53 protein-coding genes and 3 tRNA genes (1 of these 56 cut by a window edge) are annotated in these 54,883 nt (G+C 73.4%); 23 read left to right on the plus strand and 33 right to left on the minus strand.

What is annotated here, in order from left to right; translation table 11 throughout:
• Positions 1-125: 125 nt before the first annotated feature.
• Complete coding sequence (locus tag ACZ60W_RS12195; protein WP_469755252.1) at positions 126-3,875, minus strand: response regulator; 3,750 nt, start codon at positions 3,873-3,875, stop codon at positions 126-128.
• A 112-nt stretch (positions 3,876-3,987) separates the two neighbouring features.
• Positions 3,988-4,410: an SSI family serine proteinase inhibitor gene (locus ACZ60W_RS12200; RefSeq protein WP_469755348.1), complete on the minus strand. Its 423-nt coding sequence runs from the start codon at positions 4,408-4,410 to the stop codon at positions 3,988-3,990.
• 264 nt (positions 4,411-4,674) lie between these two features.
• On the opposite strand from ACZ60W_RS12200, the gene ACZ60W_RS12205 reads away from it, so the two are divergent.
• The 3 genes from ACZ60W_RS12205 to ACZ60W_RS12215 all read left to right on the plus strand — a co-directional run bounded on the left by ACZ60W_RS12205 (position 4,675) and on the right by ACZ60W_RS12215 (position 5,880).
• Positions 4,675-4,765: transfer RNA gene (locus tag ACZ60W_RS12205), tRNA-Ser, on the plus strand.
• A gap of 292 nt (positions 4,766-5,057) precedes the next feature.
• Positions 5,058-5,130 (plus strand) — tRNA-Arg (locus ACZ60W_RS12210).
• Between the two features lie 108 nt (positions 5,131-5,238).
• Positions 5,239-5,880, plus strand: a complete 642-nt coding sequence (locus ACZ60W_RS12215) for a signal protein (RefSeq protein WP_469755253.1) — start codon at positions 5,239-5,241, stop codon at positions 5,878-5,880.
• Positions 5,881-6,071: 191 nt separating this feature from the next.
• Here the strand turns inward: ACZ60W_RS12215 and ACZ60W_RS12220 are convergent, their stop codons facing one another.
• Positions 6,072-7,277 carry an NAD(P)/FAD-dependent oxidoreductase gene (locus tag ACZ60W_RS12220; protein WP_469755254.1) on the minus strand — a complete coding sequence of 402 codons (1,206 nt, stop codon included), beginning with the start codon at positions 7,275-7,277 and terminating at the stop codon, positions 6,072-6,074.
• A gap of 92 nt (positions 7,278-7,369) precedes the next feature.
• Positions 7,370-8,317, minus strand: a complete 948-nt coding sequence (locus tag ACZ60W_RS12225; RefSeq protein ID WP_469755255.1) for an RNA polymerase sigma-70 factor — start codon at positions 8,315-8,317, stop codon at positions 7,370-7,372.
• 121 nt (positions 8,318-8,438) lie between these two features.
• Between ACZ60W_RS12225 and ACZ60W_RS12230 the strand changes: the two genes are divergently transcribed.
• From ACZ60W_RS12230 to ACZ60W_RS12275, 10 genes are all read left to right on the plus strand, one after another.
• A complete protein-coding gene (locus ACZ60W_RS12230; protein ID WP_469755256.1) occupies positions 8,439-9,278 on the plus strand; it encodes a BRO family protein in 840 nt (279 codons plus the stop codon).
• A 231-nt stretch (positions 9,279-9,509) separates the two neighbouring features.
• Entirely contained in the window at positions 9,510-10,382 is an 873-nt protein-coding gene (locus tag ACZ60W_RS12235; protein ID WP_469755257.1) for a DUF2797 domain-containing protein, read from the plus strand.
• Positions 10,383-10,519: 137 nt separating this feature from the next.
• Positions 10,520-10,855, plus strand: coding sequence for an antibiotic biosynthesis monooxygenase family protein (locus ACZ60W_RS12240; protein WP_469755258.1), 336 nt, complete (start codon positions 10,520-10,522; stop codon positions 10,853-10,855).
• Complete coding sequence (locus ACZ60W_RS12245; RefSeq protein ID WP_469755259.1) at positions 10,842-11,816, plus strand: amidohydrolase family protein; 975 nt, start codon at positions 10,842-10,844, stop codon at positions 11,814-11,816. Before ACZ60W_RS12240 ends, ACZ60W_RS12245 begins: the two co-directional genes overlap by 14 nt.
• Positions 11,817-11,907: 91 nt before the next feature.
• Positions 11,908-12,651: a response regulator transcription factor gene (locus ACZ60W_RS12250; protein ID WP_469755260.1), complete on the plus strand. Its 744-nt coding sequence runs from the start codon at positions 11,908-11,910 to the stop codon at positions 12,649-12,651.
• 6 nt (positions 12,652-12,657) lie between these two features.
• On the plus strand, positions 12,658-14,181 hold the full coding sequence (locus tag ACZ60W_RS12255; protein ID WP_469755261.1) for a sensor histidine kinase: 1,524 nt from the start codon (positions 12,658-12,660) through the stop codon (positions 14,179-14,181).
• A gap of 26 nt (positions 14,182-14,207) precedes the next feature.
• Positions 14,208-15,491 carry a bifunctional glycosyltransferase family 2/GtrA family protein gene (locus ACZ60W_RS12260; protein ID WP_469755262.1) on the plus strand — a complete coding sequence of 428 codons (1,284 nt, stop codon included), beginning with the start codon at positions 14,208-14,210 and terminating at the stop codon, positions 15,489-15,491.
• A complete protein-coding gene (locus ACZ60W_RS12265) occupies positions 15,488-17,689 on the plus strand; it encodes an ArnT family glycosyltransferase (RefSeq protein WP_469755263.1) in 2,202 nt (733 codons plus the stop codon). The genes ACZ60W_RS12260 and ACZ60W_RS12265 overlap by 4 nt, the downstream gene beginning before the upstream one ends.
• Positions 17,690-17,777: 88 nt before the next feature.
• The gene (locus ACZ60W_RS12270; protein WP_469755264.1) at positions 17,778-19,304 is read left to right on the plus strand and encodes an MFS transporter; all 1,527 of its coding nucleotides are present in this window, start codon (positions 17,778-17,780) and stop codon (positions 19,302-19,304) included.
• A gap of 35 nt (positions 19,305-19,339) precedes the next feature.
• On the plus strand, positions 19,340-20,128 hold the full coding sequence (locus tag ACZ60W_RS12275; RefSeq protein ID WP_469755265.1) for a TetR/AcrR family transcriptional regulator: 789 nt from the start codon (positions 19,340-19,342) through the stop codon (positions 20,126-20,128).
• A gap of 81 nt (positions 20,129-20,209) precedes the next feature.
• Here ACZ60W_RS12275 and ACZ60W_RS12280 read toward each other — a convergent pair whose 3' ends face one another.
• Entirely contained in the window at positions 20,210-21,730 is a 1,521-nt protein-coding gene (locus ACZ60W_RS12280; RefSeq protein WP_469755349.1) for an MDR family MFS transporter, read from the minus strand.
• 93 nt (positions 21,731-21,823) lie between these two features.
• Positions 21,824-22,267, minus strand: coding sequence for a MarR family winged helix-turn-helix transcriptional regulator (locus tag ACZ60W_RS12285; protein ID WP_469755266.1), 444 nt, complete (start codon positions 22,265-22,267; stop codon positions 21,824-21,826).
• A 158-nt stretch (positions 22,268-22,425) separates the two neighbouring features.
• Between ACZ60W_RS12285 and ACZ60W_RS12290 the strand changes: the two genes are divergently transcribed.
• Positions 22,426-22,665, plus strand: coding sequence for a hypothetical protein (locus ACZ60W_RS12290; RefSeq protein WP_469755267.1), 240 nt, complete (start codon positions 22,426-22,428; stop codon positions 22,663-22,665).
• A 136-nt stretch (positions 22,666-22,801) separates the two neighbouring features.
• Here the strand turns inward: ACZ60W_RS12290 and ACZ60W_RS12295 are convergent, their stop codons facing one another.
• Positions 22,802-23,443, minus strand: coding sequence for a TetR family transcriptional regulator (locus tag ACZ60W_RS12295; protein WP_469755268.1), 642 nt, complete (start codon positions 23,441-23,443; stop codon positions 22,802-22,804).
• Between the two features lie 79 nt (positions 23,444-23,522).
• On the opposite strand from ACZ60W_RS12295, the gene ACZ60W_RS12300 reads away from it, so the two are divergent.
• Complete coding sequence (locus ACZ60W_RS12300; protein WP_469755269.1) at positions 23,523-24,455, plus strand: oxidoreductase; 933 nt, start codon at positions 23,523-23,525, stop codon at positions 24,453-24,455.
• Between the two features lie 48 nt (positions 24,456-24,503).
• On the opposite strand, the gene ACZ60W_RS12305 is transcribed toward ACZ60W_RS12300, so the two are convergent.
• The 9 genes from ACZ60W_RS12305 to ACZ60W_RS12345 all read right to left on the minus strand — a co-directional run bounded on the left by ACZ60W_RS12305 (position 24,504) and on the right by ACZ60W_RS12345 (position 30,137).
• Complete coding sequence (locus ACZ60W_RS12305; protein ID WP_469755270.1) at positions 24,504-25,313, minus strand: hypothetical protein; 810 nt, start codon at positions 25,311-25,313, stop codon at positions 24,504-24,506.
• Between the two features lie 110 nt (positions 25,314-25,423).
• Positions 25,424-26,332 (minus strand): RNA polymerase sigma factor SigF, encoded by a 909-nt coding sequence (locus ACZ60W_RS12310; RefSeq protein ID WP_469755271.1) that lies wholly within the window; start codon positions 26,330-26,332, stop codon positions 25,424-25,426.
• Between the two features lie 235 nt (positions 26,333-26,567).
• Positions 26,568-27,413 (minus strand): RNA polymerase sigma factor SigF, encoded by an 846-nt coding sequence (locus tag ACZ60W_RS12315; protein WP_366303221.1) that lies wholly within the window; start codon positions 27,411-27,413, stop codon positions 26,568-26,570.
• A 213-nt stretch (positions 27,414-27,626) separates the two neighbouring features.
• A complete protein-coding gene (locus ACZ60W_RS12320) occupies positions 27,627-27,920 on the minus strand; it encodes a Dabb family protein (protein WP_401286832.1) in 294 nt (97 codons plus the stop codon).
• 9 nt (positions 27,921-27,929) lie between these two features.
• Positions 27,930-28,094 carry a hypothetical protein gene (locus ACZ60W_RS12325; protein ID WP_015034987.1) on the minus strand — a complete coding sequence of 55 codons (165 nt, stop codon included), beginning with the start codon at positions 28,092-28,094 and terminating at the stop codon, positions 27,930-27,932.
• A gap of 408 nt (positions 28,095-28,502) precedes the next feature.
• Positions 28,503-28,587: transfer RNA gene (locus tag ACZ60W_RS12330), tRNA-Ser, on the minus strand.
• Between the two features lie 67 nt (positions 28,588-28,654).
• A complete protein-coding gene (tadA, locus tag ACZ60W_RS12335) occupies positions 28,655-29,083 on the minus strand; it encodes a tRNA adenosine(34) deaminase TadA (RefSeq protein ID WP_469755272.1) in 429 nt (142 codons plus the stop codon).
• A gap of 65 nt (positions 29,084-29,148) precedes the next feature.
• Positions 29,149-29,688, minus strand: coding sequence for a tRNA adenosine deaminase-associated protein (locus ACZ60W_RS12340; RefSeq protein WP_469755350.1), 540 nt, complete (start codon positions 29,686-29,688; stop codon positions 29,149-29,151).
• Between the two features lie 239 nt (positions 29,689-29,927).
• Entirely contained in the window at positions 29,928-30,137 is a 210-nt protein-coding gene (locus ACZ60W_RS12345; protein WP_469755273.1) for a hypothetical protein, read from the minus strand.
• Positions 30,138-30,230: 93 nt separating this feature from the next.
• Between ACZ60W_RS12345 and upp the strand changes: the two genes are divergently transcribed.
• Entirely contained in the window at positions 30,231-30,866 is a 636-nt protein-coding gene (gene upp, locus ACZ60W_RS12350) for a uracil phosphoribosyltransferase (RefSeq protein ID WP_469755274.1), read from the plus strand.
• A 120-nt stretch (positions 30,867-30,986) separates the two neighbouring features.
• On the opposite strand, the gene ACZ60W_RS12355 is transcribed toward upp, so the two are convergent.
• Together ACZ60W_RS12355 and ACZ60W_RS12360 are read right to left on the minus strand one after the other, a co-directional pair.
• Complete coding sequence (locus ACZ60W_RS12355; RefSeq protein WP_469755275.1) at positions 30,987-31,622, minus strand: LytR C-terminal domain-containing protein; 636 nt, start codon at positions 31,620-31,622, stop codon at positions 30,987-30,989.
• A gap of 114 nt (positions 31,623-31,736) precedes the next feature.
• Positions 31,737-32,033 carry a type II toxin-antitoxin system VapB family antitoxin gene (locus tag ACZ60W_RS12360; RefSeq protein ID WP_017240525.1) on the minus strand — a complete coding sequence of 99 codons (297 nt, stop codon included), beginning with the start codon at positions 32,031-32,033 and terminating at the stop codon, positions 31,737-31,739.
• Between the two features lie 97 nt (positions 32,034-32,130).
• Here ACZ60W_RS12360 and ACZ60W_RS12365 point away from each other — a divergent pair, with 97 nt between their 5' ends.
• Entirely contained in the window at positions 32,131-33,816 is a 1,686-nt protein-coding gene (locus ACZ60W_RS12365; RefSeq protein ID WP_469755276.1) for a helicase HerA-like domain-containing protein, read from the plus strand.
• Here the strand turns inward: ACZ60W_RS12365 and ACZ60W_RS12370 are convergent, their stop codons facing one another.
• From ACZ60W_RS12370 to ACZ60W_RS12390, 5 genes are all read right to left on the minus strand, one after another.
• Entirely contained in the window at positions 33,817-35,370 is a 1,554-nt protein-coding gene (locus ACZ60W_RS12370) for a M28 family metallopeptidase (protein ID WP_469755277.1), read from the minus strand.
• Between the two features lie 115 nt (positions 35,371-35,485).
• The gene (locus ACZ60W_RS12375; protein WP_469755278.1) at positions 35,486-36,112 is read right to left on the minus strand and encodes an HhH-GPD-type base excision DNA repair protein; all 627 of its coding nucleotides are present in this window, start codon (positions 36,110-36,112) and stop codon (positions 35,486-35,488) included.
• Between the two features lie 42 nt (positions 36,113-36,154).
• Positions 36,155-37,132, minus strand: a complete 978-nt coding sequence (gene pip / locus ACZ60W_RS12380; protein WP_469755279.1) for a prolyl aminopeptidase — start codon at positions 37,130-37,132, stop codon at positions 36,155-36,157.
• Positions 37,133-37,166: 34 nt separating this feature from the next.
• Complete coding sequence (locus tag ACZ60W_RS12385) at positions 37,167-37,727, minus strand: RBBP9/YdeN family alpha/beta hydrolase (protein ID WP_469755280.1); 561 nt, start codon at positions 37,725-37,727, stop codon at positions 37,167-37,169.
• A 54-nt stretch (positions 37,728-37,781) separates the two neighbouring features.
• Entirely contained in the window at positions 37,782-40,097 is a 2,316-nt protein-coding gene (locus ACZ60W_RS12390; protein ID WP_469755281.1) for an ATP-binding cassette domain-containing protein, read from the minus strand.
• Between the two features lie 102 nt (positions 40,098-40,199).
• Here ACZ60W_RS12390 and ACZ60W_RS12395 point away from each other — a divergent pair, with 102 nt between their 5' ends.
• Entirely contained in the window at positions 40,200-40,988 is a 789-nt protein-coding gene (locus tag ACZ60W_RS12395) for a TetR/AcrR family transcriptional regulator (protein WP_469755282.1), read from the plus strand.
• Positions 40,989-41,144: 156 nt separating this feature from the next.
• On the opposite strand, the gene ACZ60W_RS12400 is transcribed toward ACZ60W_RS12395, so the two are convergent.
• Positions 41,145-41,849, minus strand: coding sequence for a TetR/AcrR family transcriptional regulator (locus ACZ60W_RS12400; RefSeq protein ID WP_469755283.1), 705 nt, complete (start codon positions 41,847-41,849; stop codon positions 41,145-41,147).
• A 185-nt stretch (positions 41,850-42,034) separates the two neighbouring features.
• Between ACZ60W_RS12400 and wrbA the strand changes: the two genes are divergently transcribed.
• Positions 42,035-42,643: an NAD(P)H:quinone oxidoreductase gene (wrbA, locus tag ACZ60W_RS12405; RefSeq protein ID WP_469755284.1), complete on the plus strand. Its 609-nt coding sequence runs from the start codon at positions 42,035-42,037 to the stop codon at positions 42,641-42,643.
• A 77-nt stretch (positions 42,644-42,720) separates the two neighbouring features.
• Here the strand turns inward: wrbA and ACZ60W_RS12410 are convergent, their stop codons facing one another.
• Both ACZ60W_RS12410 and ACZ60W_RS12415 read right to left on the minus strand, forming a co-directional pair.
• The gene (locus tag ACZ60W_RS12410) at positions 42,721-43,008 is read right to left on the minus strand and encodes a metal-sensitive transcriptional regulator (protein ID WP_366303252.1); all 288 of its coding nucleotides are present in this window, start codon (positions 43,006-43,008) and stop codon (positions 42,721-42,723) included.
• Positions 43,009-43,189: 181 nt separating this feature from the next.
• The gene (locus ACZ60W_RS12415) at positions 43,190-43,852 is read right to left on the minus strand and encodes a TetR/AcrR family transcriptional regulator (protein WP_469755285.1); all 663 of its coding nucleotides are present in this window, start codon (positions 43,850-43,852) and stop codon (positions 43,190-43,192) included.
• A gap of 64 nt (positions 43,853-43,916) precedes the next feature.
• Here ACZ60W_RS12415 and ACZ60W_RS12420 point away from each other — a divergent pair, with 64 nt between their 5' ends.
• The gene (locus tag ACZ60W_RS12420) at positions 43,917-45,323 is read left to right on the plus strand and encodes an MFS transporter (RefSeq protein ID WP_469755286.1); all 1,407 of its coding nucleotides are present in this window, start codon (positions 43,917-43,919) and stop codon (positions 45,321-45,323) included.
• Positions 45,324-45,375: 52 nt separating this feature from the next.
• Here ACZ60W_RS12420 and ACZ60W_RS12425 read toward each other — a convergent pair whose 3' ends face one another.
• Both ACZ60W_RS12425 and ACZ60W_RS12430 read right to left on the minus strand, forming a co-directional pair.
• The gene (locus tag ACZ60W_RS12425) at positions 45,376-47,547 is read right to left on the minus strand and encodes a TerD family protein (protein WP_469755287.1); all 2,172 of its coding nucleotides are present in this window, start codon (positions 47,545-47,547) and stop codon (positions 45,376-45,378) included.
• Positions 47,548-47,707: 160 nt separating this feature from the next.
• A complete protein-coding gene (locus ACZ60W_RS12430; RefSeq protein WP_469755288.1) occupies positions 47,708-48,124 on the minus strand; it encodes a YciI family protein in 417 nt (138 codons plus the stop codon).
• 124 nt (positions 48,125-48,248) lie between these two features.
• Here ACZ60W_RS12430 and ACZ60W_RS12435 point away from each other — a divergent pair, with 124 nt between their 5' ends.
• The gene (locus ACZ60W_RS12435) at positions 48,249-48,878 is read left to right on the plus strand and encodes a MarC family protein (RefSeq protein ID WP_469755289.1); all 630 of its coding nucleotides are present in this window, start codon (positions 48,249-48,251) and stop codon (positions 48,876-48,878) included.
• A gap of 100 nt (positions 48,879-48,978) precedes the next feature.
• Here ACZ60W_RS12435 and ACZ60W_RS12440 read toward each other — a convergent pair whose 3' ends face one another.
• Complete coding sequence (locus tag ACZ60W_RS12440) at positions 48,979-49,779, minus strand: alpha/beta fold hydrolase (protein WP_469755290.1); 801 nt, start codon at positions 49,777-49,779, stop codon at positions 48,979-48,981.
• A 139-nt stretch (positions 49,780-49,918) separates the two neighbouring features.
• On the opposite strand from ACZ60W_RS12440, the gene ACZ60W_RS12445 reads away from it, so the two are divergent.
• The gene (locus tag ACZ60W_RS12445; protein WP_469755291.1) at positions 49,919-50,770 is read left to right on the plus strand and encodes a helix-turn-helix transcriptional regulator; all 852 of its coding nucleotides are present in this window, start codon (positions 49,919-49,921) and stop codon (positions 50,768-50,770) included.
• Positions 50,771-50,971: 201 nt separating this feature from the next.
• On the opposite strand, the gene ACZ60W_RS12450 is transcribed toward ACZ60W_RS12445, so the two are convergent.
• Positions 50,972-52,030, minus strand: a complete 1,059-nt coding sequence (locus tag ACZ60W_RS12450; RefSeq protein WP_469755292.1) for an aldo/keto reductase — start codon at positions 52,028-52,030, stop codon at positions 50,972-50,974.
• Between the two features lie 80 nt (positions 52,031-52,110).
• Positions 52,111-52,944 carry an alpha/beta fold hydrolase gene (locus ACZ60W_RS12455; RefSeq protein ID WP_469755293.1) on the minus strand — a complete coding sequence of 278 codons (834 nt, stop codon included), beginning with the start codon at positions 52,942-52,944 and terminating at the stop codon, positions 52,111-52,113.
• Positions 52,945-52,987: 43 nt separating this feature from the next.
• Here ACZ60W_RS12455 and ACZ60W_RS12460 point away from each other — a divergent pair, with 43 nt between their 5' ends.
• Positions 52,988-53,302, plus strand: a complete 315-nt coding sequence (locus ACZ60W_RS12460) for a hypothetical protein (RefSeq protein WP_469755294.1) — start codon at positions 52,988-52,990, stop codon at positions 53,300-53,302.
• Positions 53,303-53,308: 6 nt separating this feature from the next.
• On the opposite strand, the gene ACZ60W_RS12465 is transcribed toward ACZ60W_RS12460, so the two are convergent.
• Both ACZ60W_RS12465 and ACZ60W_RS12470 read right to left on the minus strand, forming a co-directional pair.
• On the minus strand, positions 53,309-53,518 hold the full coding sequence (locus tag ACZ60W_RS12465; RefSeq protein ID WP_469755295.1) for a DUF4287 domain-containing protein: 210 nt from the start codon (positions 53,516-53,518) through the stop codon (positions 53,309-53,311).
• 77 nt (positions 53,519-53,595) lie between these two features.
• Positions 53,596-54,883 carry the 3' portion of an FtsX-like permease family protein gene (locus ACZ60W_RS12470; RefSeq protein ID WP_469755296.1) on the minus strand. Its footprint extends 617 nt past the window's final position, so 1,288 of the gene's 1,905 nt are visible here — the last part of the coding sequence; its start codon lies off the right edge, out of view; its stop codon occupies positions 53,596-53,598.

Genomic DNA, 54,883 nt, shown 5'->3' on the forward strand with positions numbered 1-54,883 from the left:
TGGGGGGGGGGGGGGGGGGGGGGGGGGGGGGGGGGGGGGGGGGGGGGGGGGGGGGGGGGGGGGGGGGGGCGGGGGGGGGGGGGGGGGGGGGGGCGGCCCCCCCCCCCCCCCCCCCGTTCCCGTGGCTAGTTGGTGCCGATCTTCGCGAGGAGGTCGACGATCCGGGCCTGGACCTCGGTGCTGTTGGAGCGCTCGGCGAGGAAGAGGACGGTCTCGCCGGAGGAGAGCTTCGGCAGCTCCTCCTCGTCGAGGTCGACGGAGGTGTAGACGACGAGCGGGGTGCGGTTGAGCTGCCCGTTCGCCCGCAGCCAGTCGATGATCCCGGCGCGGCGGCGGCGCACCTGCATCAGGTCCATCACCACCAGGTTCGGCTGCGTCTGCGTGGCGAGCGTGACGGCCTCGGTGTCCGTCGCCGCCCGCGCGACCTGCATCCCGCGCCGTTCCAGGGTCGCCGCGAGGGCGTCCGCGATGTCGTCGTGCTCCTCGATCAGCAGGACCCTGGACGGGTGCTGCTCGCTGTCGCGCGGCGCGAGCGCCTTGAGGAGGACGGCCGGATCGGCGCCGTACGCGGCCTCGCGGGTGGCCTGTCCCAGACCGGCCGCGAGGAGCACCGGGACCTCGGCGGCCACGGCGGCCTGACGCAGCGACTGGAGCGCCGTGCGGGTGATCGGCCCGGTCAGCGGGTCGACGAAGAGCGCGGCCGGGAAGGCGGCGATCTGCGCGTCGACCTCCTCGCGGGAGTGCACGATGACGGGCCGGTAGCCGCGGTCGCTCAGCGCCTGCTGGGTGGAGACGTCGGGCGCGGGCCAGACGAGCAGCCGGCGCGGGTTGTCGAGCGGCTCCGGGGGCAGTTCGTCGTCGACCGGGCGCGGGGCGGGCCGGTTGGCGACCTCGACCGCGCCCCCGGGGCCGTCGAGCGGCTCGGGCCCCTCGGCGGAGCCTTCGGCGGGAGCTCCTATGGCGTAGGCGCGGCCCTCCGACGCGGCCGGGGCGAGCCCGAGCGCGGCCTCGGACTGCGGGTGCGGACGGGCGTCGGCCGCGGCGGGAGGCGCCGCGGGCGCCGGCGGGTCCACCTCGGGCGGGGTGGCGAGCTTCCGGCGCCGCCCGGACCCGTTGGACGGCGTGGAACCGGCCGGGGGTGCCGAGGGCGGGACGAACGGCACGCCCTGCCCGAGCGTGCGGACGCTGAACGCCCGCCCCTGCGTGGAGTCCTTCGGCAGCGGCGCCGGCATCGGCAGCTCGGGCGGCAGCGGTACGGAACCGGTGCCCGTCCCGGAGGCGGCACCGTTCGGCTGTACGGGCCCGGCCTCGGGCAGCGGGGCCGGCGGCGCGACGGCCCGGCGGCGCCCGGTCGCCTCGGCCGGCGGCTCGGTCCCGGCGGGCAGCGGCTGCCGGGGCACCGGGTGCGGAGGCGTGAGGCCGGCGCCCGGGACATCCCGGTCGGCCTCGTGCTGTCCGTCGTCGGACACCGGCAGCGGACCGGCGGACGGGACCGTGCCGGGCAGCGGTACGGCCTCCAGGGCGGGGGCGGCGGTCGGCTCGTGGTGTGCCGGGGCGAGCGCCTCGGCGGCCTCCGGCGCGCGGTCGGCGTCGGCCGGCGGCAGCGCGAACGGGGTCCGCGGCCCGGCGTCGGCCGCCGCGGCGCGCTCCTGCGCCGCGGCCAGCGCCCGGCGTCGCCGCCCGCTGGGGCGCTCGGCGGACGCGTCCTCGCCGGACGCGACGGCCGGGAGCGCACGGGCGAGGGCGGGCGCCCCCGTCGGCTCGACGGCGACTCCCTGCGGGGGCACGGCGGCACCGAGCGCGGCCCGGCCCTGGGCGCCCTCGGCGGCGGTCACCACGGAGCCCTCGGCGGGGCGGCCCCGCCGGCGTCCGGTCGGCTCGACCCGTCCCGCGGGCTCCAGGGCGGCCGCGGCGTCGGCCGGGACGGCGTTCTGCTGGGCGGGGATCAGTTCGGCCTGGGCGGCCGCCTCTCCCGTACGGGCGCGGCGGCGCCCACGGGGCTCGGCGGCGGCCCGCTCGTCGCCCTCGGGCGCGACGGCGCTCTCCAGGAAGGCGTCGGTGGAACCGCGCCGGGCCCGCCGGCGCCCGCCGCCGGAGGTCTCCGGGCCGGCCGCGGGAGGCGCGCCCGCGCCGCCGGCGCCCGTCACACCGGAGCCGTCGGACGCGTCGGCGCCCGCCCCGGTGCCGGGGGCCGTGCCGGTCGTGGACGCGGTGGCCTGGGCCGGCAGGGCGAGGGCCTCGCGGCCCCCCTGCGGCAGGTCGTTCCTCGGTGCGGGCGCGGGGACCGTGCCCCGGCCGGCGCCGAGCGGTACTTCGAGGACGTAGGCGCCCCCGGTCGTCCCCGGCACCTCGTGGGTCTGCACGACACCGTCGTGCGCCGTCACGATCCCGCGCACGACCGGCCCGTGGACCGGGTCGCCGCCCGCGTACGGGCCGCGGACCTCGATGCGGACGACGTCACCGCGCTGGGCGGCGGCGACGACGATCGTGGAGTCGGCGGGCACGGTGCCCTGCGCGGTGGCGCGGTTCCTGCCGGTCGCGTCGACGCCGGCGACGTCCGCGACGAGGTGCGAGAGCGCGGTCGCGAGGCGGACCGGGTCGACCTCGGCCTCGATCGGCGGCGCGTGCACGGCGAACTGCGCGCGGCCGGGGCCGATCAGCTCGACGGCCCCGTCGATGCCGGCCGTGACGACCCCGTCGAGGAGCGCGACCCGCTTCTCCAGCTTCTCCGCGCCCGCGTCCAGACGCTGGAAGCCCAGGACGTTGTCCACCAGCGCCGTCATCCGGGCGTACCCGGCGGCGAGGTGGTGGAGCACCTGGTTGGCCTCGGGCCACAGCTGCCCGGCGTCGTCGGCGGCGAGCGTGCCCAGCTGGGTGCGCAGCTCCTCCAGGGGCCCGCGCAGCGACTCGGCGAGAACGGCCGTCAGCTGCTCGTGCCGGGCGGCCAGCGAGGCGTACTTCTCCTGCTGGGCCTCGCGCTCGGCCGCGTGCCGTTCCGCGCGGTCGGCCAGCTCGGCGGCGTGCCGCTCCGCCTGCTCGGCCGTCTCGGCGGCGTGCTGCTCGACGAGCTCCTCGTACGGCCTGCGGTCGGTGAAGGTCATGACCGCGCCCACGAGCTGGTCGCCGTCGCGCACCGGAGCGGTCGTCAGGTCGACCGGCACGCGGTCGCCCTTCTTCGCCCACAGGACCTGCCCGCGGACCCGGTGCTTGCGGCCCGACTTGAGGGTGTCGGCGAGCGGCGACTCCTCGTACGGGAACGGCTCGCCGTCGGGGCGCTTGGCGAGGATCAGCGGGTGCAGCTCCTGGCCGCCGAGCTCGCCGGCCCGGTAGCCGAGGATCTGCGCGGCGGCGGGGTTGACGAGGACGACGCGGCCGTCGGTGTCCGTGCCGACGACGCCCTCGGCCGCGGCGCGCAGGATCATCTCGGTCTGCCGCTGCGAGCGGGCGAGTTCGGCCTCGGTGTCGAGCGTCCCGGTGAGGTCCCGCACCACCAGCATGAGCAGCTCGTCGCCGGTGTAGCCGCCGTACGAGTCGTAGGCCTCGCGGCCGTCCTCCAGGCTGGCGCTGGTCACCTCGACGGGGAACTCGCTGCCGTCGGTGCGCCGGGCGACCATCCGGGCCGGCTTGGTGCGGCCCCGCTCGTCGGCGCCCTCGGGGCGGCGCATCGAGCCGGGGATGAGGCGCGAGTCGAACTCGGGCAGCAGATCGAGCAGGCCGCGGCCGACGAGCGCGGTCCCGGGCGTCTCGAACATGCCGAGGGCGATCGTGTTGGCGTTGACGACCGTGCCGTTGCAGTTGACGAGCACGAGGCCGTCGGGAAGGGCGTCGAGTATCGCTGCGAGGCGAGCAGCGCCTCGGGATGGCCTGCTGCTCACGACGACGCTTCCTCCCAGACCCACTGCACGTGCTTGCCCTTCGACCGCGGCCCCATCTTGCCCCTCGGGCCGCAGCCTGTCACTGAGGGGAGTCTAAGGGAGCCCGCGACCGTCATCCCCGGACGAGGGGGAGGACCGGCTCCAGGTTCTGCCAGCGGTCGATCTCGCAGCCGTTCGCGCGGGAGAAGCGGGCGTCGACCCGCCGGCCCTGCCAGGTGCCGGTGACGTGGGCCAGGGCGGGCCCTCCGTACACCTGCGTGCAGAGCGCGTCCGGCGGCACCGGAGCGAACGGGTCCGCCTCCTCCCTCGCGAGCCGCTCCAGGCGCTCGCAGGCGCGCTCGGCGGCCGGGTGGCTGCCCTCCGCCCCGTCGTCGCACCTCAGCTCGAAGGTGCCGTCGGCGTCGGGATGCCCGCTCCGTTCGATCGTCACGGTCAGCGCGTCGGGCACCGACAGCAGCGGCAGCGGCAGCGGACCGAGGCCGGAGGTCCCGGCGGCGGCGGTGGCGAGGGTCGCGAGGACGAGGCGGCGCAGCATGCGGATCTCCTGGAGCGCGGGGTGACGGCGGGCGCAGGCGCTCACCGCGCCCACCCCCTCTAACGCTCCCGGCGCCCGGGCGTTGCGCAACCCCGGTGCGCCGGCCGGGTCGCCCGCGCCCCACCGGCCCCGCCCGGCGCACGGTCCGGCCCGAGGGGCTTTGCCCTGGACCCCGTGTGCCTAGTACGGTGAGAATCGATTGGTGACAGCCGGTTCGCCTGTGTCATCATCTGCACGCACCACCCGCGTATGCGTGAGGTGCGAGGAGGCGTCGCCTAGTCCGGTCTATGGCGCCGCACTGCTAATGCGGTTTGGGCCTTCAAGCCCATCGAGGGTTCAAATCCCTCCGCCTCCGCCCCTACCGAAGCCCCGGCCCCACGGCCGGGGCTTCGGCCGTTTCTCCCCTTCGCCCACCGATCCTCACCCCTCGGTGTGACCCCGGTCTCTTTACGGCCATTTCCACCCCGGAAACCCCCTCCGCCGCCCGCGCCCCCTCGGTCCCCACCCACCCGCCGTCACGGCGTTTTCGCAGGTCACAAGGGGTGAGGGGAATGGATTTCACATGACGGCGGCAGTCATGTAATGTTCTTCCTGTCGCCGCGAGCGGGCCGAAAGGCCGGGAAGCGAAGACAAAAACTGAAAAACAAGCACTCGTAGCTTAACGGATAGAGCATCTGACTACGGATCAGAAGGTTGCAGGTTCGAATCCTGCCGAGTGCACACAGACAAGAGGCCCGGACGAGAGTCCGGGCCTCTTGCGTTGTATGCGGCCGGGCGGCCGTGGGAATCGGGAGGGGCCGAATGAGGTTCACGGCGGGAGCGGCGGGCGTGACCGCTGTGGTGATGGCGGTCTTGACGGGATGCGGGAGCCCGGCGGCCGGGGGGCCGGACGGAGCGGCGCCGGCCCGCACCGCTCCGGCGGCCACCGCTCCGGCGAGCGGCGCTCCGGAGGGGGAGGGCGCGCGCCTTCCTTCCGCGGAGCTGCAGGGCCGCTGGTGGACCTGGGCGGCCTCGGAGCCCGAGGCGACCAACCCCGTCGTCGACCGGGACGGGAGCGCGTGCGGACGCAACCAGCCGCATGACGTGTGGTTCCTGGCCGGTACCTTCGGCGGCCGGGTCGCACGCGCGTGCCGGGTTCCCGGCGACCGCCCGATCGCCGTGCCCGTCGTCAACACCTTCGGCGACGCCCAGGACTGCGCGGCCTTCCTGAGCGGCGCTCAGGGGACGGTGCTCCTCGACGGCGAGGCCGTCCGGCCGGCGACCCACCGGGGAGCCCCGATCACGGTGGACGCCGCTCGGGACAACCCGGTCACCGGAGAGGAAGGCCGTTTCGAGGCCACCGGGTGCGGCCTGTGGGTGCAGTTGCCGCCCCTCGCTCCGGGGAAGCACTCCCTGCGGATCCGTGGACGGTCGGGCACCTTCTCGACCGGTGTGGACTACGCGTTGACCGTCGCCGCCTCGGCGGCCTAGGCCGGGCGGTGCCGCCGTCGGCGGCACCGGGCGAAGGGGTGGGCGGGGCGGGTCTTCGGGTGCGTCGGAGGCGTCGTCGGCTCGTGACGGAGAGGCCCCGGACGGGAAGTCCGGGGCCTCTCGGTGGGGGTGAGCGGTCGGGGGTGGTGGCGAGGAGCCCGGGTGGGGGTGCGGGGTCGTCGCGGTGGAGGTCAGGCCGTGGCCTTGAGGGGGGCGGGGGCGCCGGCGGCCGGGGTGAGGACGTGGCGGCGGCGGGCGGGGACGCCGAGGGTGGGGTTGGCGACGCCCCAGACGGCGGCCTTGCAGACGAGTTCCTTGTAGAGGGCGGCGAGGCGGCCCGTGAGGGCGCTCTTCACGGCGCGGTCGTCGGCGGTGACGTACTGGATGACGCCTTCCCTGCGGCCCAGCGAGATGCACTGGTTGAAGTAGCGGATCGGGGTGCGGGGGACCTTGGTGCCGGTCAGGCGGGCGGCGATGGCGTCGGCGGCCTGCCAGGCCATGGGGGCGCCCGAGGCGCACGACATGCGGAGCGGCTTGTCGCCGGGGCCCGTCGCGAGGGCCGCGTCGCCGACGGCGTACACGTCGGGGTGCGAGACCGAGCGCATCGTCTCGTCGACGACGATCCGCCCGGTGTCGGTGACGTCGAGCGCGGTGGCCCGCGCGATCGGGTGGACGGCGAAGCCGGTGGTCCAGACGGTGACCGCGGCGGGGACGGCCCCGCCGTCGGCGGTGGTGACGCGGTCGGCCTCGACGGCGGTGACGGAGGTGTGTTCGTGGACGGTGACGCCGAGTCCGTCGACGACCTTGCGGAGGTGTCCGCCGGCCTTGGGGGCGAGCCAGTCGCCGAGTCCGCCGCGCACGGCGAGGGCGACGTCGAGGTCGGGCCGGGCCTCGGCGATCTCGGTCACGGCCTCCAGGCCGGTGAGTCCGCCGCCGACGACGAGCACCGGCTGTCCGGCCTCCAGGCCGGACAGCCGCTCGCGGAGCCGGAGGGCCCCGGCGCGGCCGGCGATCTCGTGGGCGTGTTCGGCGGTGCCGGGGACGCCCTGGTCGGTCCAGCCGCTGCCGAGGGCGTAGACGAGGGTGTCGTACGCCAGCTCCTCGGCTCCGTCGGTGCCGTCGGCGGCCACGACCGAGACGGTCTTGCGGTCGACGTCGAGCGCCGTCACCTTCGCCGCCTTCAGCTCGACGCCGGTGCCGGCGAACATCTCGGCGAACGGCCGGGGCCGCAGCTCCTGGCCGACGGCCACCTGGTGGAGCCGGACGCGCTCGACGAAGTCGGGCTCGGGGTTGACGAGGGTGATGGCCACGTCGTCGCGGTGCAGCCGCTTGGCGAGGCGTCCGGCGGCGATCGCTCCGGTGTAGCCGGCTCCGATGACGATGATTCGGTGCTGCATCTCCATGCTCCTGTCTCGCGCGGTGTCGCCCCTTGAACCGGGCAGCCCGACGATTCCTGACAGATGCGCGATGTGAAGCAGGTCACACCGCCCTAGAAGGCGGATGCGAGCAGCGGCTCCCCGTGATCGGTGGCCGCCCAGAGGCGGGTCGCGCGGTCGAGCTTGTCGGGGTTGACCTGGTTGCGGAACGCGGTGATGCCCTCGGGGGTGACCTCCAGGCACATGATCCCGATGACCCGGCCGTCGAGAACCGCCACGATCGCGGGGGCGCCGTTCGCCGTCGACGCGTAGACGGCGGGGGAGCCGCCGACCATGTTCCGCTTGGCGAGGCTCGGCTTGAACAGGCCCCGCATGAACGTCGCGACCGCGCGGGCGCCCTCGAACGCGCCGGCACGGGCCGGGACCTTGCCGCCGCCGTCGCCGATCGCGATGGCGTCCGCGGTCAGGAGCCGGACGAGCGGCTCGGTCCGGCCGGTGGTCGCGGCCGCGAGGAACTCCTCGACGATCCGCCGGGCGGCTGCCTCGTCGATCTCCGTGCGCGCCTTGCCGTCCGCGACGTGCTTCTTGGCGCGGTGGAAGATCTGCTGGCAGGCGGCCTCGGTGAGGTCGAGGATCTCGGCGATCTCCCGGTGCGGGTAGCCGAATGCCTCCCGCAGCACGTAGACGGCCCGCTCGTTGGGCGAGAGGCGCTCCATGACGGCGAGGACCGCGTACGAGACCGACTCGCGCTGCTCGGCGGTGTCGGCCGGGCCGAGCATCGGGTCACCGGTGAGCAGCGGCTCGGGCAGCCACTCGCCCACGTAGGTCTCGCGCCGGGCGCGGGCCGAGGTGAGCTGGTTGAGGCAGAGGTTGGTGAGCACCTTCGTCAGCCAGGCCTCGGGGACCTCGACGCGGTCGACGTCGGCGGCCTGCCAGCGCAGATAGGTGTCCTGCACGGCGTCCTCGGCCTCGCTCGCGGAGCCGAGCAGGCGGTAGGCGATGGCTTCCAGGCGCGGCCTGGAGGCTTCGAACCGGTCCACGTCGTTCATGGTCAGCGGCATGCTCCGGATCCTAGTCGGCGGGTTCGATCCGACAAGGCGACCCCTTTTGGGTGAACCTGTTTGATGTGCATGTCAGTTGAATATGCCCTCGGCCTAGCGTGCGAAGCGGAGGTGATGGTCGATGGACGCGATCGACATCGATGACTTGGTGCACGCGGCGACCGGGGCCCGTCTGCGGCGGCTGACCTCGCCGGACGGCTCGTACTGGTTCGCCCTCGCGGACGTGGCGAAGCGGCTGGGGTACTCCGGTTCGCGCGCGGCGCTGCGGGGCGCGGCGCTGCCGCCGGAGTGTCTGGCCACCGCCGGCGTGCTCGCGGGGAGCGAGGGCATACTCGCCCGCACCGGCATCCGGGCCTCGGCCCGGATGGTGAGCCTCCAGGGGCTCGTCCAGCTCGTCGGAGCCTGCCGCCGGCCCGAGGCCGTGCCCTTCCGGGCGTGGACGGCCGAGGTGGTCGCGGCGGTGCAGCGGGACGGGTGCTACGGGCTCGAACCCTCGCCGGTGCACAGCGGGTACCTGCTCCCGCCGGGCCTGGTCGACGTCCTCGTCCGGCTGGAGGGGCGGTTCGACGAGGAGGCGGCCGCCCGCGCCGCGCACGAGGACGACACGGCCTACGCGGAGCTGCTCCGCGAGACCCGGTCCGGCCTCGCGAGGGTCGCCGACTCCCTCGCGCGGCTCTCCGTGCCGCGCCAGCGGACCACGGAGCCCGTCGTCGAGCGGCTCACCCCGCAGGAACTCGTGGAGTCCTGGGCGATCACGGGGGACATGCTGGCCGTGGCCACCTTCCTCGCGCCCGCCCTCGTCCAAGGCGGGGTCCGCTACCGGCCGCAGGACGTCACCCTCCGCACCGGTCTCTCCCGCGAGCGCGTCCGCGACTGCGTGCGGCTGCTCATCGAGCGCGGCTTCATGCGCGAGGTCGGCGGCCCCGACCCGGACGGGGTCCGTATCTACGTCCTGCCGTGAGCGGCACCCGCGTCCTGCCGTGAGCGGCGAGGGGCGGTCCTGATCGGGCCGGGTTCGGGTGGCGCCGGGGTCCGGCGGGGGTTCGGGGGCGGCCGGGGTCCTGGTCCCGAGGGGGTGGGCCGAGGGCTGCCGGGGTCCTGGTCCCGAGGGGGTGGGCCGAGGGCTGCCGGGGTCCTGGTCCCGCGGGGGTGGCGGAGACTGGGCGTCCGGGGAGTGCGAGGAGGCGCGGACGTGGAGTGGCGGTGTCGGGGGCTCGGCTGGGCCGGGGGAGTGCCGGGGTTGCGGTGGCGGGGCGGGCGGGTCAGCCCCCTCCGGTACGGGCAGGAGCTCGCCTTCCGCGCGGTCGGCGTCCGGCGGTGCCCGGGGGCGCGGGGGAACCCCTGCCCCCTGGAGGCGGCCGTGCCAGGGCGGGCCACCGGCGGAAGGTGCCCGGAGTGCGCGCGGCTCGACCGGGCGCACTCGGTCGCCGCGGACACCGTCGCCGACGATCCGCAGCCGTACCGGGTCTATCTGGCGTGGTTCGGGCCCGGGATGACCAAGGTCGGGATCACCGCGGAGGCCCGGGGCGAGGCGCGGCTGCTGGAGCAGGGGGCCGTCGCGTTCAGCTGGCTCGGCCGCGGCCCGCTCATGGCGGCCCGGCGCACCGAGGAGGTGCTGCGGCAGGCCCTGGGGGTGCCCGACCGCGTGGCGTACGAGCGGAAGCGTGCCGTGCGGCACGCGCTGCCGCCGGCCGCGGAGCGGGCCCGTGAGGTCGAGGAGCTGCACCGGCGGGCGGGGGAGGTCGGCGGGTGGACGGAGACCCTGGAACCCCTGGGGTGCGCCGTGCGCGACCACGCCGACGCCTTCCACCTCGACGGGCTGCCGCGGCTCACGGGCACGGTGACCGAGCTGGTGGACGGTGGTGTCGTCACCGGCCGGCTGCTGGCCGCCGCCGGGCCCGACCTGCATCTCCTGGACCCCGGCGGGCGCTGTCTGGCCGTGGACACCCGGGTCATGGGCGGCTGGGTCCTCCAGGGGGCCGGGGAGGGCGCGGAGTTCTCGGTGCCGGTGGCGCCGGCGGCCGTGGCGGCGGACCCGGGCTCCGCGCAGGGTGAGCTCTTCTGATCCCTCGGCCCGGGTGCCGGGGCGGTCACCGCGCGGCCCCGGCGTCCTCCGGAGGACGCCGGCACCTTCGTAAAGTCTTGGATCCCTTTGACCAGGGGCCGTGGACATCCGCGCCCGGCCGCGGCGAGGGTGATCACATGACTCCGAAGCTGGTGGCGGGCCTGGAACCGCCCTACTACACCGCTGTGTTCACCTCGGTCCGTCCCGACGCCCCGGAGGGGTACGCGGAGACGGCCGACCGCATGCAGGAGCGCGTCCGGGAGGTGCCGGGCTTCCTCGGCTACGAGTCCGCCCGGACCCCCGGCGGGATCGGCATCACCGTCGCCTACTTCCGTGACCTGGAGGCCCTGGACGCCTGGCGGCTCGACAGCGCGCACCAGGCGGCCAAGGCGCACGGGCGGGAGCACTGGTACGACAGCTACAGCGTCCACATCGGCAAGGTCGAGCGGAGCTACGGCTTTGAGCGGGAGTGACGGCGGGGACGCCGGCGTGGGCGCGGCGGGGACCCCGGGCCCCGGTGCTCTCCCGGCGGGGCTCCCCGGCGGGACGGGGACGACGGGGGAGGCGGCGGAGATCCGGGCGCTCGTCGAGCGGCTCGGGATCCCCGGACTCGTCGACGTGCACACCCACTTCATGCCGAAGAACGTGCTCGACAAGGTGTGGGCGTACTTCGACGCGGTCGGTCCCCTGACCGGGATGGAGTGGCCCATCACCTACCGCGAGGAGGAGGACCGCCGGCTCGCCCTGCTGCGCGGCTTCGGGGCGCTCGCCTTCACCGCGATGCTCTACCCGCACAAGCCGGGGATGGGGGCCTGGCTGAACGCGTGGGCCGCCGACTTCGCCGCCCGTACGCCGGACTGTCTGCACACCGCGACCTTCTTCCCCGAGCCGGGCGTGGACGGCTATGTCCGCCAGGCGCTCGACGCGGGGGCGCGGGTGTTCAAGGTGCACCTCCAGGTGGGCGGGTTCGACCCGACGGCCGACGAGCTGGACGCCGTCTGGGGGATGCTCGCCGAGAGCGGCACCCCCGTCGTCGTGCACTGCGGCTCGGGACCGACTCCGGGGAAGTTCACCGGCCCCGGGCCGATGGGGCGTCTGCTCGCCCGGCACCCCCGGCTGCGGGTGATCGTGGCCCACATGGGAATGCCCGAGTACGGCGACTTCCTCGACCTCGTCGAGCGGTACGAGGGGGTCCATCTGGACACCACGATGGCCTTCACCGACTTCAGTGAGCGGCTCGCGCCGTTCCCGCAGGCGGAGCGCGGGCGGCTGGCCGACCTCGGGGAGCGCATCCTGCTGGGCTCCGACTTCCCGAACATCCCGTATCCGTACGTCCATCAACTCCATTCCCTGGAACGGCTGGAGCTCGGGGACGACTGGCTGCGGGGGGTCCTCCACGGAAACGGGGCCGCGTTGTTTCACGTGAAACCGTGAGACCCCTCCGCCCCGGACCCTGAGGCCGTTTCTCAGGAAATTCACAGGAAAGGGAAAGAGGTATCTCAGCGGCGCCGGAGAGCGTGGTCCCATGACCGTCACCACTCGCCGCCCCGGCCCCCGCGCCGACATGCTCCGTGCCGACGGCACCGCCGTCCGCGTCCTCGTCGTCGACGACGAGGCATCCCTCTCCGAGCTGCTCTCGATGGCCCTGCGCTACGAGGGCTGGCAGGTCCGCAGCGCCGGTGACGGGGCCGCCGCGCTGCGCACCGTGCGGGAGTTCCGCCCGGACGCGGTGATCCTCGACATCATGCTGCCGGACGTCGACGGGCTGAGCCTGCTCGGCTCGATCCGGCGCGAGCTGCCCGATGTCCCGGTGCTCTTCCTGACGGCGAAGGACGCCGTCGAGGACCGGATCGCCGGCCTCACGGCGGGCGGCGACGACTACGTCACCAAGCCCTTCAGCCTGGAGGAGGTGGTGGCCCGGCTGCGCGGTCTCATCCGCAGGTCGGGCGCCGCGCAGACGCGCAGCGAGTCGCTGCTGACCGTCGGGGACCTCACGCTGGACGAGGACAGCCACGAGGTCACCCGCGGCGGGGACTCGATCCACCTCACCGCCACCGAGTTCGAGCTGCTGCGCTATCTCATGCGCAATCCGCGCCGGGTGCTCAGCAAGGCCCAGATCCTCGACCGGGTCTGGTCGTACGACTTCGGCGGACAGGCCAACGTCGTGGAGCTCTACATCTCCTACCTGCGCCGGAAGCTGGACGCGGGCCGCTCGCCGATGATCCACACCCGCCGCGGGGCGGGCTACCTGATCAAGCCCGCGGAGTAGCGTCCCGTGCCCAGAGGTGGACGGCGGCCGTGGTCGCTGCGGACGCGGCTCGTCGTCTCGGCGGTCGCGCTGATCGCGGTCGTGGCGACCGTGATCGGGACGGTGACGACGATCGCCTTCCGCTCGTACCTGTACGACCAGGCCGACGAGCAGGTCCACACGGTCTCGATCCGGGCGGCCGGGCCACCGGTCCCCGGCCCCGGCCCGGCCGACCCGGTCCGCGTCAAGGAACCGCTCGCCTTCGTCCTGGGGCCCGGCGCTCCCATCGGCACCCTGGGCGCGGTCCTCGTCGGCGGCGAGGTGACGTCGGCCGGGTACTCCGCGGAGGCCGAGGACGGCGGGGCGTACGGGCGGAACGTCCGGACCACCGCGCTGGACGGGGCCCAGCGGGACGCCCTCGCGGCCGTCCCCCGCGACGGCCGGCCCCACACCGTGGAACTGCCCGGCGGCCTGGGCTCCTACCGGGTCGAGTACGCCGTCGGCACGCACGGGGAGTTCCTCACCGGCATACCGCTCGCGGAGGTCGAGGACGCCCTCTCCACCCTGGTCCTCGTCGAGCTGAGCGTCACCGGCGCCGGGCTCGCGGCGGCGCTGCTCGCCGGGACCGTGCTCGTCCGGGTGGCGCTGCGCCCGCTGCGCCGGGTCGCCACCACCGCCCGTCAGGTCGCCCGGCTGCCGCTGCACAGCGGCGAGGTGGCGCTCCATCAGCGCGTCCCGGAGGCGGAGGCCGACCCGCGGACGGAGGTCGGCCAGGTCGGCGCGGCCCTCAACCGGATGCTGGACCACGTCCACTCCGCCCTCGACGCCCGCCAGCAGAGCGAGACCCGGGTGCGGCAGTTCGTCGCGGACGCCAGCCACGAGCTGCGCACCCCGCTCGCCTCGATCCGGGGGTACGCGGAACTCACCCGCCGCGGCCGGGAGGCGTGCGGGCCCGACACCCGGCACGCGCTCGGCCGCATCGAGTCCGAGGCCACCCGGATGACGGGGCTGGTCGAGGACCTGCTGCTGCTCGCCCGCCTCGACGCGGGACGCCCGCTCTCCTACGAGACGACCGACCTCGTCCCGCTGGTCGTGGACGCCGTCAGCGACGCCCGCGCCGCCGGACCCGCGCACCACTGGCGGCTCGGACTGCCTCCGGACACCGCGTGCGCCCGGGCCGACGGCGCCCGGCTCCAGCAGGTCCTGGTGAACCTCCTCGCCAACGCGCGGACGCACACCCCGCCCGGCACGAAGGTCACCGCCCGCGTCCGGACGGATTCCGGGGCGGTGCTCGTCGAGATCGAGGACGACGGACCCGGCATCCCGCCGGAGCTGCTGCCCGCCGTCTTCGAGCGCTTCGCCCGCGGCGACGCCTCCCGCTCCCGCCACGCCGGGTCCACCGGTCTCGGCCTGGCCATCGTGCGCGCCGTCGTCGTCGCGCACGGCGGCGCGGTGGACGTCGAAAGCGCCCCGGGACGGACGGTGTTCACCGTGCGGCTGCCCGCCGCCGAGGACTCACAGGCGGGCCACAGGCTCAACACACGGGTGTGACAGCGGTCGCGGCGAGTGTCGTCGGTATGCGAACCCCAACGATCGCGGGTCCCTCGTCCGGCGCCCTCCCCGCCCGGGAGCACCTGCCGGTGAACGTCGCCGGCCGGCCCGTGCTGGACGTGGTGATCCCCGTCTACAACGAGGAGAAGGACCTGGAGCCGTGCGTCCGCCGGCTCCACGCACACCTCCTCCGGACCTTCCCGTACGGCTTCCGCATCACCGTCGCCGACAACGCGTCCACCGACACGACCCCCGACGTCGCGGCGGCCCTCGCCGCCGAGGTGCCCGAGGTGCGTTCGGTGCGGCTGGAGCAGAAGGGCCGCGGGCGGGCGCTGCGGACGGTGTGGTCGGACTCGGACGCGCACGTCCTCGCGTACATGGACGTCGACCTGTCGACCGACCTGAACGCGCTGCTGCCGCTGGTCGCGCCGCTCATCTCCGGCCACTCCGACCTGGCGATCGGCTCCCGGCTCGCCCGCTCCTCGCGCGTCGTGCGGGGGCCGAAGCGCGAGTTCATCTCGCGGGCGTACAACCTGATCCTGCGCGGCTCGCTCGCCGCCCGGTTCTCGGACGCCCAGTGCGGCTTCAAGGCCATACGGCGCGAGGTCGCCGAGCGGCTGCTGCCGATGGTGGAGGACACCGGCTGGTTCTTCGACACCGAGATGCTCGTCCTGGCCGAGAGGGCCGGGCTGCGCATCCACGAGGTGCCGGTCGACTGGGTCGACGACCCCGACTCGACCGTGCACATCGTGAGGACCGCCACCGACGACCTCAAGGGCGTCCTGCGGGTCGGGCGGGCGCTCGCCACCGGTTCGCTGCCGCTCGACCGGCTCGCCCGCCCCTTCGGCGACGACCCCCGGGACCGCGAACTGAGCGGCGTGCCGGGAGGTCTGGCCCGCCAGCTGGTCGGCTTCTGCGTGGTCGGCGTCCTGTCCACGCTCTTCTACCTCGCGCTGTACTCGGCCTTCCGGCTCGGCCTGGGCCCGCAGCTCGCCAACGCCGCCGCCCTCCTGGTCTCGGCCGTCGCCAACACGGCGGCCAACCGGCGTCTGACCTTCGGGGTGCGGGGCCGGGACCGGGCCGTGCGCCACCAGGCGCAGGGGCTGGTGGTGTTCGCCATCGGCCTCGCCCTGACCAGCGGGTCGCTCGCCGCGCTCGGTGCGGCCACCGGTGATCCGGCGCACTCCACCGAGCTGGCCGTGCTGATCGTCGCCAACCTCGCCGCGACCGTCCTGCGCTTCCTCCTCTTCCGGCTCTGGGTCTTCCCCGAGCGGTCCGTCCCGCAGACCTCAGCAAGGAACGAACGATGACCACCCTGTCCACGACGGCCCCCGCGGCCGCCGCCGCGCCGGGAAGCGGCCGGCTCGTCCGGCTGTGGCGCGGTCGCGCCGAGGACGCTCCCTGGGTCCGGCCCGCTTTCCTCGGCCTGCTGGCCGCCACCGCGCTGCTCTACCTGTGGAACCTGAGCGCGTCCGGATACGCCAACTCCTTCTACTCCGCGGCCGTCCAGGCCGGCGGCGAGAGCTGGAAGGCCCTCTTCTTCGGCTCGCTCGACGCGGCCAACGCCATCACCGTCGACAAGCCGCCGGCCGCCCTCTGGCCGATGGCGCTCTCGGTCCGCCTCTTCGGGCTCGGCTCCTGGCAGATCCTCGTCCCCGAGGTCCTCATGGGCGTGGGCACGGTGGCGGTGCTCTACGCGGCCGTGCGGAGGCGCTTCGGCGCGGGCGCGGGTCTGATCGCGGGAGCGGTCCTCGCCCTGACCCCGGTCGCGGCGCTGATGTTCCGCTTCAACAACCCGGACGCGCTGCTCGCGCTGCTGATGACGGTCGCGGTGTACTGCGTCCTGCGCGCCCTGGAGCAGGAGAAGGGCGCGAAGTGGCTGGTGTGGGCCGGGGTGGCGCTCGGGTTCGCGTTCCTCGCGAAGACGCTCCAGGCGTTCCTGATCCTGCCGCCGCTCGCCCTCGTCCACGCGGTGTGCGCCCCGGGCGGCTTCGGCCGCCGGATGGGCCGGCTGGCGCTCGGCGGTCTCGCGATGATCGTCTCGGCGGGCTGGTGGGTGGCGGTGGTCGAGCTGTGGCCGGCGTCCTCCCGCCCGTACGTCGGCGGCTCGCAGAACAACAGCTTCCTGGAGCTGACCTTCGGCTACAACGGCCTCGGCCGCATCAACGGCAACGAGACCGGCAGCGTCGGAGGCGGTGGCCGCGGCGGCGGTCAGGGCGGCGGCTGGGGCGAGACCGGCATCGGGCGGATGTTCGACGACTCGATCGGCGGTCAGATCTCCTGGCTGCTGCCGGCCGCGCTGCTCCTGCTGGTCGCGGGGCTCGTCGTCACCCGGCGGGCGCCCCGGACCGACACGGCGCGCGCCGCGTTCCTGGCCTGGGGCGGGTCGCTGCTGATCACCCTCGCGGTCTTCAGCTTCATGGCCGGCATCTTCCACGAGTACTACACGGTCGCCCTGGCCCCGTACCTGGCGGCGCTCGTCGGCATGGGGGCGGCCGTGCTGTGGGAGGAGCGCACCCGGTGGTCCGCCTCGGCGGCGCTGGCGGTGACGGTGGCGGTGACGGCCTGGTGGGGCTGGACGCTCCTCGGCCGCACTCCGGACTGGCTGCCGTGGCTGCGCTGGGCGGTGCTGGTGACGGGCGCGGTGGCTGCGGTGGGGCTGCTCTTCGCGGGCCGGACCGACCGCCGGCTCGGGCTGGCGGTGGCGGGCCTCGGCCTGGTGTCGGGTCTCGCGGGACCCTTCGCGTACACGCTGGAGACGGTGAACGCCGGGCATCAGGGCTCGATCGTGACGGCGGGTCCCGCCGGCGGCGCGATGGGTGGTCGCGGTCCGGGCGGCGGAGGCCGGATGTTCGAGGGCGGTGGGATGTTCCCCGGCGGTCCGAACGGCCAGAACGGCCGGAACGGCGGAGGCCGTCAGGTACCGGGCGGTCAGGTGCCGGGCGGTCAGATGCCCGGTGGCCAGGGTGGCCAGCTGCCGGGCGGTGGCCAGGGCGGCGGCACCCCGCCGCAGGGCATGCCCCAGGGAATGCCGCAAGGGATGCCCCAGGGAATGCCGCAAGGGATGCCCCAGGGCACGACCCAGGGGATGCCCCAGGACGGCGCCGGCGGTGAGGGCTTCGGCCGGGGCGGCGGCATGGGCGGGCTCCTCAACGGCACTGGCGTGGGTGCGGAGGCGAAGGCGGCCCTGGTCGCGGACGCCGAGGCGTACACCTGGGTCGCCGCGGCGGTGGGCGCCCAGAACGCGGCCAGCTACCAGCTCGCGACCGAGAAGCCGGTGATGGCGATCGGCGGGTTCAACGGCAGCGACCCGTCCCCGACGCTCGACGAGTTCAAGCGGTACGTCGCCGCCGGGAAGATCCACTACTTCGTCTCCGGTGGTGGCGGCGGGGGCGGCGGCATGGGGGGCAACGGCACGAGCGCCCAGATCACCGCGTGGGTCCAGGACACCTTCGACGAGGTCACCGTCGGCGGCGCCACCTTCTACGACCTGACGAAGCAGAAGTAGCCCCCATCGAAATCGCTATACAGCGTACGAGAGCCCTTGTACGGTGTATGAGACCCAGTCCCGTACACCGTACAAGGAGTGCTGCCCCATGACGGCGACGACCGCCGCGACCGAACCGACCGCCACCGGCGGTCACCCGCAGCGCTGGCTGATCCTCGGCGTCATCTGCCTCGCCCAGCTCACCGTGCTGCTCGACAACACCGTGCTCAGCGTCGCCATCCCGTCGCTGACCTCCGAACTCCACGCGTCGACCAGCGACATCCAGTGGATGATCAACGCGTACTCGCTCGTCCAGTCCGGCCTGCTCCTCAGCGCCGGCAACGCCGCCGACCGCTACGGCCGCAAGAAGCTCCTCGCCGTCGGCCTCGCGCTCTTCGGCCTCGGCTCGCTCGCCGCCGGCCTCGCCGGCTCCACGGCGCAGCTGATCGCCGCCCGCGCCGGCATGGGCGTCGGCGGGGCGCTCCTGATGACCACGACCCTCGCCGTCGTCATGCAGATCTTCGACGACTCCGAGCGGGTCAAGGCGATCGCGCTCTGGTCCACCGTCGCCTCGCTCGGCTTCGCGGGCGGCCCGCTGATCGGTGGCGTCATCCTCGACCACTTCTGGTGGGGGATGATCTTCCTGATCAACATCCCGGTCGCGGTCCTGGCGCTCGTGGCCGTCGTCCGGCTGGTCCCGGAGTCCAAGAACCCGCAGGGCGAGCGGCCCGACCTGCCGGGCGCGCTGCTCTCCACCATCGGCATGACCGCCGTCGTGTACGCGATCATCAACGGCCCCGAGCACGGCTGGCTCTCCGCCCAGGTCCTCGTGCCCGCCGCCGTCGGTGCCGCCGGCCTCGCCGCCTTCGCCCTGTGGGAGCTGCACACCCCGTTCCCGATGCTCGACATGCACTTCTTCCGCAACCAGAAGTTCGTCGGCGCCATCGGCGGATCGATCCTGGTCGTCTTCGGCATGGGCGGCTCGCTGTTCCTCCTCACCCAGCACCTGCAGTTCGTGCTCGGCTACGAACCGCTGGAGGCGGGGCTGCGGATGGCGCCGCTGGCGCTGACGATCGTCGGTCTCAACCTGACCGGCGTCGGCCCGAGGATCGTCGTGAAGCTCGGCACCCCGCCGACCGTGGTCCTCGGCATGACCCTGGTCGCGGCCGGTCTCACCTCGATCGCGCTGCTCGGCGGCGGCACGGACGGCAGCTACCCGGGCATGCTCCTCGGCCTCGTCCTGATGGGCTGCGGCATCGCGGTCTCCTCCCCGGCCATGGCCAACGCGATCATGAGCTCGATCCCGCCGGAGAAGGCCGGGGTGGGCGCCGGCATCAACGGCACGCTCGCCGAGTTCGGCAACGGTCTCGGCGTCGCCGTCCTCGGCGCCGTCCTCAACGCACGCTTCGCCGCGCTCGTGGCGGTCACCGCCACCTCGCTGCCGGCCGCGCTGGCCGCCGCGGGCGGCGAAGCGGAACGCCGGGAGATCTCCGACGCGTTCGCCTCGGGCCTCCAGACCAGCCAGCTGGTCGGCGCGATCGCCGTGTTCGCCGGCGGTCTGGTCGCGGCGGCGCTGCTGCGGCGGGCCGAGCGCGCGGAGAAGGCCGCGGGCGCCGACGGGGCCGTCGCTGCCTAGCATGGTGACGGACCGCTGACAGACGGAGGAACGCGATGGTCAAGGCAGCCGATCGGGCCAGGAACCCGGCGCGTTCCAGCGTCTGGCTGGAGAAGAGGGCCGCCCGCAGCGGCGGCGGCCCCGCCGGGCTCGACCGGGACCGGATCGTCGCGGCCTCGCTCCGGATGCTCGACGAGGAGGGCCTGGCCAAGCTGTCGATGCGCAAGCTCGCCACCGAACTGGGCGTCACCGCCATGTCCCTCTACTGGTACGTGGACACCAAGGACGACATCATCGAGTTCGCGGTGGACAGCGCCTACGGCGAGATCGACCTCGCCGCGGTCGACGCGGCCGGGGAGTGGCGGGACCGCCTCCGGGTCCTCGCGCTGGAGTACCGGCGGATGCTGGTGCGCCACGCGTGGATGTCGCCCTGCGCGGGCCAGTACCTGAACATCGGCCCGAACGCGGTGGCCGTCGGCCAGAAGATCCACGAGACGATCCGGGACACCGGACTGTCGGCGGACCGGCAGCCGAGCGCGATGTCGGCGGTCTTCCAGTTCGTGTACGGCTACGGGACGATCGAGTCCCAGTTCGGCCGCCGCGCGGCCCAGGCGGGCATGTCGTCGGACGATTTCTACGTCGACGCCATCAAGGCGTTCCGCGACGACCCGGACTTCGTCGACCAGATCGGCGGGATGCGGGACCTCCTGGACGAGCGTGCCTCGCACGGCAGTGTCAGCGCCATCTGGGACCGGGACTTCGCCTACGCGCTGGACGTCCTGGTCGCCGGGATCGAGGTCATGGTCACGCGCGAGGCCGGAGCGGCCGGCCCCACGGAGAAATGACGGAGCGGCGGGCCGTCCCCTGCCCGCCGCTCCGTACCGGACCCGGCCGTGCCTCCGCTCGAAGCGCGGCCGGGAGCTCTGTTACTTCTCGTCCGCCTTCACGGTGTTGCTCTTCAGCGCGACCTCCTTGATGAACAGGGTCACGACGAAGGCGAGCAGCGCGAAGGGCGCCGAGTAGAGGAACACGTCCGCGACACCGTGTCCGTACGCGCTCTCCATGACCGTGCGGATCGGGGCCGGCAGCTTGTCCATGTCGGGGATGCCGCCGCCCGAGCCGCCCTGGCCCATGGCGCCCGCGGCCTTCGGGCCGAGCTCGGCCAGACCGTCCTTGACGTAGCTCGTGACCCGGTGGGCCATGACCGCGCCCAGCGCCGAGACGCCGATCGCACCGCCCAGGGAGCGGAAGAAGGTGACGACGGAGGAGGCGGCGCCGAGGTCGGCGGGGGCCACCTGGTTCTGGGTGCAGAGCACGAGGTTCTGCATCATCATGCCGAGGCCGAGGCCCAGGACGGCCATGAAGACCGCGATGTGCCAGTACGTCGTGTCGTAGCGGATCGTGCCGAGCAGGCCGAGACCGCCGGCCGCCAGGGCGCCGCCGCTGACCAGCCACGCCTTCCAGCGGCCGGTCTTGGTGATGATCAGGCCGGAGACCGTGGAGGAGACGAACAGGCCCGCGATCATCGGGATGGTCAGGACGCCGGACATCGTCGGCGACTCGTTCCGCGCCAGCTGGAAGTACTGGCTGAAGAAGACCGTGCCGGCGAACATCGCGACACCCACGAAGAGCGAGGCGAGCGAGGCGAGGGTGATCGTGCGGTTGCGGAAGAGGCGGAGCGGGATGATCGGCTCGCTCGCCCTGGACTCGACGAGGACGAAGAGCCCGCCGAGCGCGATCGCGCCGAGGACCATGACGGCCGTCTGCCACGACATCCAGTCGTACTTGTCGCCGGCGAAGGTGACCCAGATCAGGAGCAGGGAGACGGCGGCGCTGATGAAGAGGGCGCCGGCCCAGTCGACCTTGACCTGCCGCTTCACGACGGGGAGGTTGAGGGTCTTCTGCAGGACGATCAGCGCGATGATCGCGAAGGGCACGCCGACGTAGAAGCACCAGCGCCAGCCGAGCCAGTCGGTGTCGGTGATGACGCCGCCGAGCAGCGGGCCGCCGACCGTGGCGACGGCGAAGGTCGCGCCGAGGTAGCCGCTGTACCGGCCGCGCTCGCGCGGGGCGATCATCGCGGCCAGGATGATCTGGGAGAGGGCGGTCAGACCGCCGACGCCGATGCCCTGGACGACCCGGCAGGCGATGAGCATGCCGGTGCTCTGCGAGAGGCCGGCGACGACCGAGCCCGCGACGTAGACGATCAGGGCTATCTGGACGAGCAGCTTCTTGGAGAAGAGGTCGGCCAGCTTGCCCCAGAGCGGGGTGGTCGCGGTCATCGCCAGCAGCGCGGCGGTGACGACCCAGGTGTACGCGGACTGGCCGCCGCCGAGGTCCGAGATGATCTGGGGGAGGGCGTTGGAGACGATCGTCGAGGACAGGATGGCGACGAACATGCCGAGCAGCAGCCCGGACAGCGCCTCCATGATCTGGCGGTGCGTCATCGGTGCGCCGCCGGAGGCGGTGTCCCCCTCCTTGGCGCTCCCGCCGCGCACACCGGTCTCGGGTGTGGTGGTAGCCATCAACTTCCTTCGTTCTCAAGCGTGGTGGGCCCGGCAGTCCCCGAAGGAATCGCGGAGGCGGGCGAGCAGGGTCGTGAGCAGTTCGACGTCTTCGTCGGACCAGTCCGCGAGGGTGCGGGCGAGCGTGGCGGTCAGCCGCCGGTCGAGCACGGCGAGCATGTCCACGCCCGCCGGGGTCAGATGGAGGATGCGGGAGCGCCGGTCGGCGGGGTCGGGCAGGCGCTCGACCCATCCGCGGTCCACCGTGTGGGCCACGTGACGGCTGCTGACCGACATGTCGACGGCCATCAGCTCCGCCACCCGGCCCATCCGGATGTCCCCGTGGTGGTTCAGCAGGGCGAGGACGATGGCGGATCCACCGGGGCAGTCGGCGGGCAGCGTCCGCGCGAGTCCGCGCTTCACGGCTCCGACGGCACTCACCTGGCGGGCGAGGTTCTCGTACCGATTGCCTCTGTCCATCGGGCACCCCATCGATGTTGTTGCTTAGGGCAACCATAGAGATGGATGGTTGCTCCAGGCAAACTAAATCGGTCAAACGGCGCTAAAGAATCGGCAAAGGAGGGGAGGGGAGGACGAGGGTTGGGGGCCCCGCCCCCCGTTCGCTAGGGTCCTGGCCCATGGCACACAACCCCCAAGCACCGTACGGCCAGGGCCAGGGCCCTCAGGGTCAGGGCCCCGAGGGCTACGACCCCGCCGGCAGCACGCAGATGTTCCGCGCCTTCGTCGACGAGGGCACCCCGCAGAGCCGGCAGCCGCAGGCCGCGGCCGCGTCGGGCGGCCCCAGGGTCGGCCTGATCGTGGGCGTGGTCGCGGTGATCGTCGTCCTCGCGGCCGTCGCCTGGCTGGCGCTGGGCTGACCCTCCGCACCTCCGCACGCCCGGGTGGGCCGGATCCGCGTCCGCGGACCGGCCCACCTCTTCTTTACCGGCCGCGCTCTTCCCTCGCGTCCGGGCTCCTCTTTCGAGGCAGGGCTCTTCTCTCGAGGCCGCGCGCCTACTCCTCTGCCCGCGCCCGCGCCTCCCCCGCCCGGTCCAGGGCCGGCGCGAGCACCGCGAACGCCTCTCCGATCAGCGCCGCCGGGTCCTCGGTGGCCTCGGGAACCTCGCCGGCGCTCCACCGGCGCAGGACGGTGTCGAACGCGGTCAGTGCCATGCCCGCGGCGAGTCGCGGGCGCAGGTCGGTCGCGGGGTCGAGGCCCAGCCGGCCCCCCAGTTCCGCCGCCAGCTCCTCGCGCCACTCCGTCTGGTGCTCCAGGAAGCGGGCGAGCAGGGAGGGGGTCCGGAGGATCAGCCGGACGACCGGGAGGACGCGCTCGGCGTGGTCGCCGCAGGCGGCCAGCGGGACGGAGACGACCTGCCGCAGTGCCTCGGAGAGGGGTTCCCCGGCGGGCCGGGCGGCGAGGGCCGCGCGCATGTCGGCGCCCATGCCCGCCAGGAACTGGACGACCACGTCCTCCTTGGAGGCGAAGTAGCGGAAGAAGGTCCGCTTGGAGACCCCGGCCGCGGTCGCGATCTCGTCGACGGTCGCCGCGTCGAACCCCTTGCGGGCGAACAGCCGGAGCGCCGCCTCGGTGAGCTCGGTCGCGACGAGCTGGCGTTTGCGCTGGGCGAGGCTGGTCTCGGAGCGGAGGGTCACGGACCGATGGTACGCGTGCCCTTCATGGCGCTTCGCGCCACTCTTGACACCGAGTGACATCAAAGGCAGCGTGTGTCGCATGACCAAGAAGCAGCGCCGGCCCGCCGGTCCCCTCCCGGACCAGACCGGGCGGGTCTTCGTCGTCACCGGGGCCAACAGCGGCCTGGGCCTGGCCACCACCCGGGCGCTCGCCCGCGGTGGCGGGCGGGTCGTCCTCGCCGTCCGGGACGTGAGGAGGGGCCGGGAGGCCGCGGACGGCCTCGTGGCGGACGGGGTGGACCCCGGCCTGCTCGACGTCCGCCTCCTCGACCTCGCCGACCTCGACTCGGTACGCGCCTTCGCCGACCGGCTGCGGGCGGACCACCCCCGCCTGGACGTGCTGATCAACAACGCGGGCCTGATGGCGCCGCCCCGCACCCTCAGTCCGCAGGGCCACGAGCTCCAGTTCGCCGTCAACCACCTGGGCCACTTCGCACTCACCGGGCTGCTGCTCGACCTGCTCGCCGCCGGGCGCGACCCCCGCGTGGTCACCGTCAGCTCGATCAACCACCGTCAGGGCCGCCTCCGCTTCGACGACCTCACCGGCGAGCGCGGCTACGCGCCCATGGCCTTCTACAACCAGTCCAAGTTCGCCAACGCCGTCTTCGGCCAGGAGCTCCACCGGCGGCTGACCGCGGCCGGCAGCCCGGTCCGCGGGGTCCTCGCCCACCCCGGCTACACCGCCACGCGCCTCCAGACCAAGGACACCGGCGGACTCGCGCGGCTGGTCTTCGGGTACCTCGGCAACCCGCTGCTCGCCCAGCGCCCGGAGCGGGGCGCGCTTCCCCAGCTGTACGCGGCGACCGACCCGTCCGTCCGGAGCGGGGAGTTCATCGGCCCGGACGGGCCGGGGGAACTGCGCGGCGCGCCGGGGCGCGTCCGTCTCTCCGCCGCGGCGGCCGACCCCGGGACGGGCCGCCGGCTGTGGGAGCTCTCGGAGGAGCTGACCGGGGTACGCCCTCCGGGGCTGTGAGGCGGCGTGCGGCCGCGCGGGGGTCCGGCCCCGCCGGAACCGTGCCGCTCACCGCCAGGTGGCGCTGACCTCCCGGGTGTCGACGTGCATCCCCAGCGGCACCCGCCAGGAGTCCACGCAGACGGTGTACGTCCGGGTCCTCGTGGTCCCGGCGGCGATCGGCGCGGGCAGCGGCTGGGTGGAGGTGACGGTCGCCCAGTCGACGCCGAGGGAGCCGATGACGTGGGTGGCGAAGGTGACCGTGCCCGACGTCGCGGCGGAACCGCCGGTGTTGCGGAAGGCGACCGTGACCTGCTCGCACCAGCGCCGGTCGCCGTCGGCGAGGGAGGGCGCGGAGACGGAGAGCACGGCGGGTCCGGGCGTCGGCGCGGGAGTGCCGCCGGGCGTCGTCGGGGGCCGGGTCGAGGGGTTCGCCGTCGCGGGGGAGGAGGGCGGTCGGGCCGGGTCCTGGCCGCCGGGGCGCGGGGCCGTGCCGCCCGTGGAGGGCCGTCCGGCGGGCGGGGGCGACGGCCGGCCGGCGCCGGTGCCCGGGGGCGCGCCCGGGGCCCGTGTGGCCGCCGGAGCGGTGTCCGGGCCGGCGGCGGTGCCCGCCCCCGGATCCGCACCCGGGCCGGGCGGTGCCGACGGGCCGGAGGGCGAGGGGGACGAGGTGCTGGAGGTCAGGCCGGGAGTGGTGGGGCCGTCGAGGGGGACCAGGGTGACCGCGCCGGACGGGGCGACGGCGCTCCTGGGCGCGGGGCCGGCGCCGACCGCCGCGAATCCCCCGCCGTCCGAGCCGCCGCACGCGGTCAGCGCCCCGCCGAGGCAGAGCGCCGCCGCCACGAGTCCCGGCACCGGGCCGGACGTCCTTGGCCTCATGACCCCAGTCTGACTGACGACACGTCAGAAAGCTTGAGTTCGGCGGAAGTCGGCTCGAACGAACGGGTCGGGCCGGTCGCGTCGAGCCGGCCCCGCGGGGCCGAAGGGGCTCAGTCGGAGATGAGGCCCTCGCGCAGCTGGGCGAGGGTGCGGGTGAGCAGCCGCGAGACGTGCATCTGGGAGATGCCGACCTCTTCGCCGATCTGCGACTGGGTCATGTTGGCGAAGAAGCGCAGCATGATGATCTGCCGCTCGCGGGGCGGCAGTTTGGCCAGCAGCGGCTTGAGCGACTCGCGGTACTCGACGCCCTCCAGGGCGGTGTCCTCGTAGCCGAGGCGGTCGGCGAGCGAACCCTCGCCGCCGTCGTCCTCGGGCGAGGGGGAGTCGAGCGAGGAGGCGGTGTACGCGTTCCCGACGGCGAGGCCGTCGACCACGTCCTCCTCCGACACCCCCAGCACGGCGGCGAGTTCGGGGACGGTGGGGGAGCGGTCGAGCTTCTGGGCGAGCTCGTCGCTGGCCTTGGTGAGGGCGAGCCGCAGCTCCTGGAGCCGGCGCGGCACGCGCACCGACCACGAGGTGTCGCGGAAGAAGCGCTTGATCTCGCCGACGACGGTCGGCATCGCGAACGTCGGGAACTCCACGCCCCGTTCGCAGTCGAAGCGGTCGATCGCCTTGATCAGGCCGATGGTGCCGACCTGGACGATGTCCTCCATCGGCTCGTTGCGGGAGCGGAAGCGGGCCGCCGCGTACCGCACGAGGGGGAGGTTGAGCTCGATGAGGGTGTCGCGGACATAGGTCCGCTCCGGGCTGTCCGCGGAGGCTCCCTCGGCGTCCAGGGCGCGCAGCCGCAGGAAGAGGGAGCGGGAGAGGGTGCGGGTGTCGAGGGCTCCGGACGGGACGGACACGGGCGGCGGAGGCGTGACCTCCGTGCTCTCGGCCGCGGTCGGCGCCGTCGTCTGCGTGGGCACGGGAACGGGCGTGAGCGTGAGCACCTTCGAGCTGCCCAGTTCTGTGGACATGCCACCCCCTTGAGGTCGCGGACGGTCGCGGTGGCCGCGACCATCTGAGGAACGCAGCCTCCACCTGAATACCGGCGGTGGGGCTGCGGCAAACTCGGTTCCAGCAGAATGTCACATGTCGGCAACACGCTGTAGTGACTTGTCGACAAGGCGAAAGCGCATATCCGCAGGAAACAAGGGGTGTGGGGCACGCGGTGCCCCGCGGAACTGCTCCGAACCGGTCTACCCGTTCCGGTTACGCCTCGATTCTGTTTGCGGATCTCAGACGTGCGAAGCTCCGGGCGAGGAGCCTTGACACGTGCATCTGGGAGACCCCCAGTTCCTGGCTGATCTGAGACTGGGTCAGGTTGCTGTAGTAGCGCAGCATGAGGATCCGCTGCTCCCGCTCGGGCAGCTGGACGAGGAGGTGCCGGACGAGGTCGCGGTGCTCGACGCCGGCCAGGGCGGGGTCCTCGTAGCCGAGGCGGTCGAGGAGTCCGGGCAGTCCGTCGCCCTCCTGCGCGGCCTCCAGGGAGGTGGCGTGGTACGAGCGTCCGGCCTCGATGCAGGCGAGCACCTCGTCCTCCCCGATCCGCAGCCGCTCGGCGATCTCGGCGGTCGTGGGGGAGCGGCCGTGGGCGGTCGTCAGGTCCTCGGTGGCGCCGTTCACCTGGACCCACAGCTCGTGGAGCCGGCGCGGCACGTGCACCGTGCGGACGTTGTCGCGGAAGTACCGCTTGATCTCGCCGACGACGGTGGGCATGGCGAAGGTGGGGAACTGCACGCCGCGGTCGGGGTCGAAGCGGTCGATGGCGTTGATGAGGCCGATGGTGCCGACCTGGACGACGTCCTCCATCGGCTCGTTCCGCGAGCGGAAGCGGGCCGCCGCGTACCGGACGAGGGGGAGGTTGGCCTCGATGAGCGCCCCGCGCACCCGGTGGTGCTCGGACGTGCCCGGCTCCAGGTTCTTGAGCTGCCCGAAGAGGACCTGGGTCAGCGCGCGGGTGTCGGCGCCCCGGGTGCTCTGGGGGCGGGGGCGCGGGGTCTCCGCGCCGCCTGCCTCGTGCTGGGGCGGGACTTGAGGCGCTGTACTGGCCGGCACGTTCACGCCACCCCTTCGGCAGGTCTTGCTGGTCGACCGGATCAACTACGGTCAACTCATCCGTCAAAAGCGGTCATAGCATCACAAGACATGTCCACTGTGTGCAAGCACCGCATAACCACGTGTTGAGGGCATGATGGTGGAAAAAGGGGAGGTCACGCACGGAAAAGGCCCCCCGCCGCGAGGGCGGGGGGCCTCCGGGTGAGGCGGGGGCTAGAAGGCGTAGTCCGCGATCACCCAGGTGGCGAACTCGCGCCACTGGGCGACGCCCGCCTGGTGCGCGGGGTGCTCCAGGTAGCGCTGGAGCGCGTCGGTGTCCTCGACGGCCGAGTTGATGGCGAAGTCGTACGCGATCGGCCGGTCCGTGATGTTCCAGTCGCACTCCCAGAACCGCAGCTCGGGGATCTGCCCGCCGAGTGCGCGGAACGCCTCGACGCCCGCGACGACGCGCGGCTCGTCACGGGCGACGCCGTCGTCGAGCTTGAAGAGGACCAGATGGCGGATCACGGAGGGCTCCTAGTTGATGAGTTCGGTCATGAACTCGCCGACACCCTGGGCGGCGCTGGAAATGCCCTCGAACCCTACCTGTACGAGGTCCGCGGCCCGGGCCGGGGACGTGACGATCGTGTACAGCACAAAGACCACGACCGCGTAGAGCGCGACCTTCTTCGCTTGCACCACTGACCAGCCCTCCCCGGGACCCCCGCCGTACGATCGCGCCACTCTAACCGAGCCTTTATGGACCAAGGACCCGGAGATCGAGGCCTTTTGCCGCCCGCCGGAAGGGTGACGCCGACGCAGGATGGATGTCGAGCCCGGCGGATCTGGCAGGAATCCACGGGGCTCCTGGAACCGGCCCGCACTGCGGGGTCCGCGCCGCGAGCTTCCCCCCTGAACGCGGCACGGACTTGCAGGTCCGGTTCTCATCGGGGGGAACGGCTTGTCCCCCCGATGCCGTTCCCCCCGTCCTACGCGACGAGGCCCCGGCCGCGCCCCGAGCGCCGCCGGGGCCTTCCGCGTGCCCGTACGGGCGTCTCCCGGGGGTACGCCGAAGGGCCCGGTGCAGTGCACCGGGCCCTTCGATCGAAGCGGTAGCGGAGGGATTTGAACCCTCGGTGAGTTTCCCCACACTCGCTTTCGAGGCGAGCTCCTTCGGCCGCTCGGACACGCTACCGAGAGAGAGCTTAGCCGAAGTTGGCGCTGCGATGAAATCCGTATCCCCGACGAGGTCAGCGGGGGTGTCAGCGGTCGCGGAAGAACGCCGTCAGCTGCTCCGCGCACTCCTCGCCGAGCACGCCGTGGATCACCTCGGGACGGTGGTTGAGCCGGCGGTCCCGCACGAGGTCCCAGAGCGAGCCGGCCGCGCCCGCCTTCTCGTCGAGCGCGCCGAACACCACCCGGTCGACCCGCGACTGGACGAGGGCGCCCGCACACATCACACAGGGCTCCAGCGTCACGACCAGCGTGCACCCCGTCAGACGCCACTCGCCGGTCGCGGCGGCCGCCCGGCGCAGCGCGAGCACCTCGGCGTGCGCGGTGGGGTCACCGGCCGCCTCCCGCTCGTTGTGGGCCCGGGCGAGGACGCGCCCGTCCGGGCCGAGCACGACCGCGCCGACCGGTACGTCACCGGCCGGCCCGGCCGCGGCGGCCTCGTCGAGCGCCAGCCGCATGGCATCCCGCCAGGGATCCCGTACGGGGTCGGCCGCGGAGTTCGGAACGGGTACCGCCGATGCCACTAGCGCACGGCCTCCAGCACCTCGGAGGCGCCCAGCGCGTCCGCGATCACCGCGAGGGCGTCGCTGTCGAGGGCACGGAGCTCGCGCTCCGAGAGGCCGAGGTCCGCGAGGACCAGCGCGTCGCCGACCGGCGCGGACGGCACCGCCCCGGCGAGCGCACCGGCCTCGTCGTCCTCGTCCTCGTCCTCGTCGTCGGTGAGCGGTTCCCCGTCCTCCGTGCCGTCCAGGTCGAGGGACGCCAGCTCGTCGAGCTCGGCGTCGAGGTCGTCGCCGAGGATCTCCCGGGTGAGGATCTCCCCGTACGAGGAACGGGCGGCGGCGGCGCCGTCCGAGACGTAGATCCGAGGGTCTTCCTCACCCTCGATCCGTACGACCCCGAACCACGCGTCCTCCTGCTCGATGTAGACGATCACCGTGTCGTCGTCCGAGGCCTCGCGGGCCAGCTCGGCCAGATCCGACAGGGTCTCCACGTCGTCGAGCTCCGTGTCGCTCGCTTCCCACCCGTCTTCGGTGCGCGCGAGCAGTGCGGCGAAGTACACCTGACTCTCTCCCACTGATCAGAGGTGTGACGTTCCGGCGGCGCGCTCCTGGTGCCCCGCCCCATCGGCATCGTGACAGAAACGGGGCGCGCAGGAGAGGTCTTCGGCTCTTGCGTCGTGCATCAGTCTGAACGACACCGCCATCGGGCGGGCGTGCGACCCCGGCGCACGGAGGGGGCGCACGGCCGGCCACCGGGCCCGCCGCCGCCACCACCGGGCCCGGTGGCCCCGCACCGCCCTCACCAGCGGAAGGTCCGCATGCGCATGGCCTGGCGCATCCGGGCGGCCCGGGCGCGCCGAGGCTGCACGCGTTCGCGCAGCGCCTTGGCCTCGTTCAGTTCGCGGAGGAACTGGGCGCGGCGCCTGCGGCGCTCCGCGTCGGTCTCCGGTGCCGGCGTCCGGACCGCCCTCTTGGCGGTTCCCTCGGCCGGTTCTTCCAGGTCGGGCATAGGCCACACCACCCCCATCGCTGGGTCCCTGTGCCCCCACCTTCCCCCGGTGGCGTGGGTCGACGCCAGTGCGGGGCGGGCTACTGTTGAGTCATGCGTCTCCACGTCGTCGACCACCCCCTGGTCGCCCACAAGCTCACCACCCTGCGCGACAAGCGCACGGACTCCGCGACCTTCCGCCGTCTCGCCGACGAGCTGGTCACCCTGCTCGCCTACGAGGCGACGAGGGACGTCCGGACCGAGCAGGTCGACATCGAGACCCCCGTCACGGCCACGACCGGCGTGAAGCTGTCGTACCCGCGTCCGCTGGTGGTCCCGATCCTGCGCGCCGGTCTCGGCATGCTCGACGGCATGGTCCGGCTCCTGCCGACCGCCGAGGTCGGCTTCCTCGGCATGATCCGCAACGAGGAGACGCTGGAGGCGTCGACCTACGCCACGCGGATGCCGGAGGACCTCTCGGGCCGCCAGGTCTACGTCCTCGACCCGATGCTGGCGACCGGCGGCACGCTGGTCGCGGCGATCCAGGAGCTCATCAAGCGCGGCGCCGACGACGTGACCGCGGTCGTGCTCCTCGCCGCCCCGGAGGGCGTCGAGGTCATGGAGCGCGAGCTGGCCGGCACCCCGGTCACCGTCGTGACGGCCTCGGTCGACGAGCGCCTCAACGAGAACGGCTACATCGTCCCGGGACTCGGCGACGCGGGCGACCGCATGTACGGCTCCGCCGAATAAGCAGCGGTCGGCTCCGCCGAACAAGCAGAGGTCGGCTCCGCCGAACAAGCAGCGGTCGGCTCCGCCGAGATCCCGCCGGGCCGGTGGCCCGGGGATCCGGCGAAGCCGTCGCGTAGGACGTCAGCCCTGGGCGCAGGGCTTGGCCGCGGGCGCGGGCCTGGTCAGGGCGACCAGGGCCGCGTCCGCCGTCGGTTTCGGGGCCAGCGCCGTGAAGGCGGTCCCGATGATCAGGTCCACGTCGGCGGTGGCCCGGGCGTCCATCTTGGTCGTGGCGCCCTTCAGCTGGGTGCCGAGGACGGGGAAGGCGCCCTTGGCGGCCGCGGGCGCGCCGAGGAGCAGTCCGGTGCCGGTGACCTTCTTGTCGTAGGCGGTCGGGGCGTTGCCCACCTTGCCGATGGTGAAGCCGCGTTTCTTCAGCTCGTCGGCGGTCGTCTTGGCGAGCCCGCTGCGCGGGGTCGCGTTGTAGACGTTGACCGTGATCTGGCCGGGCTTGGGGAGGATGACGGCGGGCGCCGTGGTCGCCTTCGCGACGGGTTTGCAGTCGGCCTGTCTGCCGGCGGCCGTCTGCGTGCCCTCGTCGCCGGAGAACACGTCGACGAGCTGGAGGGTGCCCCAGCCGGCCGCGCCGAGCACGACCACGGCGGCTGCGGACGCGAGGATGATCCGGCGCCGGCGGTGGGGGCGGCGCATGCGCGGGTAGACGTCCCCCGTGATGCGGTACTTTCCGCCCATTCCGGGGGGAGTGAGCATGCTCATGAACGCAGCGTAGTGCCGCCCGTCGGCGATGCCTACTTGATGATCATGTGATCGCGTCCGGATGGGGGCGAACTGACCCCGAAAGGGTCAGCCGCGGGGGCCGAGCGGGCCTTCTCAGTCCATCTCGAGGACGCGGGCGTGCAGCACCTGGCGCTGCTGGAGCGCCGCACGGACGGCGCGGTGCAGCCCGTCCTCCAGGTAGAGGTCGCCGCGCCACTTCACGACGTGCGCGAAGAGGTCGCCGTAGAACGTGGAGTCCTCGGCGAGCAGCGTCTCCAGGTCCAGCTGGCCCTTGGTGGTGACCAGCTGGTCGAGGCGGACCGGGCGCGGCGCGACGTCCGCCCACTGCCGGGTGCTTTCCCGGCCGTGGTCGGGATACGGCTTTCCGTTACCGATGCGCTTGAAGATCACACGGAAAGCCTACCGGGCGACCGGCTCCCGGCGCAGCCAGGCGCGGGCAGTGGGATGCTGGTGCACATCGTTACAAAACCGACATTGGGGTGCGGTCATGAGCGTGAGCGAGCAGCCGCCGGCAGCCGGAGAGGCCGGGGCGGCCGCCCCGGCCGGGACCGCCGCGGAAGCCCGGGACCCGGCCGCGACGGGTGCCCCGGAGGCCCCCGCGCTAGCGTCCGGACCGGCCGCCGGGATCGCCGCCGGATACGCCTTCGAGGGCCCGGCCCTCGAACTGGGGGCGCTGCTGTGGGACGGCGCGTGTCACCCGGACGCGCCGATCCGCATCCCGCTGCCGGTGCTCAACCGCCACGGGCTGGTGGCCGGCGCGACGGGCACCGGCAAGACGAAGACGCTCCAGCTGATCGCCGAGCAGCTCTCCTCCCACGGGGTGCCGGTCTTCCTCGCCGACATCAAGGGCGACGTCTCGGGGATCTCGGCGCCCGGCCAGGACGGCGAGAAGGTCAGGGCGCGGGCCGCCGAGGTGGGCCAGGAGTGGCGGGCGACCGGCTTCCCCTGCGAGTTCTACGGCCTGGGGGGCCTCGGCCCCGGCATCCCGGTGCGCGCGACGGTGACCAGCTTCGGCCCGGTCCTGCTGTCGAAGGTGCTCCAGCTCAACCAGACGCAGGAGCAGTCGCTCGGCCTGATCTTCCACTACGCGGACGCGAAGGGGCTGGAGCTGGTCGACCTCAAGGACCTGCGGGCGGTGGTCGCCTTCCTGGTCTCGGACACCGGCAAGGCCGAACTGAAGGGGATCGGCGGGCTGTCGACGGTGACGGCCGGCGTGATCCTGCGGGCGCTCACGGCCTTCGAGCAGCAGGGGGCGAGCGGCTTCTTCGGGGAGCCGGAGTTCGACACGAGCGAGTTCCTGCGGGCCGCGGCGGACGGCCGGGGGGTCGTCTCGGTCCTGGAGCTGCCGGCCGTCCAGGACAAGCCGCAGCTCTTCTCGACGTTCCTGATGTGGATGCTGGCGGACCTCTTCCACGACCTGCCGGAGGTCGGCGACCTGGAGAAGCCGAAGCTGGTCTTCTTCTTCGACGAGGCGCACCTGCTCTTCAACGGGGCCTCGAAGGCGTTCCTGGAGTCGATCACCCAGACCGTGCGGCTGATCCGCTCGAAGGGCGTCGGCGTCTTCTTCGTGACGCAGACCCCGAAGGACGTGCCGTCGGACGTGCTGGCGCAGCTCGGCAACCGGGTGCAGCACGCGCTGCGCGCCTTCACCCCGGACGACGCCAAGGCCCTGAAGGCGACGGTGCGGACCTTCCCGAACTCGCCGTACGACCTGGAGGAGGTCCTCACCGGCCTGGGGACGGGCGAGGCGGTGGTGACCGTGCTGAGCGAGAAGGGCGCGCCGACGCCGGTGGCGGCGACCCGGCTGCGGGCGCCCGAGTCGCTGATGGGCCCGGTCGACGCGGCGGCGCTGGACGCGGCGGTGAAGGGCTCGCCGCTCCACGGGCGGTACGCGGAGGCGGTGGACCGCGAGTCGGCGTACGAGCGGCTGACGGAGGAGCAGCGGGCGGCGGAGGCGGCGGCGCTGGAGGCCGCCGCGGCGAAGGAGGCGGCGAAGGCCGCGAAGGAGGCCGAGAAGGCCGGAGCGAGGGCTCCCCGGCAGAAGGAGGAGCCCTCGCTGGCCGAACAGGTGGTGGGCAGCGGGATCTTCACGTCCCTGGCCCGGTCGATCGGCACCCAGCTGGGCCGGGAGATCAGCCGCTCGGTCTTCGGGACCGCCCGCCGCCGCAGGTGACTACTCGGTGACCTCGTGGTGGTCGTCGTGCAGGCCGCCGCCGCTGCCCGCGTCGCCGGTGGTCGGGACGGAGACGACCGGCTTGCGGAGCGAGGAGATGTCGTGGGCGTAGGTGCCCACGGCGTTGGCGATGACCTTGATGTTGGCGTCGAACGCCTTCATGTTGACGTTGCTGAGGTTGTCGCCCTTGGCGTGGTAGTTCACGTCGTAGGCGACGCCCGCCGTGCCGCCGAAGCGGGCGGCCTGGGCGGCGGTCTTGATGCCCTCGGCGCCGGTGAAGGTGCCGCCGGAGGGGATGCCGACCTCGATGAACGGACCGTAGTCGGAGCGTCCGGTGAAGTCGGTGCCCTCGTGCGGGAGTCCGCGCGCGTCCATGAAGTCGGTGATGTCGCGCTCCAGCTGGGCGGAGCCCTCCGGGCCCGCGCCGGCGCCGGTGGCGTCGGAGTCGTCGCCGTCGTAGACGAAGAGGCCGTAGTTCGGCGAGGCGATCATGTCGAAGTTCAGGTAGAGCTTGATCTCGTTCTTGTCGAGCGCCGTGAGGGTGTTCACGTAGTGCTCGGAGCCGAGGAGGCCGTTCTCCTCCGCGGACCACCAGGCGAAGCGGACCTTGTTGCGGACCTTGTCCTTCGACTTGGCGAGCTCCAGGGCGGTCTGGAGGAGGCCGGCCGAGCCCGAGCCGTTGTCGTTGATGCCGGGGCCGGCGGTGACGGAGTCGAGGTGGGAGCCGAGCATCACGGTGTCGGCCGCGTTGCCGCCGCGGGTCTCCGCGATGACGTTGTTGGTGGAGCGCAGCTCCTGGAGCTGGCGGATCTCCAGGGAGAGGGAGACCGGGCCGTTGGCGAGGTCGGCGGCGAGGGCGTTGCCCTCGGCCTGGGTCAGGCCGCCGGTCGGGACCTTGCCGGCGGCGGGGTCGCCGAGGGTGCCGGAGAGGGCGCCGTCGGTGTTGTTGTAGATGACGGCGGCGGCGGCGCCGGCGGCGGCGGCGTTCTGCTGCTTGACGGCGAAGGTGCAGCCGCCGCGCTTGATCAGGGCGATCTTGCCGGTGAAGGTGTTCGGGGCGAAGTCGCCGGGCTCGCAGCCGGTGGTGCCGTCGGCGTCGACGGGGACGGCGACCAGGGCGGCGGTGATGCCGCCGACCGGGGTGGACTTGGTGTAGGTCATCGCCTTGATGTCGAGCGCGCGGGGCGCGGGGGCGACGACGGAGGCCTTCTCGGCGAGCGTCTCCGTGTACTGGAACTCGAACTTCTGGTACCGGACGTCGTATCCGGCCTTCTTGAGCTGCGTGTACACGTACGCCGCGGAGGCGTCGTGGCCGAGCGAGCCGGCCGCGCGGTGGCCGCCGGCCGAGTCGGCTATCGCCTGGAACTTCTGCAGGTGCTTGTAGGCGTCCTGGGCGGTGGTTTCGCGGACCAGCTTCTTCGCCAGCTTGGCGGCATCGCGGGCGGGTGCGGCCGAGGGGTCCTGCCCGGCGGTGGCGGGTGAGGCGAGGACCAGCGGGGTGGCGAGGGCGGCAGCGGCCAGAATGGCCGCGGCACGGCGCTGGGATGCGTTCACAGAAGTCCTTCCCGTGATGGACGAGGTTGAGGGGAAGTTAGCGATGGTGGGGGCATTCTGTGAACAGGTTCTGCGTAATTCCTGTCAACTTGAGCAGGATTGACATGTGGAATTATCAATTCCCGGATGCTTTACCCTCCTTGGCGGCTTTCGCCGCTTTGGCTGCCGCCTTCATCTCCTGCTTGTGCGCCCGCACCTTCGCGAGCGACTCCGGCCCGGTGATGTCGGCGGCCGAGCGGTACGACCCCTGCTCGCCGTAGGCGCCCGCAGCCTCGCGCCAGCCCTGCGGCCGCACGCCGTACTGCTTGCCCAGCAGGGCCAGGAAGATCTGCGCCTTCTGCTTGCCGAAGCCCGGCAGCGCCTGCAGCCGGGCCAGCAGCTCCTTGCCGGTGGCCGCGTCCCGCCAGACGGCCGCCGCGTCGCCCCCGTACTCCTCGACGAGGTACCGGCACAACTGCTGCACCCGCTGCGCCATCGACCCCGGGTAGCGGTGCACCGCCGGTTTCTCGGAGAGCAGCGCGGCGAACTCCTCCGGGTCCCGGGCCGCGATCTCGTGCGCGTCCAGGTCGTCGGCGCCGAGCCGCGCGGCGATCGTGTACGGCCCCGAGAAGGCCCACTCCATCGGCACCTGCTGGTCGAGCAGCATGCCGACGAGCGCGGCCAGCGGCGACCGGCCGAGGAGGGCGTCGGCCTCCGGCTGCTGGGCGAGGTGGATCTCGGGCGTCGTGGACTCGGGACTCATACCCCGATCATCCCGCCGGGGAGCCGGCTCCGCCCGGCGGGATCACCCCTTCGCGAACCGGTCCAGGGCCGTGAGCAGCAGTTTCCCGGTCTCCTCGCCTCCCAGGTGGCCGGCGGACTCCACCATGTGCAGCGTGGCGTCCGGCCAGGCACGGGCGAGCTCCCAGGCGGTGGCGGGAGGGCCGCCCATGTCGAGGCGGCCGTGGACGAGGACGCCGGGGATGCCGGCGAGCCGGTGGGCGTCGCGGATCAGGGCGCCCTCCTCCAGCCAGGCGCCGTGCGCGAAGTAGTGCGCGCAGATCCGCACGAAGCCGAGCCGGTGGTCGTCCACCCGGTCGGTGTACGGGGTGCCCATGCCCTCCATCGACAGGACCGCGTCCTCCCAGGCGCACCAGTCGGCCGCCGCCCGCTCCCGCACGGTCCGGTCGGGGTGCTCCATCAGGGCGGCGTAGGCCCGGACCAGCCCGGGGACCCCGTCCTGCCGCGCCCCGGTCCCGGGCCCGTCCGGGACGGCGCCGGCCGCCCCCGCGCGGAACCGCTCGTGGGCCTCGGGGAAGAAACGGCCGACGCCCTCGTACAGCCAGGCGGTCTCCGAGCGGCGGGTGGTCGTCACGGCCGCGACGACGATCTCGGTCACGCGCTCCGGGTGCGCCTCCGCGTACGCGAGGATCAGGGTGGAGCCCCAGGAGCCGCCGTACAGCAGCCACCGGTCGATCCCCAGGTGGACGCGGAGCCGCTCCATGTCGGCGACCAGGTGCGCGGTGGTGTTCACCGACAGGTCGGCCGCCGGGTCGCTCGCGTGCGGCGTGGAGCGCCCGCAGCCCCGCTGGTCGAAGAGGACCACCCGGTAGGCCGCCGGGTCGAAGAACCTCCTGGCCCGGGGCGACGACCCGGAGCCCGGCCCGCCGTGCACGACCAGCGCGGGCTTGCCCGCCGGATTGCCGGAGACCTCCCAGTGGATCCGGTTGCCGTCCCCCACGTCGAGCAGGCCCTGGTCGTACGCCGCGGTCTCCGAGTACATCCGCGGGAGCCTATCGGCGTACATCCGCGGGAGCCTACCGGCCCTTCACCCGGACGGCCGGGTCCTCGCACCATTCCAGGACCGAGTCCCAGGCCCCGTACCCCGCGTCCGGGTTGAGGTGCCCGCCGCCCGGCACGTGGTCCCGGTCGAGGCCCAGCGGGACGCCGTAGTGCACGTCCGCGCCCTCGGGGCAGTACGGGTCGCCGTCGCCGTACACCAGGCGGGCCGACAGGCCCCGCTCCGTCAGGTCGAGGCCGTCGGCGAAGGCGGCGATCTCGGGGATGCCGGCCGCCACCGGCGGCGAGGGCGGTGCGACGAGCAGGACCCGGTCGGCGTCCGGCCGCCGCGCGCCCGCCCGCAGCCACAGCAGCACCGACAGGCTGTGCGCGAGGACGACGAACCCGCCCTCGGCCGGCCGCCGGCCGTGCTCCTCCAGGGCGTCGAGCCACTCGGCGAGCACCGGCGCGTCCGGCCGGGGCAGCTGCGGGTAGCGGACCTCGTGGCCGCGCTCCCGCAGCCGTTCGGCGAGCCAGTGCTGCCAGTGGCCGGGCGGACGGTGGTTCTGGAAGCCGTGCAGGATCAGGTACGTGGTCATGCCATGATCCTGCGACCGCGGCCCGGCCCCGGTCCACCACCGTCCACGCTGCGGTCAGCCGCCGACGTACTCCCGCAGGTGGCGGGCGGTCAGCGTGTCCCCCTTCTCGACCAGCTGGGCCGGCGTGCCCTCGAAGACGACCAGGCCGCCGTCGTGGCCGGCGCCCGGACCGAGGTCGACGAGCCAGTCCGCGTGGGCCATCACGGCCTGGTGGTGCTCGATGACGACGACGGTGTTGCCGGAGTCGACGAGCCGGTCGAGGAGGGCGAGGAGCTGGTCGACGTCGGCCAGGTGCAGACCGGTGGTCGGCTCGTCGAGGACGTAGACCGCCGCCTTCTCCGCCATGTGGATCGCGAGCTTGAGGCGCTGGCGCTCGCCGCCGGAGAGGGTGTTCAGCGGCTGGCCGAGCCGGAGGTAGCCGAGGCCGACGTCCTTGAGGCGGCCGAGGATGGTGCGGGCCTGGCCCTTGCCGGTGAAGAAGTCGTACGCCTCGTCGATCGACAGCGACAGGACCTCGTGGATGTTCTTCCCGTCCAGCCGGTAGGTGAGCACCTCGGGCGTGAACCGCTTGCCCTCGCACTTCTCGCAGACCGACGCCACGCCCGCCGCGATCGCCAGGTCGGTGTAGATCAGCCCGAGGCCGTTGCAGTGGCCGCAGGCACCCTCGGAGTTGGCGCTGAACAGCGCCGCCTTCACGCCGTTGGCCTTGGCGAACGCGGTGCGGACGGGGCCGAGGAGACCCGTGTACGTCGCCGGGTTGGAGCGGCGCGAGCCGCGGATGGGGGACTGGTCGGCGACGACGACGCCCTCGCGGCCGGGCAGGTTGCCGTGGATGAGGGAGGACTTGCCGGAGCCGGCCACGCCGGTGACCACGGTCAGGACCCCGGTCGGGATGTCGACGCTCACGTTCCGCAGGTTGTGCTGGGCGGCGCCGGTGATCGCGAGGGCCCCGGTCGGGCGCCGGACCTCCGGACGCAGCTTCGCCCGGTGCGTGAGGTGGTCGCCGGTGAGGGTCCCGGAGGTGCGCAGTCCGGGCACGTCGCCGCTGTAGCAGATCTCGCCGCCCGCGGACCCGGCCCGCGGCCCGAGGTCCACGACGTGGTCGGCGATCTCGATGACCTCGGGCTTGTGCTCCACGACGAGGACGGTGTTCCCCTTGTCGCGCAGGCGCAGCAGCAGGTCGTTCATGCGCCGCACGTCGTGCGGGTGGAGACCGGTGGTCGGCTCGTCGAAGACGTAGGTGACGTCGGTGAGCGGCGAGCCGAGGTGGCGGACCATCTTCACGCGCTGGGCCTCGCCGCCGGAGAGGGTCCCGGAGGAGCGGTCCAGGGAGAGGTAGCCGAGGCCGATCTCGACGAGCGAGTCGAGCAGTTCGCGCAGGCCGGCCAGGAGCGGCGCGACGGAGGGGTCCTCGATCCGCCGCAGGAACGCGGCCAGGTCGCTGATCTGCATCGCCGAGCACTCGGCGATGTTCACGCCGTCGATCCGGCTGGACAGGGCGGCCCGGGTGAGCCGGGCGCCCTCGCACTCGGGGCAGGTGCGGAAGACGACCGCCCGGTCGACGAAGGCCCGGATGTGGGCCTGGAGCGACTCGCGGTCCTTGGCGAGGAACAGCCGCTGGACCTTGGGCACGAGCCCCTCGTAGGTGAAGGTGTTGCTGCCCACCTTCACCTTGCACTGCGGCTTGTGCAGGAAGTCCTGCCACTGCTCGTCGGTGAACTCCGCGAGCGGCCGGTCGCGGGGGTAGAAGCCGGACTCGGCCATGATCCGCCAGTACCAGGAGTCCACGGCGAAGTTCGGGACGGTGACGGCCCCCTCGTCGAGCGACTTCGTCCGGTCGACGAGCTCGTCGACGTCGATGTCCGAGACCTCGCCCGCGCCCTCGCACCGCGGGCACATGCCCTCGGGGAGGTTGAAGCTGAACGCGCCGGAGGTGCCGACGTGCGGGGTGCCGAGGCGGCTGAAGACGATCCGCAGCATCGTGTACGCGTCGGTGGCGGTGCCCACGGTGGAGCGGGAGTTGGCGCCCATCCGCTCCTGGTCGACGACGATCGCCGCGCTCAGGTTGTGCAGTCCGTCCACGTCGGGACGGGCCAGCGACGGCATGAAGGACTGCAGGAACGCGCTGTACGTCTCGTTGATCAGGCGCTGTGACTCGGCGGCGATGGTGCCGAAGACGAGCGAGGACTTCCCGGAGCCGGAGACGCCGGTGAAGACGGTGAGGCGGCGCTTGGGGAGGTCGACGTCGACGTTCCTGAGGTTGTTCTCCCGGGCCCCGCGGACCTGGATGACGTGGTGGCCGTCCGCGGCGGTGGCCTCGTGCGCGGCGACGGGGTGGCCGGGGTGATCGGTGCCGACGGGGTGGTTCATGCGTGCGCCCTCCGGTGGTGGTCCCATGCTCGGACGCACAGGTTACTCTATACGGCGTATAAAATAATGGCCTGGCATTTCTGACCTGCGAGAATGAGGGCCATGGCGGCGACGGACGGCAAGAACAGCAGCGGGGCCGGCGACCCGGCGCGCACCCTGGAGCTGCTCTGGCGCGACAGCGCCGCGCCGCCGGCGGCCGGACGGCGCGGCCCCCGCCAGGGCCTCACGGTCGACGCGGTCGTCGAGGCCGCCGTCGCGCTCGCCGACTCCGGCGGCCTGCACGCCCTCACCATGCGCGCCGTCGCCCAGCGCCTCGGCGTCACCCCGATGACCCTCTACACGTACGTCCCCGGCAAGGGCGAGCTGCTCGACCTCATGCTGGACGCCGTCTTCCTGCGGATGGAGCGCCCGCCCTTCGGCCCCGGCCTCCCCTGGCGCGAACGCGTCACCGCCGTCGCCGACGCCAACCGGGCACTTCACCTGCGCCACCCCTGGCTGGTCGAGCTGCGGATCGTCCGCGCCCCGCTGGGCCCCGGCGTGATGACCAAGTACGAGTACGAGCTCGGCGCCTTCGAGGGCCTCGGCCTCGACGACGTCTCCCGCGACTCGGCCCTGACATACGTCCTCGGCTCCGTGCAGGCCGCCGCGCGGGCCGAGCTGGACGCGCGCGCCGTGGAACGGGAGAGCGCCATGTCCGACGGGGAATGGTGGGACGCCCACGCGCCGCTGCTGGCCCGGGTCTTCGACGCCGACCGCTTCCCGCTGGCCGGCCGGGTCGGGGAGGCGGCGGCCGTCGCGTACGACGGCCTGTACGACGCCGACCACGCCTACGCCTTCGCGCTCGCCCGGGTCCTCGACGGCCTGGCGGCGCTGGGCGGGGGAGCGGCCTAGGGCCTGTCGTCACCATCCCCTCGTTGCCCGAAGGGCGGCCCTGCGGCGTCTGGTGCGTGCTCTCGGTGTGCCGCGAGAGCGCGTGCCAGGCGTCGCGGGGCAGAGGGGATGGTGACGACAGGCCCCAGTCCGCCGTCCCGCTCCCCGTCCGCCGGTTCAGTCCCGCAGGGTCAGCAGGGTCCGCACCCCCGCCTTGAGGCGCTCGGCGGACAGCTCCTGCTCGACCGTCAGGTGGTGCATGACGTCCGGCGAGAACGACGACAGCAGCAGGTGCGCGAGGAGCGCGCTGTCGGCGCCCGGCCTGAGCTGCCCGATGAGCAGGGCCACGTGCGTGTGCATCACGCGATAGGCGCCGCTGTGGTAGCGGGCGCGCGGGGCGGCGGAGTGCGCCGCGAGGAGCAGCCCGCGCTGCTCGCGGACCCGGTCGACCAGCGCGTCGAGGAAGGCGTCGAGCCGTTCGGCGGCCGGCGCTCCCGGCCCCAGCGGCGGCGGCCCGCTCATGTACGCCTCCTGGAACCGGCGTTCGCGGTCGTCGAGGAGGGCCCAGAGCAGCTGGGAGACGTCGCCGAAGCGGCGGTAGACGGTGCCGACGCCGATCCCGCTGGCGTGTGCGACCTGGTTCATCGTGACGGCGTCGGGGCCCTGCTCGGCGACGATCCGCGCGGCGGCGTCGAGGATCTTGCGCCGGTTGCGGGCGGCGTCCGCGCGCTCGGGGGCGGGGGCGTCGACGGTGGGGAGCAGTCCGGGGGCGGGCGGCGGGGCGGCCGCGAGCGGCACCGCCGTGTCCTGGGGTTCCGTGCCCCGCGCTCTGTCCGCCCGGTCCGCTCCGGCGGTCCCGGTCCGCCGTTTCTCCGTGCTCATCTGCCGCTTCCCGCTCTTTCTTCCGCTCGCCCGTTTCCCCCTCGGTCGTCTCTCGTTGTGAGCATACCCGCTCCGCTTGCGAAACGGATAGCGATCCGTTTACGCTCGAACCATCGAAACGGAAAACAATCCGTTTCATCTGACCGGTTCGTGGGACCGGCCCGGGAGATCGAGGAGAGCACGCCATGTCCGTCAAGGTCGCCGTCATCTACTACTCCGCCACGGGCACCGTCCACCAGCTCGCCCAGGCCGTCGCCGAGGGCGCCGAAAAGGCCGGCGCCGAGGTGCGCCTGCGCCGCGTGCCCGAGCTCGCCCCGGACGCCGCCATCGACGCCAACCCGGCCTGGCGCGCCCACGTCGACACCACCCGCGACATCGAGATCGCCACCCTGGACGACCTGGAGTGGGCGGACGCCTACGCCTTCGGCTCCCCGACGCGTTTCGGCAACATCGCCGCGCAGCTCAAGCAGTACGTCGACACCTCGGGCGGGCTCTGGCAGCGGGGCGTCATGGCGGACAAGGCCGCGACCGGCTTCACCAGCGCGCACAACGTCCACGGCGGCAACGAGTCGACCCTCCTCGCCCTCTACAACACCTTCCACCACTGGGGCTCGGTCATCGTCTCGCCCGGCTTCACCGACCCCGCCGTCTACGCGGCCGGCGGCAACCCCTACGGCACCGCGCACCCCGCCGCCAACGGCGCCCCCGGCGAGGACGTCCTCCAGGCCGCCCGCTACCAGGGCGCCCGCCTCACCCGGATCGCCAAGCGGCTGAGCGGCCTCGCGGACGACTGACCCGGCGCACCGTCCGGAACGCCGAGCACCCCCGGGGCCCGCCCCGGGGGTGCTCGCTGTCGTCCGTCCGCTCCGGCCTACGCCAGCGAGAGGAACAGCTTCTCCAGGCGGGCCCGCATCGCCTCGCGGTCCTCGCCGTCCTTCCGGCCGTCCTCGATGTCCGTCAGGCACTGCTGGAGCCCGGTCGCGATGATCGCGAACCCGGCCCGGTCGAGGGCCCGGGAGGCCGCCGCGAGCTGCGTCACGACCTCCTCGCAGTCGCGCCCCTCCTCGATCATCCGGATCACGCCGGAGATCTGGCCCTGCGCCCGGCGCAGCCGGTTCAGCACGGCCTTGAGCTCGGCGCCCGCGAGATCGAGTTCCACAGCGACTCCTCCTCAGATACCCCGGGGGGTGGTTGACTCCCCGGCACGGGGGTTCCGTCGAAGTCCAAGGATGACACCTGCGACCGGAAGCCCTGCGTCCGCTCGCTGCCCCGAGGGGCGGGGTGCCCTCTCGGGGGCACGGGCCGGCCCTCTCAGGGGGGTCGGGGCGGCTCTGTCAGGCTCAGGGGGTCGGGGCGGCCCCGCCGGGGGAGTAGCGCAGGAGGAACATCTCCACGCCGTCGACGACGAGCCGCTCGCTCAGTTCCTCGGTGAGCTCCGCCCCGTACTGCTCGAAGACCATCTGCGGGAAGACGAGCAGCGCGTAGAGCTGGAGGACCGCGACCTCCAGGTCCGGGACGACGAGCCGGCCCCGGTCGGCCAGGGTCCGCAGGGCCTCGGCGACGGCGGGGTGGTGGCCGGCCGGGCCGTGGGCGCGCCAGGCGCGCCCCAGCTCGGGGAAGCGGTGCAGCTCGGTGGCGAGGAGGGTGCGCAGGGCGCGGCCCTCGTCGTCGGTGCGGACGGCGAGCGCCCAGGCCCGGCCGGCCTCGACGAGGGCGGCGCGCAGGTCCTCCGCGTCGGCGAGGCGGGTGAGGTCGGGGCCGTCGGCGCCGGTCTCCAGCGGCTCGTCGAGGGCGCCCGCGACGACGGCGGTGAAGAGCGCCTCCTTGCTGCCGAAGTGGTTGTAGACGGTCACCTTGGAGACGCCCGCCTCGGCGGCGATGGCGTCCATGCCGACACCGAAGCCCTCGCGGAGGAAGAGGGTGCGGGCGGCCCGTACGACGGCCTGCCGTTTGCGGGCGGCGCGGGCGCCGGTGGGGGCGGGCTTCTGGGGCTGGTCGTCCATGGGGGGAGCGTACCAACGGAACTGTACCGTTGAGTTCAACTGTACTGTGCCGTACAGTTCAGTTATGCCGACCCACTCCGCCGTACCCACCCCTGCCCGGAGACACCCCCGCCGCCGGACCGTGCTCGCACTGCTCTGCGCGGCCCAGTTCATGCTGATCCTCGACGTCACCGTCGTGAACGTCGCCCTGCCCGCCCTCGCCGCCGACCTGCACCTCGGACGCACGGCCCTGACCTGGGTCGTCACCGCGTACACCCTCTGCTTCGGCGGGCTCATGCTCCTCGGCGGCAGACTCGCCGACACCCTCGGCGCCCGCCGCGTCCTGCTCACCGGCCTCGCGCTCTTCACCGCCGCGTCCCTGGCCTGCGGCCTCGCGCCCCACGCCGGCGTGCTCCTCGCCGGCCGCGCCGCCCAGGGCGTCGGCGCCGCCCTGCTCTCCCCGGCCGCGCTCGCCCTCGTCACCACCGCCTTCCCCGGCCCCGAGCGGGCCCGGGCCCTCGGCGTCTGGGCGGCCGTCGGCGGCACCGGCTCCGCCGTCGGCGTCCTCCTCGGCGGAGCCCTCACCGCGGGACCCGGCTGGCCCTGGGTCTTCCTCCTGAACGTCCCCGTCGGCCTCGCGCTGCTCGCGGTGCTCCCCCGGCTCCTGCCCCGCACTCCGGCCCCCGGCACGGGCGGCGGCCTCGACGTCCCCGGCGCCGTCCTCGTCACCACCGCCACCGCCGCCCTCGTCTACGGCCTGGTGCGCGCCGGCGACTCCGGCTGGACGTCCACCGCCACCCTGCTGCCCCTGCTCGCGTCGGCCGCCCTCTACGCGGCCTTCGCCACGGCCGAACGCAGGAGCCGCACCCCGCTCATGGACCTGCGGATGCTGACCCGCAGGCCGGTCGTCGCCGGCTCGCTCCTCATGCTCGTCGCGACCGCCCTGCTGATCTCGTTCTTCTTCCTGGGCTCCCTGCGGCTCCAGCACCTCGACGGACTGGACCCCCTCCGCACCGGCCTCCTCTTCCTCCCGGTCGCCCTCGCCACCGTCGTCGGCGCCCACCTCGGCTCCCGCCTGGTCACCACCGCCGGGCCCCGCGCCTGCACCGCCGCCGGCACGGCCCTGGCCACCGCCGGCTGCCTCCCCCTCGCGCTCCTCGACTCCCCCGGCCCCTGGACGACCCTCATGCCCGCCCTGGCCACCGCGGCCTTCGGTCTCGGTGCCGTCTTCGTCACCGCGACCACCACCGCCCTCGGCCTCGTCGCCCCCCACGAGGCCGGCCTCGCCTCCGGCCTCGTCAACACCTCCCACGAACTCGGCGGCACCCTCGGCGTGGCCCTCGCCTCCACCCTCGCCCTCGCCACCCCCGCCGGCTTCACCACCGCCTTCACCGCCTTCACCCTCACCGCCCTCACCGCCACCCTCACCACCCCCCTCCTCATCCCCCGAGGCACACCCCGCCCGGAGGCGGTGGGGCACGGGGTGCACTGAGGACCGCGGCGGACACCGGCGGTCCGGGCGCGGGGTCGCGTGCGCGAGGGCGTCAGCGCGTTCCGACGGGTTCGGCGACGGCGCGGGCCCGCGGGGCGCGGCGCTGTTCCAGCTGGCCCACGTGCGTGACGACGGAGCCGTAGAAGCGGTCGACCGCGTCGTCGATGCTGCGGATGAACCCCGACTCCGTGCTGCCGCGGCTGTTGCCCATGCCCTTGAAGAGGGAGAGCCGGAAGCCCGTGATCGCGCCGCCGTCCCGGGGGAGCAGGTCGCCCGGCTCGGGGCGCAGCCGTTCCAGGGTGCCCCGGGGCCCGTTCCGGCCCTCCAGCAGCGTCTCCACGTGGAGGTCGGCGGGGGCCTCGTCCAGCACCCGCAGGAGCCGCTTCGCCACCGAGAGGGGATAGGCCCCGTCCGGGGCGGGGACGTCGAGGGAGGTGCGGATCTTCCCGGTGCGGAGGTCCGCGGTGATGGACAGGATGCTGTCCGCCCCGTCGACGCGCAGCTCCGCGGAGAGCCTCCCCTCCTCGCAGAGCCGGTCGGCGAGCTCCGTACGCCGGGACGTGGGGTCGCTGCCCCGCCTGGCCCGCTGCACGGGGAGGGCCTTCTGCCCGAGTTCGCCGCCCAGCCGCAGGCAGACCTGCCGGATGAGCCGCTCCCAGCTCTCCACGACCTCCACCGCGCGGGGGTCGCCCTGACACAGGGTCTCGGTGTCGATCCCGTTGCGCACCGGGACCCAGGACGGGCCCATGTTCTGGAAGCCGTGACAGCCGGAGTTGTCGTGCTGGAGGTAGTGGAGGAGCTCCTGGAGCAGCCAGGCGTGGGCGGCGTTGCCCACGCCCTCGTGCCGGATCAGCATCTGGGCCTGGTGGGCCACCTCGGCCCAGGAGAGGTGCCAGAGCGAGACCTTGTGCTTGCGCCGGCCGTCCGTCTTGACCTCGACGAGCGGACTGCCGTCGAGCGCCACGTCGTTGGACAGGGTGATGACGGCCTCGTAGCCCCGCCTCGCCGCGATGTCCATGTAGTTCTGGACCTGCTCGGACTTCAGCGGGTTGCCGTTGGTCTTGGTCTCGACGAGCGCGGTCCAGAGCTTCCCGGCCCGCTCGGTACGGATGACCCCGTCGGGCCGCTTCGGGCTGTCGCCGTGGGGCAGCGAGACCTCGGTGAAGGTCTGCATCCGGCCCGCGGGCGCGCCGAAACCGGCGGTGAGGCGACGGCCGAACTCGGGCACCTCCGCCATCACCGAGAGCAGGACCGACGTCGCGCGTACCTCGCGCTCCCGGTCGCTCTTGTACGAGGGGACGGGAAAGAGCCGGGCGGGCTTCCAGGTGTCGTTCTCCGCCAGGGACTTCCTCGCGGCCTTGGGGAGCGTCACCTTCTTCTTGGCCGTCCGCGTGCCGCGGCGCCGGGCGGACCCGGCTGTCCCGTCGGAAGCGGGCGCCCGGCGGTCCTCACCGGCCTGCGCGGGCAGCCGTACCGCGTCGGTGGGCTGCGCGACGGTCGCGGCGGCGATGGCCCCGGCCCCGGCCCCGCCGACGGCGTCGGGGGAGGGCGCTCCCGTGGTCGCGGGAGGAGCGGCCGCGACCGGTTCCTCCCCGTGGGCTCCGGCGGCCCTCCCGTCTCCCCGTGCCTCCTCGGCCTCCCGCCCCGCCTCGGCCGCGTCCGCCCCTTCGGTCTCGTCGTCCTCGTCGACCGTGATGCCGAAGTCCGTGGCGAGCCCGGTCAGTCCGGTCTCGTACCCCTGGCCGACGGCCCGGAACTTCCACGCGTCGTTCCGCCGGTAGAGCTCGCCGAAGATGAAGGCCGTCTCGATCGTCGCGTCCGCGATGGAGAACCCCAGCAGCGCCTCGCCCGAACGGTCCGTGACCGTCATGCGCAGGTCGTCCAGGTCCCCGAAGCGCGCCCCGCCGTACTGGCTCGCCGCCACCACGATCCTGGTGACCTCCTCGGGGATCGCCGTGAGGTCCAGGCTGATCCGGTCCTCGCTGCCGTTCTCCGTGGGCACCTTGCCGAGCAGCTGGACGCTGCCGTCCTCGGCCGCGGGATGGTTGTAGAAGTAGAAGTCGTCGTCGCCGCGGACCTTGCCGCCGCCGTCGACCAGCAGGACCGAGACGTCCGCGTCCCCGTCCCCGTCCGCGCTGCTCCAGCTCAGACCGACGACGACCGCGCCGGTGTCCTCGCTGAGGGCCGCCAGCCCGATGTTGGCTCCCTTGGACATCTCGTGCATGCGTCCCCCCGGACCTCGCGCTGTGATGTACGCCCCATGGGAACCGTAGCGTCCGCAACGGGAGGTTGGGGATGCAATGTGAAAGTTGGACGAACGTGGTGGAACGAAGCCCCGAACGGACCGGGGGAGGTGCGCTCGGGGCATCGGGACCGAGGACGGATCAGTCCTGGCTCGGGCCCGATTCGTCGATGGGGCGGATGACCACGGGGTGGTCGGGGGAGCCCGGGGGGACGGGGCAGCGGGCGACGCGGGCGGCGATCTCGGTGACGCGGTCGAGGGTGGGGCAGTCGAGGACCCAGTAGCCGGCGAGGACCTCCTTGGTCTCCGCGTAGGGACCGTCGGTGACGACGGGGTCGCCGTGGGCGTCGACGGTGACGAAGCGGGCCGTGGCGGGGGCGGCGAGGCCCTGGGCGTCGAGCATCTCGCCGGTCGAGGCGAGCTCCTCGTTGATCGCGTTCATGTGGTCGTACATGGCTTGGAGCTGCGCCTTGTCCCAGGCGGGGCTTGCGGCGGAGCCGCGGCCCACCATGCCCTCGTAGTCGGCCTGCGACCCCTGGACCATCACCAGGTACTTCATGACGTCCTCCTCGTCGGTGTGCGTGCTTCCGCAGGAGAGTCGGAGCCGCCCCCGGGATTTCGACACCGCGCGGGCACGGGCCCGAAAAACGGGATAAATCACCCGACCGCCTCATGATGCGGGGGTGAACGCCTTCAGCTTCTCCGCCGCCTTCATCGCCTTCTTCTCCGTCGTCGGGCCGCCCAAGGTGCTCCTCGCCTTCGCCGGGCTCGCCCAGGTCCACCCCGCCCGCCAGCTGCAGAACATCGCCCTCATCTCCTCGGGCGCCGCCGTCGTCGTCGGCGTCGCCACCGGCATCTCGGCCCCCTGGCTCCTGGACCTCTTCCACATCAGCACGCCCGCGCTCCAGCTCGCCGGCGGCGCCATCTTCTTCGTCTACGCCGTCGGGCTCGTCCTGGGCCTCCACCTCGGCTCCGACGGCCCCCAGCAGGACGCCCCCGACCTGGTCAGCGGGGTGCGCGAGCTGCTCATGCCGTACGTGGTGAGTCCGCTGGCCATGACCGCCGTGCTCATCGAGGCCGCCGCGCGCGACTCCTTCAGCTGGCGCTCGACGGTCGTCGGGGCGTACGTCTGCGTCATCGCCCTCGACCTCGTCTGCGTCCTGGTCCTCTCCCACGTGCTGCGCCGCACCCACCACGCCACCATCGAGCTCCTCGGCCGCCTGCTCGGCCTGCTCCTCGCCGCCGTCGGCGTCGACCTCATCCTCGACGGGCTCTACGACCTCGGGGTCTCCGGCATCGCGGTCCGCCACTGATCGCGCCGGCAGCCGGGTGACGCCCCGCATCCGCACCCCGGGGCGGGTCCTTCGGTCCGCCCTCCCGATCGCCCTCGCCCCTCACGCGGCCCGGCATGGTTCAGGCGGCGGCCGAACCGAGGAAGCCGGTCACCGTCTTCACGAACTCGTCCTCCTTCTCGAACAGCACCACGTGCCCGGCGTCGATCTCCGCGTACGTGCTGCCCGCGATCGCCGCGTGCAGCTCCCGGCTGTTCTCCACCGGCACGGTGGCGTCCTGCGTGGCGCCCACGACCAGCGTCTCCGCCGTGATCATCGGCAGCAGCGCGCGGATGTCGACCCCCAGGTCGAGCGCCACGTGCCGCAGGGTGCCCGGCGTGGGCGGCATGTTCGGGATGAGCGCCTCGACGCCCTCGCGGCCGATCGCGTTGAGGAAGCCGCGGCTGAAGCCGGTCATCGTCACGCTCCGCCCGAACCCGGCCGGGTCGAACTCGCCGAGCCGCTGCCACAGCGTGAACAGGTTCCGCATGTACTCGTCGCCGTCCGTGTACGCCCAACCCGCCACCAGTACCAGCCGGTTGACCAGGTCGGGCCGGAGGGCGGCGACGGCCGCCGACACCGGCGCCCCCATCGAGAAGCCCAGCAGGTCGACCGCGCCGGTGCCCGCGTCCTCGATCACCGCGATGACCTGCGCCGCCAGCGTCTCGACAGTCAGCGGCCCGCCGTCGTCGACCGTCCGGTCGGCGCCGGACAGGTCCAGGGTGACGACCCGGCGGTCGGGGGTGAAACGGGGCGCGGTCTGACCCCAGTTGACGACCGCACCGCCCGAGCCGGTGCCGTGGACGAGGAGCAGGGCGGGGCCGGTGCCCACGCCTTCGATGTCGTAGTGGACGCGGGCGGTGCCGACGGTGACGGTGGCCATGATCGTTGCTCCCGGTGGAGGGGGTGAGTGGCTGACACCGAGGACTCTGCCGACCGCCGGAAGGGTGCGGGAGAGCCCTTCCGAGCCTGGGATCGCCAGTCCCTGGATGGGCCGTCGCGCCTCCGGCAGGATGATCCGCATGACGACGATCGACCGCCGCGAACTGGCCGACTTCCTGCGCCGCTCCCGCGAACGGGTCCGCCCGCAGGACGCGGGCCTTCCGGCCGGCCCCCGGCGCCGCACCCCCGGGCTCCGCCGCGAGGAGGTCGCCCAGCTCGCCGGCATGTCCGCCGACTACTACATCCGCCTGGAGCAGGCCCGCGGCCCGCAGCCGTCCCCGCAGATGCTCGCCGCCCTCGCCCGCGCCCTGCGCCTCGACACCGACGGCCGCGACCACCTCCACCTGCTCGCCGGCCACCGCCCGCCCGCCGGTCCCACCGTCGGCGACCACGTCTCGCCCGGCCTTCTGCACCTCCTCGACCAGCTTGGGTCGACCCCCGCTCAGGTCCTCAACGACCTCGGCGACCTCCTCGCCCAGAACGCCATGGCCCGCGCGCTCCTCGGCGGCGTCTGCACCGTCTCGGAACACGGCCGGAACGTCGTCTGGCGCTGGTTCGCCGACGACCGCGCCCGCGCCGCGTACCCGGCCGAGGAACACGCGTACTACAGCCGCCTCCACGTCGCCGACCTGCGCGCGGCCGTCGGCCGCCGCTCCCACGACCCGGCCTCCACCCGGCTCGTCGAACGGCTCCGCGCCGCGAGCGAGGAGTTCGCCGCGCTGTGGGCCGAGCACGAGGTCGCCGTCCGCCGCCACAGCCGGATGCGGGTCGTCCACCCGGTCATCGGCCCCGTCGACCTCGACTGCCAGGTCCTCCTCGCCCCCGAGGGCGACCAGCGCCTCGTCCTCCACACCCCGCCGCCCGGCACCGACGCGGGCGAACGCCTCGCCCTGCTGCGGGTGGTGGGCGCGGAGCAGTTCAGCGCCTCGTAGCGGGCGGAGGCGGGTGGAGGGCGTCCGGGGGAGCCGCCGGGACCGCCTCCGGCAGCGTTCGATGCGAGGCGACCCCGTACCCCGGGCCCGCGGCTGCCTCTCCCGCCCGGCCGCGGACAGTCCCCCGCCCGCCCCGGGGCTCGGGTCGCGGGCCTCCCGCCGCGCGTCCCGGCGGCGCCCCGCACGTGGCCGGTCCGCCGCTCAGCCGGCCGCCCGCTCCGTCAACGGCCGCCTGCGCAGGGTGGGTTCGGTCAGGACCGGCGAGCGCCAGGCCCCGTCGGGGTGGTAGAGGTTCGTCCCGGGCGGGACGATCGCGTCGATCCGGTCGAGGACGTCGTCGGTGAGGACCACCGTCGAGCCCTTCAGCAGGCCCTCCAGCTGCTCCATCGTCCGCGGCCCGATGATCACGGAGGTGACCGCGGGGTGCGCGGCCGCGAAGGCGAGCGCCAACTCGGGCAGGCTGCAGCCGATCTCCTCCGCGAGGACGACGAACTCCTCGACGGCGTCGAGCTTGGCGGCGTTGACGGGCAGCGTGGGGTCGAAGCGGTGCGGGGTGAGCGCCGGCCGCCCGCTGGTGAGGTCGATGGGGGCGCCCTTCCGGTACCGCCCGGTGAGGAAGCCGGACGCGAGCGGGCTCCAGGTCAGCACGCCCATCCCGTACCGCTGGGCCACCGGCAGCACGGACGCCTCGATCCCCCGCGCGAGCAGCGAGTACGGCGGCTGCTCGGTACGGAAGCGGCGCAGGCCGCGCCGTTCCGCGACGGCGTGGGCCTCGACGATCTCCTCGGCCGGGAAGGTGGAGCAGCCGAACGCCCGGATCTTCCCCTGGGAGACGAGGTCGCCGAGGACGTCGAGCGTCTCCTCGACCTCCGTCCGGTGGTCGGGCCGGTGCACCTGGTAGAGGTCGATCCAGTCGGTGCCGAGCCGCTTGAGGCTGTTCTCGACCGCGAGGGTGATCCAACGGCGTGACGAACCGCCCCTGTTGGGCCCATCGCCGCCCATCGGGAAGTACACCTTGGTCGCGAGGACGGTCTCCTCGCGACGCCGCGGATCGCGCAGCGCCTTGCCGACGATCTCCTCGGACTCGCCGGCCGAGTACATGTCGGCCGTGTCGACGAAGTTGATGCCCTGGTCCAGGGCGGCATGGATGATCCGTACGGATTCCTGGTGGTCCGGGTTGCCGACGGCACCGAACATCATGGTGCCGAGGCAGTACGTGCTGACGTCGATCCCGGTCCCGCCGAGTACTCGATAGCGCATGCGCGCACTCTAGGAAGTGGAGTGCACTCCAGGGCAAGGGGTGTCGGCGGCGGGCGTCCGGCCGCCGGCCCGGAGGGGGATCAGCGGCGGGTATCGAAGCCGACGATCAGCCGGTGCAGCGCCTCGGGGCGTTCGAGGTGCAGGTCGTGCCCGGTGCCGGGGAGGCTCGCACCGCGCAGCCCGGGCAGGAGCCGGGCCATCTCCGCGTACTCCTCGCCGGCGATGATCCCGCCCTGGCCACCCTCCCCGCCGTGGCCGAGGACCGCGAGGACGGGGCAGGCGACGGCGGCCCACTCGTCCCAGAAGGCGCGGGAGGAGAGCTCTTCGAGGGACCGGACCATCACGTCGGGGTCGAAGCGCGGCCGCAGCCCTCCGTCGCGCTCGTCGAGCCCGTCCGCCCAGCCCTCCCCGACGGCCCGCTTGCCGCCCCCGAGGTACGCGACGGCCGCCTCGCGGGTGGGGAACGGCACGGGCCACCCCCGCAGCCACTCCCCGATGGCCCCCGGCAGCTCCGGCCCGGCGCCGCCGGGGCCCGCCTCGACCAGGACGAGGGCGCGCACCAGTCCGGGATGGGCGGCCGCGGTGAGGAGCGCGGTGTGCCCGCCGAGCGACTGTCCGACCAACAGAGGCCGTACGAGACCGATTTCGCGCACGACGGCCACGACGTCGGCGACGTACGCGGCCCGCGAGGCGTCCTCCGGCAGACGCTCGCTCGCCCCGTGTCCCCGCTGGTCGAGCGCGACGACCCGGTGCCCCGCGTCGCACAGCAGCCGCGCCGTGGCGTCCCACTCCCCGGCATGCCCGGCGAGCCCGTGCAGAAGGAGGACATCGGGCCCGTCGCCGCCCCAGTCACGGCAGGAGAGCCGGACCCCGTCGCGCGTCACGGACCGTTCCGACCACGAGGAAGACGTCATCCCGCCATCCTGCCCCAGGGCCCGCCCTTCGGATCAAGCCGCGATGACAGGGCCGACCGAGCTGACCGTGCTGGTCCTGCCGGACGGGCTGGTCGTGCTGACCGGGCTGGTCGTGCTGACCGGGCTGGTCGTGCTGACCGGGCTGGTCGTGCTGACCGGGTTCACGGGGCTTCGTCGGCCTCACGGGGGTTCGTCGGCCTCACGGGGTCCACCGCTCTCACGGGCCCGCGCGGTCACATCCGGCCGACGCACCAGGGGTGATCACCGGTCGAGCGGCACCCCCACCGCGGTCCTCCCCCTCGTCCTCGCCCTCACCACCCACGTCGCCCACCGCACCGACCACACGCCGGCCGCGTGACCCGGCCTACTTCCCCCCGGCCAGCGTGTGGGCCACCAGCGCGTTCGCGTGCCCGTGACCCAGCCCGTGCTCCGACTTCAGCCACGCCACCAGCTCCATGTGCTTCGTCAGCGGCGACGAACGGATCAGCTCCTGCCACTCGCCCACCGGCCGCCCGTACTTCTTCTCGATCGACGGGAAGTAGCTGGCCGGACCCTTGACGACGTTCTCGGACACGGTCTTCTCCTCTGCACGATGGACACCTACGTCCTTGAGACCCCCACCCGGCCCGGAACTCATCGGTCCCCGGGTCCTCAATCCCGCCGAATGTGCTCCGGATCCACGTGCCGCCGCACCATCGGCACCGACGCCAGCGCCGCCGCCGCCATCACCCCCACCACGCACGCCCCCAGCACCGGCAACCCCTCCCAGTCCCAGTGCACCGCCCCACCCCCGGTGATCAGGTAACTCGACTCCGCCAGCCACCCCGCCACCACCGCCGCCCCCAGCCCCACCCCGAGCGGCACCACCACCTGCACCACCTGCACCCACCTCAACGTCCCCGCCCTCGCCCCCAGCAGCACCAACGCCGCCACCTGCCCCCGCCGCTCCATCGCCCTGTCCGCCACCGACACCACGAACGCCGCCACCCCGATCACCAGCCCCAACACCATCCCCACCACCAACAAACTCCGAATCACCCTCAACTGCGCCAGCGAATCCACCACGATCCCCACCGGATCCACCTCCACCGTCGGCGCCACCGCCCCAATCCCATCCAGCACGGCCCGCACGGTCCCCTCATCCGCCCCACTCACCAACGTGAGCGTCCCGTCGGCATCCGCCAGCCCCGAGGGCAGCAGGGAGGGAGGCACGAGCAGCGCGCCCGAGCTGACGACGGACACGTCCCACGGCCGTACGTCGATCCACTCCGCGGGCACGGTCACCACGGCCTTCCCGCCGTCCTTCAACGCGAAGGGGTATCGCTCCCCGGGCTTCGGGTCGTACTCCGACGGCGTGCGCTCATCTCGCAGCCGCATGATCCTGCCGTCGACGCATCCCGTCGCTCGCTCCGTCACCGCCGCAAGCTGCGCGCACGTGGCGACCACCAGATCGGCGTGCGAGAAATCAGGCTCGTCCATCCGGCGCCACGAGCTGTAGGAGACCACCTGGTGCTCCACCCCGCGCACCTGTCCCAGCGCCCGGCGTTGCGCGGGTCGCAGCTCGTCCAGACCGATGGCGTACTCCTGCAGGGGCGCCGTCCGACGACTGACCTGATCCAGCTCGACCAGAACCCCCTGCGCCAGCGAGGCACCGAACACCAGCAGAACGAGCCCGGTGACCACGCGCAGCGACGATCCCGGATCCACCTCCGTCCGCCGCATCGCCAGCGTCAACGCCAACGCCCTGGCACTCCCAGCCACGCGCCTCGCCAACCACGCGGTGATGGGCGCCAGACCCAGCACCAGCCCGGCCCCGGTCAACACCACGGACGCGGGCACCAGAAGAGAATTCGACGAGCCCCCCGACGGGTCCCGACCCATGACGCTCAGCACGCAGTAGCCGCCGATCACACCCAGCCCGGGAACCAGGAGAAGCATC

The organism is Streptomyces sp. NPDC104202, from assembly GCF_055584185.1.

What these genes read in the sequence shown, in the direction of transcription:
- ACZ60W_RS12305 (WP_469755270.1), bottom strand. Translation starts at nt 25,313, where the DNA reads ATGAGGCCAAGGACGTCCGGCCCGGTGCCGGGACTCGTGGCGGCGGCG.
- upp (WP_469755274.1), top strand. Translation starts at nt 30,231, where the DNA reads ATGCGTCTCCACGTCGTCGACCACCCCCTGGTCGCCCACAAGCTCACC.
- ACZ60W_RS12395 (WP_469755282.1), top strand. Translation starts at nt 40,200, where the DNA reads ATGGCGGCGACGGACGGCAAGAACAGCAGCGGGGCCGGCGACCCGGCG.
- ACZ60W_RS12445 (WP_469755291.1), top strand. Translation starts at nt 49,919, where the DNA reads ATGACGACGATCGACCGCCGCGAACTGGCCGACTTCCTGCGCCGCTCC.
- pip (WP_469755279.1), bottom strand. Translation starts at nt 37,132, where the DNA reads ATGTACTCGGAGACCGCGGCGTACGACCAGGGCCTGCTCGACGTGGGG.
- ACZ60W_RS12415 (WP_469755285.1), bottom strand. Translation starts at nt 43,852, where the DNA reads ATGGACGACCAGCCCCAGAAGCCCGCCCCCACCGGCGCCCGCGCCGCC.
- ACZ60W_RS12400 (WP_469755283.1), bottom strand. Translation starts at nt 41,849, where the DNA reads ATGAGCACGGAGAAACGGCGGACCGGGACCGCCGGAGCGGACCGGGCG.
- ACZ60W_RS12345 (WP_469755273.1), bottom strand. Translation starts at nt 30,137, where the DNA reads ATGCCCGACCTGGAAGAACCGGCCGAGGGAACCGCCAAGAGGGCGGTC.
- ACZ60W_RS12260 (WP_469755262.1), top strand. Translation starts at nt 14,208, where the DNA reads ATGCGAACCCCAACGATCGCGGGTCCCTCGTCCGGCGCCCTCCCCGCC.
- ACZ60W_RS12220 (WP_469755254.1), bottom strand. Translation starts at nt 7,277, where the DNA reads ATGCAGCACCGAATCATCGTCATCGGAGCCGGCTACACCGGAGCGATC.
- ACZ60W_RS12240 (WP_469755258.1), top strand. Translation starts at nt 10,520, where the DNA reads ATGACTCCGAAGCTGGTGGCGGGCCTGGAACCGCCCTACTACACCGCT.
- ACZ60W_RS12450 (WP_469755292.1), bottom strand. Translation starts at nt 52,030, where the DNA reads ATGCGCTATCGAGTACTCGGCGGGACCGGGATCGACGTCAGCACGTAC.
- ACZ60W_RS12375 (WP_469755278.1), bottom strand. Translation starts at nt 36,112, where the DNA reads ATGAGTCCCGAGTCCACGACGCCCGAGATCCACCTCGCCCAGCAGCCG.
- ACZ60W_RS12250 (WP_469755260.1), top strand. Translation starts at nt 11,908, where the DNA reads ATGACCGTCACCACTCGCCGCCCCGGCCCCCGCGCCGACATGCTCCGT.
- ACZ60W_RS12310 (WP_469755271.1), bottom strand. Translation starts at nt 26,332, where the DNA reads ATGTCCACAGAACTGGGCAGCTCGAAGGTGCTCACGCTCACGCCCGTT.
- ACZ60W_RS12420 (WP_469755286.1), top strand. Translation starts at nt 43,917, where the DNA reads ATGCCGACCCACTCCGCCGTACCCACCCCTGCCCGGAGACACCCCCGC.
- ACZ60W_RS12430 (WP_469755288.1), bottom strand. Translation starts at nt 48,124, where the DNA reads ATGAAGTACCTGGTGATGGTCCAGGGGTCGCAGGCCGACTACGAGGGC.
- ACZ60W_RS12280 (WP_469755349.1), bottom strand. Translation starts at nt 21,730, where the DNA reads ATGACGCACCGCCAGATCATGGAGGCGCTGTCCGGGCTGCTGCTCGGC.
- ACZ60W_RS12270 (WP_469755264.1), top strand. Translation starts at nt 17,778, where the DNA reads ATGACGGCGACGACCGCCGCGACCGAACCGACCGCCACCGGCGGTCAC.
- ACZ60W_RS12425 (WP_469755287.1), bottom strand. Translation starts at nt 47,547, where the DNA reads ATGCACGAGATGTCCAAGGGAGCCAACATCGGGCTGGCGGCCCTCAGC.
- ACZ60W_RS12365 (WP_469755276.1), top strand. Translation starts at nt 32,131, where the DNA reads ATGAGCGTGAGCGAGCAGCCGCCGGCAGCCGGAGAGGCCGGGGCGGCC.
- ACZ60W_RS12290 (WP_469755267.1), top strand. Translation starts at nt 22,426, where the DNA reads ATGGCACACAACCCCCAAGCACCGTACGGCCAGGGCCAGGGCCCTCAG.
- ACZ60W_RS12460 (WP_469755294.1), top strand. Translation starts at nt 52,988, where the DNA reads ATGACAGGGCCGACCGAGCTGACCGTGCTGGTCCTGCCGGACGGGCTG.
- tadA (WP_469755272.1), bottom strand. Translation starts at nt 29,083, where the DNA reads ATGCGGCTGGCGCTCGACGAGGCCGCCGCGGCCGGGCCGGCCGGTGAC.
- ACZ60W_RS12225 (WP_469755255.1), bottom strand. Translation starts at nt 8,317, where the DNA reads ATGCCGCTGACCATGAACGACGTGGACCGGTTCGAAGCCTCCAGGCCG.
- ACZ60W_RS12355 (WP_469755275.1), bottom strand. Translation starts at nt 31,622, where the DNA reads ATGAGCATGCTCACTCCCCCCGGAATGGGCGGAAAGTACCGCATCACG.
- ACZ60W_RS12265 (WP_469755263.1), top strand. Translation starts at nt 15,488, where the DNA reads ATGACCACCCTGTCCACGACGGCCCCCGCGGCCGCCGCCGCGCCGGGA.
- ACZ60W_RS12230 (WP_469755256.1), top strand. Translation starts at nt 8,439, where the DNA reads ATGGACGCGATCGACATCGATGACTTGGTGCACGCGGCGACCGGGGCC.
- ACZ60W_RS12385 (WP_469755280.1), bottom strand. Translation starts at nt 37,727, where the DNA reads ATGACCACGTACCTGATCCTGCACGGCTTCCAGAACCACCGTCCGCCC.
- wrbA (WP_469755284.1), top strand. Translation starts at nt 42,035, where the DNA reads ATGTCCGTCAAGGTCGCCGTCATCTACTACTCCGCCACGGGCACCGTC.
- ACZ60W_RS12300 (WP_469755269.1), top strand. Translation starts at nt 23,523, where the DNA reads ATGACCAAGAAGCAGCGCCGGCCCGCCGGTCCCCTCCCGGACCAGACC.
- ACZ60W_RS12390 (WP_469755281.1), bottom strand. Translation starts at nt 40,097, where the DNA reads ATGAACCACCCCGTCGGCACCGATCACCCCGGCCACCCCGTCGCCGCG.
- ACZ60W_RS12285 (WP_469755266.1), bottom strand. Translation starts at nt 22,267, where the DNA reads ATGGACAGAGGCAATCGGTACGAGAACCTCGCCCGCCAGGTGAGTGCC.
- ACZ60W_RS12440 (WP_469755290.1), bottom strand. Translation starts at nt 49,779, where the DNA reads ATGGCCACCGTCACCGTCGGCACCGCCCGCGTCCACTACGACATCGAA.
- ACZ60W_RS12200 (WP_469755348.1), bottom strand. Translation starts at nt 4,410, where the DNA reads ATGCTGCGCCGCCTCGTCCTCGCGACCCTCGCCACCGCCGCCGCCGGG.
- ACZ60W_RS12275 (WP_469755265.1), top strand. Translation starts at nt 19,340, where the DNA reads ATGGTCAAGGCAGCCGATCGGGCCAGGAACCCGGCGCGTTCCAGCGTC.
- ACZ60W_RS12455 (WP_469755293.1), bottom strand. Translation starts at nt 52,944, where the DNA reads ATGACGTCTTCCTCGTGGTCGGAACGGTCCGTGACGCGCGACGGGGTC.